Below are 49,717 nucleotides of genomic sequence, written 5' to 3' on the forward strand. Positions count from 1 at the left end.
TAAAAGGCTCAACGTCCAGGCTAAAAGGCTCAACGTTCAGGCTAAAAGGCTCAACTTCGAGGTTCTGAACTCGAAATTTTTAAAATTAAAAAAAACAAGTCAAGATTTTGTTTGAACGAATATGAAATTAAAGCTACATACAGCAGATTTCAATTTCGTGAGGTACAGAAATACCCCACCCGCGCTATCGGGCACCCTCCCCTTACCAGCTACGGTGTACACACAAGTCCTAAAAACCTTGACTTTCCTCGTTGCATTCATTGAGTCTCTGACTCAATATCTGACTGGAGGCAGAGCCTCTAAATCAGGCATTCCCATGCAGAGCATGGGAACGAGATCAACGAGAAAACAATGGAAAATCAAGCTTTTTTCGACTTGTGTGTACACCGTAGCCCCTTACCAGAGGAGGGTTGGGAAAATGACAAATGACCAATGACAAATGACAAATGACCAATAACAAATAACAAATAACAAACTATGAAAATACTAATAACTGGAGTTGCTGGCTTTATTGGCTTTCATTTAGCACAGCGTCTCTTAGCAGAAGGAATGCAGGTTTACGGCATCGATAACTTGAATGATTACTACGATGTCAGCTTAAAAAAAGCCCGCTTAAATCAACTTTATCCCCAAACCGGATTCACCTTTCAATTTTTGGACTTGAGCGATCGCTTTACTACTGCCGAACTCTTCCAAAATTATACCTTTGATTGCGTAATTCACTTAGCAGCCCAAGCAGGAGTCCGCTATTCGTTGCACAACCCATATACCTATGTAGACAGCAATCTCTCAGGGTTTGTCAACATTCTGGAAGGTTGTCGCCATAGCCAGGTTGGTCATTTAGTGTTTGCCTCTTCCAGTTCTGTTTATGGCACTAATACTAAAGTCCCATTTGCTACTACTGATAACGTTGACCATCCCATTTCTCTCTACGCCGCTACCAAAAAATCAAATGAGTTGATGGCTCATGCTTATAGCCATTTGTACAACTTGCCAACTACGGGATTACGATTTTTTACCGTGTATGGCCCTTGGGGACGCCCGGATATGGCATATTTTAAGTTTGTGCAAGCGATCGCTAATAACCAGCCAATTGACGTTTACAACTTTGGCAAAATGCAACGAGACTTCACCTACATTGATGATGTAATTGAAGGGCTAGTTCGGGTGATGCACAAACCACCCCAAGGGAATCATCAAGATGTCTCGCTTAGTAAAGCGCTCTACAAACTCTACAATATCGGCAACAACAACCCGGTAGAGTTAATGACATTTATTGAAATCATCGAAAAACTCCTGGGTAAGCAAGCCAAAAAGAACTTACTACCCATGCAGCCAGGTGACGTTCTCTCTACCTACGCTGATGTAGATGACTTAATACAAGACGTAGGCTTTAAATCTGTAACTCAAATAGAAGAAGGTATCGAACGTTTTGTGCAATGGTATCAAGACTATTACAGCCACTAAAAAAGCATTCCGGGACGGATGAAAAAACAATCTCGGTCGAAAAATCTTTGGAATGTTTGCCATCTCAATTTCCTTATCTTGACAATCACCCTTGCATTAACAAGTAAGGTTATTGCCAACAATGCTCCCCCTACTCTTTTGGGTGATAACACTGTTTCTCTAGACAAAATTAATGCTGTTTCTGAGTTAGCGGATATTCAACCTACTGACTGGGCTTTTCAATCTCTCAAATCCTTAAGCGATCGCTACGGTGTGCTTGCTGGTGATGCTGACAGCACTTTCAACGGCGACCAAACTATGACTCGCAATGAATTTGCTGCCAATCTTGCCACAACTATCAATCGTATTAACGAACTGACAAGTTCAGAAACCGCTAACGAAGTCAAGCAGGAAGACCTAGAAAAGTTGCAGCGCTTGCAAGCTGAATTTGGCAAAGAGTTAGAGGTTTTACAAGGACGATTAGACAATTTAGAAAACCGGATAACGTCTACAATACAACCGTTTTCTACAACTACTAAATTCAGCGCAGAAGTTGTTTTTGCCATCTCTGGGGTTAATAGCGGTGAAAAATTTGATGGCACTGGCGACCGCACAGACAGTAATATTACCTTAAGCAATCGGGTACGCTTGAACTTCAATACCAGTTTCACCGGCAAAGACAGTCTCAGAATTCGCCTACAAGCTAGTAATCTTCCTAGAATAAATAATGCAACGGGGACTGATATGGCTCGTTTAGCCTTTCAAAGCAATAGCGATAACGAATTTGAATTGAGTGTTTTAGAATATCGCCTTCCCATAGGAGAGCAAGCTACCGTTTATTTTGAGGCAGAAGGCGGCGACCTTGATGATTTTTCTGATCCGCTGAATCCATTTTTCAGCAGCAGTGGTCATGGTTCCATTTCTCGTTTTGCACAGCGTAACCCAATTTATCGCCAAGGAGGGGGGGCTGGAGTGGGGTTCGTTTACGATTTCAGTGACTCAATCAGCTTAAGTTTAGGTTATCTGGTTGACGATGCAGATGATCCAGAAGTTGGATTTGGTGAGTCGGAATATGGAGCGATCGCTCAACTAACTCTCGAACCCAGCGACTCGTTAAAGGTTGTTTTCACCTACATCCACTCATACAACAGCATCGACACAGGAACCGGGAGCGATCGCGCCAACGATCCTTTTAATGATGAGAGTGATGCTATTATTGCAGACTCCTTCGGGTTGCAAACTGCGATCGCACTTAACAATAACTTGAATGTCTCTGGTTGGGTTGGCTTTACCCATGCAACAGCGATGGATTTACCAAACAACCCAACGGCAAATATTTTTAATTGGGCGGTAACTTTGGCTTTAATTGATTTGGGTGGAGAAAACAGCATGGCAGGAATTGCGATCGGTCAACCACCCAAAGTTATTAACAATGACTTGGAAGTTGCAAATCAAGTATACGAAGATCAAGACACATCTCTCCATTTAGAAGCCTTCTACCGCTTCCAAGTCAATGACAATATTGCCATCACTCCCGGACTATTAATGATTACTAATCCAGAACACGACAGCAACAACGACACAAGTTATATCGGCACAATTCGGACAACTTTCAGATTTTGAACCAATAAATACCAGCATTTCACGAAATTCAAGTTATCAACGTATTTGTAGCAGGAATTTCGTGAAATGGTATTAAGTTAACGTGAGTTCGACAGACTTCTCCCTGCCATAAATTCAAGTTCAAGTCTATCCCTCTCCGACTCGGAGAGGGACAGGTTTTGCGTAGTAAAACCAGGGAGAGGTCTTTTGGGTGGACCAATACAGTTCAGATAAGACCAAAACACTTCTAGAGACGGCGATTTATCGCGTCTCGAAAACCCACAATTTTGTACAATTAGCCCTTAACCCAAGCGTATTGTGATATAACCAGTCGAACTCACGTTAAGCGAACTAAATTCGCTCAGAAAATAGTCAATCTGTATTTACCGCGTTCCTGTGGATTCTTGGAAGTAACAACTATATAGTACGTATCATCTTCAGGCAACCTAGCTCGGTCAATTAAACCAGTGTACACACCATTTTTGTCCTTGTCTTTATCTATTGCGATCGTCTGTCCTTGAGAATTTAGCAAAGCTACATAAGGAGAAAACTCTTCATCAACACTATCTACACGAATACTAACAAGCTGATTTTTTCTCCCTTGAAAATTGGAAATATTATAAGCACCCCCATTTTGTTTTAGAGTTGAGCTTTTAGCAGTTAATTGACCTGCTTCATCCAAAGTATAACTAGCTCTATCATTCCTCAGAGCCAAACTATAGCGACCTATCTCACCGGGATCTCGGCTAGTAACTACAATCTTATATGTGCCGGTGACAGGCAGTCGTGCAAAAATGAATGCATCATCGCCACCACCATTTTTATCCAAAGTGCCTTTTTTGACGATGATATTATTATCAGGATCGTGCAAAAACAACAAAGGATTTAAACTTAAGTTATTTGTTCTGCGTGTGTCATTACTGCCAATCAGCCGAATTTGGACTAATTGATTTTCTCTGCCCTCAAACTCATAGAAATGAAAATATCTACCTTGAGATTGAAAATCATCCTTACTTAGAATACCCAATGCCACATCTACAAAGTTAATCTCCTTGTAAGTAGGTGTCGCAGGTTGAGAAACTGGTGGACGGTTGGCACTAGCCTGACGACGTGTCCCTGAGTTGGAACTAGCCTGACGACGTGTCCCTGAATTGGAACTAGCTTGGCGACGTGTACCGGAATTGGAACTAGCTTGGCGACGTCTCCCTGAGTTCGCACTGGAACTATTGGATGCTGGCTGGGAATTTTCTGGCTGAGACGATACACGAGGAGACTGCTGTACTGGTGACTCAACAGATGTCTTCGGTCTTGGAGATATTGACGCTTGAGAAGCAGGAATTTGCTCAATTCCTTTCGTTACTGCTTCTGGTTGTCTCTCATCTGGTGATTTGGCAATTAGAAAGTCTTGAGAATTTTGTGGTCTTCCCAAAGCATTGATAGGCAACAGATGACTCGTGACCAAAAAACTACTACTCAAGCAACAAATAAAAATGCGGTTTAATTTGCGACGATACTTGTTATTTTCTAATAGCATAATTACACTCCTAATTTTGCTGATTTTTTGTCTTTAAGTGATGGAATTATTTAATTTTCCATTTCCTGTTTCTTTCCAGCAAATAAACCTGACTTATTTTGAAGACTAAACTAAAATTTAGCCTTTGCCCGTAACCAATTTAATGTGCATCTACCATACAGCCCAAATTTTTGTCACCATTAAGCCAGAAAAACTTATATGCTCAATTGAAACTTCTAGAGTAAATCTCAATTTTGTACGTATATACTGAGCTACAAACTGAAATTTCTATTTTTCGGAATTTAGCTCAGATATTTGTGCAAAACTAAGCCGGATGCTGCCGGATTAATAAATTTCAAGCACAAGTGGATTAGACGCCCATCAATTCGTTACAAGGCATCGCTCAAGCACAACTTTCTCCAAGTTATTTAAATTGTTCAATACCTGATGAGGTAAGGAAATTGGGGATTTGTATGGTGTCTAAGTGATATTTACTAACAAGAGAGATTATACTGCATGACTTAAAATGAATATATACTCCAATTGAAATGGATTCCCAGTATGCTCTGTTGTGTGAATCCCGATTGCCAAAAACCCCTAAATCCTGACAAAAACAACTATTGCCACAGTTGTAAAGCGGAATTAATACCCTTACTGGGAGGTCGCTATCGACCTACTCAGGTTTTGTCAGACGAAGGCGGATTTGGTAGAACCTATCTAGCGAAAGATGTACATAAACTCAATGAATGCTGTGTTGTTAAGCAATTCGCACCAAAACTTCAGGGAACTGGGCCACTAACAAAGGCCGTTGAATTATTTAAACAAGAAGCTAGCCGACTTCAAGAGCTAGCAGAACACCCGCAAATTCCAACTTTATTGGCTTATTTTGAGCAAAATAGCTATCTATTTTTGGTGCAGCAATTTATCGATGGGCAAAACTTGCTCAAAGAATGTGAAACGCGGGGAACCTATAACGAAACAGAGATTCGCCAACTTTTGCTAGATTTACTGCCGGTACTGAAATTTATCCATCAGCGGGGAGTGATTCATCGAGATATCAAGCCACAGAATATTATTCGCCGTCAAAGTGATGGGCGATTAGTGCTAATTGATTTTGGGGCTTCCAAAGTGCTGACGGCAACAGTGCAAACTAAAATGGGAACTGTTATTGGCTCACACGGTTACACTGCACTTGAGCAGATGCAAGATGGAAAAGCTTACCCAGCCAGTGATTTATTCAGTTTGGGGGCGACTTGTTTTCATCTACTGACTGGGGTTCGTCCATCTCAACTGTGGATAAAGCAAGGTTATGGTTGGGTTGCGTCTTGGCGGCAATATTTGACCAACCCAGGTAGGGATGAGGTTTCTGTGTCTATAGAGTTGGGTGAAGTTTTGGATAAGCTGTTGCAACTAGAAATCCAAAAGCGTTACCAATCGGCTGATGAAGTCATCACTGACTTGACATCTCAGCTATCACAATTGTCATTAGTTCCCCCAACTATACTTACACCAACATTACTTACACCAATATTTACAGCCACCGCAGCAAACAAAGGGCCCGTTTCATCAAAAACAAATATCAAGCTGAAAAGCCAACTGCTGTTAGGTTCTAGCATTTTAGCCTTGGGATTAGGGGGAGTTTGGTATTTCCAGACTCGCCCCCATACAGTAAGCGAATATTCTCCGTCTATTCCTGAACCTCTTTCTGAGCCTATTCAGTCCCAAAAAAGCAAAAGCGTCTCGGAGAATTATTTTCTACCCAAACCCCTCAAGGGACATTACAGCGATGTGAATTCCGTAGCTTTCAGTTCTGATGGTACAACCCTGGGTAGTGCCAGTGATGATAAGACAATCAAGCTATGGAATCTGGCAAGTGGACAGGAAATCCGCACCCTAAAAGGACATTCCAATTGGATTTGGACTGTAGGCTTCAGTCCTGATAGCAAAACCCTCGCCAGTGGTAGTGCGGACATGAAAATCAAACTGTGGAATTTGGAGACAGGAAAATTAATCAGAACTTTGGAGGGACATAGCGATGGAATTACTTCCGTCACTTTTAGTCCTGATGGCAAAACCCTTGCTAGTGGTAGTGCTAGTAAGGACATGAAAATCAAACTATGGAATCTAGAGACAGGAAAGTTAATTCGCACCTTAGAAGGACATATCAATGGTGTTCCATCTGTAGTTTTCAGTCCTGATGGCAAAACCCTCGCTAGCGGTAGCTGGGACAAGACAATTAAATTGTGGAACGTGGAGACTGGAAAGTTAATCCGCACCTTAGAAGGAAATGCAGAGTCGATTCTTTCAGTCGCTTTTGCTCCCGATGGCGTCACCCTTGCCAGTGGCAGTAGAGATAAGACAATCAAATTGTGGAATGTGAAGACCGGAAAGTTAATCCACACTTTAAAGGGACATAATGATAAGGTTAATTCTGTTGCTTTTTTGCCAAGCAAAAGTTCAGATGGTGTCACCCTTATCAGTGGCAGTAGTGACAAGACAATCAAATTTTGGAATCCAGTCACAGGAAAGGAAATCCGCACTTTAGAGACGGGTTCTGGATATATTTATGCTGTTGCCATTAGCCCAGATGGACAAACTATTGCTGGTGGTGGGAGTGGTGAGAACATTCTCAAAATTTGGCAGATGATTAATTGAAAGGTGCTGATAGTGCAGATTCGGGATAGGTGCCCACTTTTTCGCATTCCATCCCATAATATTTAGTTTGGCTAAAACCTCAGCTAAGTCGTAGCTTCAAGTGATGATATTAGCGAGGACTGTTTTATGATAATATTCTTTACGTGATCAGGATTTTAGCTTAAAAAATATCACAATCCCTTTTTCAAACTACCTGCAAGTGTGGATTGAATATAGGTTTTTTGTTGTCAAAAGATATCCACAAATAAAAGGTTATGATTAATATATTTTTCCTGCTAATACTATTTTCTTCACTTCTAGGGCGAATTAAATTTCCGGGAATAAATATTGGCATTCATTATTTATTACTTCCTGCATTTAGCTTTGGGATAATCAGTTTATCTACCAAAAACATACCAGAAGTTTTAAGAAAGCATAGAATCATTTTAATATCTATCAGTCTACTGTATTTGTGGATGTGGCTCTCCTCATTCATGAGCCAATTTCCCAATACTGCAATTCTTTATAGTATTAAATATACTACTTACTTTATATTATTTTTTGCTTTTTTAGTTTTAACTTTCAGAAATATAAAACCCTCATCTTTAACATTTTACTATCGGTGTATATTATACTTACTACAAGTAATTGCAGCTTTTGGTTTTTTAGAAGCTTTATTCCCCAATCACTGGATTTTTGAATTATTAAAATTTCCAAGTTATTATCCCCAGATTGGTTCAATTATGCAAAATCCTAATCAGTTTGGGGTAATAGTTGCCATTGGATTATGTTTGAGCCTAATTTTAGAAAAACAGAAAAATATATCTAAACTTGAATTGTACATAAGCGAATTTGTTTTTCTCATTTCTCTAGCTTTATCTGCTAGCAGAAATGCTTGGTTAGTTTTGCTTTTTGGGTTGTTTCTTTTATTGATATATAAAATTATCAGTATTAGAAAAATGATTTTTATTATGAGCTTATGGCTTTTATGTATCGTATCCATACCAGTATCTACATATAGAATTGGTTTGGGAGATAGTAAAATATTTCCCTTAATTAATTTATTTGTAAACAATCCCAGTGAAATAGAGCTTCCTAGTCCTGTAGGAACAGCTTTGTCAAGGTTTGCACTTTGGCAGGCAGCTATTACTGAAACTATTAAAAGACCGATTACTGGTATAGGTGTAGGAGTTTTTGCAGAACATATAGGAGTGAAAGTTTTTGGAGTTAAAGGTTATCACGCACATAATATATTTTTAAATGTATTGGTAGAACAAGGAATTATCGGATTATTGTTATTTACTAATTTTTTAGTAAGAGTAGCATCTTATCTTAAATATGCCAACCCTGTGACTATCATTCCAATTATGATGTTTTTAGCATCTCAAATGCCAGATTTTTTTGCCGAAGACTATACTTTTACAACTATTGAATTTTATTTTCTGGCAGCAGCTATCAATTCTCAAAAAGATTTTGTTATTGAATCAAAACCTCAAACTATTTACAATGTTCAAAAAACTCGCAATTGATAAACGTCATTTCAACTTAATATTTCCGAATATATTTGGTTTTAAGGGAGGTATCCAAGTTTACTCAACATTTTTGCTGAAAGCTTTACAAGATGTGTATCCTGATGCTGAGTATGATGTGCTTCTCAAGTATGACAAGCACAATTCAAGACAGCCACAAGACTTGCAATTTTTACCTTCAACAAGATTTCATTATTTTGGAGCTTTCCCAAGATTATTACAAACAATTATATTTGCCACAAACATAATTGTTTTGGCTATTTTTAAACGTCCTACTATAGTCATATCAACTCATGTTAACTATGCCGTCGCTTGTTATATTCTAAAACTTTTGACTGGGACTCCTTATTGGGTAGTTGCTCATGGCTTAGAAGTTTGGGATATTGAAAATAATGCTACAAAGTTAGCATTACAAAAAGCAGATAAAATTATTAGTGTTAGTAATTACACTCGCCAGCGCTTGCTTAAATATGATGATATTGAGCCAGACAAAATAGTAATTTTACCTAATACGTTTGATGCCAGTCAATTTCAAATAAATCCTAAACCAACCTATTTACTCAAACGATATAATTTAACAGATGAGCAGCCTGTAATTCTAACAGTAACGCGATTAGGACGCATGGCAAAATACAAGGGTTATGACCAAATACTTCATGCTTTGGTTAAAATTCGTTTTTATGTCCCTAATGTTCACTTTATTCTTGTAGGTAAAGGAGATGATTTACCTCGAATTAATGCCTTAGTCTCCAGCTTAAATCTACAAGATTGTGTCACTATTGCAGGGTTTGTACCAGATGAAGAATTATGCGCTCATTACAATCTCTGCGATGTTTTTGCTTTGCCTAGTAAAGGGGAAGGATTTGGTATTGTTTATCTAGAAGCTTTAGCTTGTGGTAAACCTGTGTTGGCGGGTAATCAAGATGGTTCTATAGACCCTTTGGCTGAGGGTAAGTTGGGATGTTTAGTTGATCCTGATAACGTAGAAGAAATTGCCCATAATCTAATTAAAATTCTGCAAGGAGATTGCTCTAACCCAGTAATTTACCAACCAGAGTACTTGCAACAAAAAACTATTGAATCTTATGACTATAGCAATTTTCGTGCGAATTTAGCAAAGTTAGTTGTAGATATTAGTGTCAATTAAAATAAACATTTTGGAAAAATGGACGATTCAGTATTTGTTATATTTCTTGCTTTTGGGTGTATTTGGATTTTGATGGGAGTTGTAGGTTGGATTGCATTTTTAAAATCTGAGGGTGAGGAAATTAAGTTTGGTAAGTGGGGACTTATAGTTGCTATTCCAATCCTAATACCAATAATTGTTTCTCTTATTATTGGTGTATTTTATCATTAGTAAAAATGATATAGTATTTCCAATACTTTTCGGTTAAGGGGTAAAGAGGAAGGGTTTGAATTTACTTTTCCCCCTTGCCCTTTGACCTTTACCCAGACAAAGAGAGAGATTGTTGGGTGATAAGGCTTTTTGTTGTCGATGAAACTTCCATTAGAAGTTTGGGAATAATAAATCGTGCCTGAGAAAAATTTTAAATAAATCTCAGCGCATTAGGTGTGTTTTCTCATCGGCAATTCAAGGAGCAAATTGTTAATGAAAGTGAGTTCATCAGGGATTAAACTAGGTTGTGCAATTCTGAGCAGCACTTGTTTAGCAGCAGTGACAATCGCTTTAAGTGGAGCAAGTGCAATTGCTGCTCAATTCATCACAATTCAAAGCACTGGTACATTATCAGGAACTATCGAACTTCCCAGAAACAACCCCAATTTCAATCAAAGTACTACTCGGATTGATACGGATGACACTGGAACTTATTACCGGAACTTAGGAACTAATAATAATCCTAATTTTGTTCCTGTATACCAGTCAGACTATTTAAAGGTAGAAACACGCTCTGATGGAAGTCTGCATTACTTTGTTGACTTTAAGGGCATTCCAATTGTCTCCTTTGATGGTGTTCTTGCATCGCCGGTTCTCTCTGGTGGTCAGTTAACTGCCTTCCTTTACCAGGGACAATTGCCAGGAACCACATTTCAAGGAGTAGTTCAGGATGAATTTAATCTCACAAAAGCTTTCTACACTGGTACTGTCATCGACCCAGACAGCGGAAAGCAGTATCAAGGCACTTTTGAAGTCAGTGGATATGGGGTGCGATATAGCGATCGCAATGGTAGTTCAACTCCCACAGTCTTTGATTTCCAGTCTGATATCCCAGGTTTGCCCAGTGTAACATCCTTGACCATCACTAACGCTACCTTGGCAAGTTTAAGAATCAAAGTACCTATCGATGAAACTTCTATTCCAGAACCCGCTAGCATTCTCGGAACCCTAATGGTAGCTGGTTTTGGTATTGTTTTGAAAACGAAGAAAAGACAACTCCCCTAAGCTGGATTTTATCCATTTTCGCCTTCGGGTCATCACTAGGTCATGCGATCGCTAAAAAATGCAGTTTTCCTGCATACATAACATTAAGTCTTGGACTGTTTACTTGCACAATACACTGAGACTGCAAGATATTCATCAGTAGCCAGGATGCAGAATGAATTAGAGTAGTGGCGTATTGGAATACGCCACTACTTTTGAATAAAGGGGTTTAAGTAGCTAGCTCAATCTACAATTTAGTGGTTTTCAATTATATGGTTTGCCTGAATTCCCCGGTAATTAACCTCGTCTGAATTCTGAATTTTGACTACTGTATTCTTTTTGAACGCCGTATTAGCACCTACCAAGTATCGGCTGTACGCTTATCATAAGGCTCACCTGTAAAAGGTTGTACGCCAATAACAGGATAAGCATCATCCGTAGGGCCAAAAATCCGCATTGCAGCTTCAGAAATATACTGGGTGATGTTAGCAATGATTTGGGAAATAGCCATCATATTTGGACTCCTTATTTTTGAGTCGCTTTAATTGTGCTACCTCTACTCTAATACTGATATTTAAGGCTGGCTCTAATTCTCAATATATTGAGAATATATGCAATGTTTATTCAGATAACTTCGCAATACTTTAGATTGTGAAAAAACCAAACTTTGCTCACTAATTTTAATTGTAACATAGTTATTTCTTCAACCCCAGTAGGGAAAAGAGCGAAGCAAAACAAACTTTCTCTTAGAGGATATTGTTTCTTTTCATTAGCCGCCCTGTGAGATTAACATTATTGCCAGCTTTTACTATTAAAAAACATTAAGTATTTTATAAAGTTAGTATTAATTTGCCTATCAATCTACTGATATACGGCAATCTCTGAAAATATACTTGCCAGGAGTTGACATTATTTATGGTAAATATTACCATAAATAACAGAAGCATCTTGTAAGGAAGCTCTTGCATGACAACTTTGCCAGATTTGGACTATGTATATAAACAGCAAAGCCAGCAGAACCAGGAACTAAACCTGTCTGCGGATGACTACAGCTTACTGACCGACCTTTACCAGTTGACAATGGCAGCTTGTTACACAGGCGAAGGTATAGAACAACGACGGGCTAGCTTTGAGTTGTCTGTCAGACGATTGCCAGAGGGTTTTGGTTATTTAATTGCAATGGGGCTGACGCAGGCATTGGAATATTTAGCCAAAATCCGCTTTAGTTCGGCGCAAATTGCGGCATTACAAGCAACGGGAATTTTTGCTCACGCGGGCGATCGCTTTTGGTCACTTTTAGCTGAGGGAAAGTTCACGGGTGATGTTTGGGCAGTACCAGAAGGGACAGCCGTCTTTGCCAATCAACCACTGTTGCGGGTGGAAGCACCCCTTTGGCAAGCGCAACTAGTGGAAACTTACCTGCTAAATACTATTAATTACCAGACTTTGATTGCCACAAAAGCAGCACGGTTACGGGATGTAGCGGGGGAAGAAGCAACACTTTTAGAATTTGGAACCAGACGAGCATTTAGTCCCCAAGGGTCTTTGTGGGCGGCACGGGCGGCGTTGGCTGGTGGGTTAGATTCCACCTCCAATGTGTTAGCAGCGCTACAACTAGGACAACAGCCAAGTGGTACTATGGCACACGCCTTAGTGATGGCGTTATCAGCAATAGAAGGCACTGAAGAACAGGCTTTTAGTGCATTTCATCGATATTTTCCGGGTGCGCCATTGTTGATTGATACTTACGATACCGTTGCTGCTGCCCAGCGCTTGTCCGAAAAAGTAAATTCCGGGGAAATGCAATTAACAGGAGTGAGATTGGACTCAGGAGATTTAGTTACCTTATCAAAACAGGTGCGATCGCTCCTTCCCGATGTGCCAATTTTTGCCAGTGGCGACTTAGACGAGTGGGAAATTGCCAGATTAAAAGCCGCTGGGGCCGAAATTGATGGTTACGGACTGGGAACACGACTAGTTACAGGTTCGCCCGTAAACGGAGTTTATAAACTTGTAGACATTGATGGCATCCCAGTGATGAAAGAGTCGAGTGGTAAGGTTACTTATCCAGGGCGCAAGCAGATTTTTCGCTCGTTTACGGGAGGTAAGGTAAAAGCAGACAGATTAGGACTCTTAGGTGAAAGTCTTCTGGATGAAGAACCTTTATTGCAATTGGTAGTGCAGGAAGGTCAACGGGTGCAACCGTTAGAGTCTTTGGCAACAATTCGTCAGCGTACCGCCGCCTCAGTTGCCAGTTTGCCACAACAAACACGGCTTTTGGATCATCCTGTGGCTGTAGAAGTGGAGATTTCTGAGGCGTTACGGGTATTGACTGAAGAAACTAAGAAACGAACCGCAGAGGCACAGAGAACACAGAGGTAAAATTACTCTTTCAGTCTGTCTTAATTACGAACTACGTTAGCGCAGCGTTAGCGACGCAGGAGCGTCATTACGAATTACTATGAGAGTTGCTTTGTTTGGAACGAGTGCCGATCCACCAACTGCTGGTCATCAAAAAATTCTGAGTTGGTTGTCTGAGCGTTATGATTGGGTAGCAGTTTGGGCAGCGGATAATCCATTTAAGTCCCATCAAACACCCTTAGAACATCGGGCGGCAATGTTGCGATTGTTGATTGCGGATATAGACGCGCCACGGCACAATATTGCTTTGGAACAAGAATTGAGTAGCTTTAGAACACTGGAAACAGTGGAAAAAGCGAAGCTTATTTGGGGTGAAGACGCTGAATTGACGTTGATTATTGGTTCAGATTTACTGAGTCAGCTACCACGTTGGTATCGCATTGAAGATTTGTTACAGGAAGTGCAACTACTGATTGTACCGCGACCCGGATATGCAATAGATGAATCTAGTTCAGAGGTAGTGCAAAAGCTGGGAGGGAAGATTGCGATCGCTAGTCTGATCGGTCTAGATGTTTCCTCAACAGCGTACCGCGAACATGGAGATTCTGAAGCCCTCACAGCCCCTGTAGTTGCCTATATTAATCAAGAGCATTTGTACGAATGCCAGGACGTTCACAAAAAAAGATACCAACTCCGTTAAACCAACAACCTTTGGCCGATTTCAAGGTTGGTGTTGATAATGTAATTTTTTCTGTAGATACTGCCCAAAATCGGCTGTTAGTTCTACTAGTAATGCGACAGCAAGAACCATTTTTAAATCATTGGAGTCTTCCCGGTACTTTAGTGCGTCCAGGAGAGTCTTTAGAAGATGCCGCTTATCGCATTATGGCGGAGAAAATTAAGGTCAACAATCTCTACTTAGAACAACTGTATACCTTTGGCGGGCCGAATCGCGATCCACGGGAAGCAACTGATAGTTATGGCGTGCGTTATCTATCAGTTAGTTACTTTGCCCTAGTGCGATTTGAGGAAGCCGAATTAATTGCCGATCGCATGACTGGCATAGCTTGGTATCCAGTAAAACAAGTGCCACAATTAGCTTTTGACCATAATGAAATTCTGGCCTATGGCCACAGGCGGTTACGAAATAAATTAGAGTACAGCCCAGTGGCTTTTGAAGTCTTGCCAGAAATGTTCACCTTGAATGATTTATATCAGTTATACGCCACAGTTTTAGGCGATAACTTTTCTGATTATTCTAATTTTCGGGCGCGTCTACTCAAGTTAGGTTTTTTATGCGATACCGGAATTAAGGTATCACGGGGTGCTGGTCGTCCAGCTAGTTTGTATAAGTTTGACGCCGAAGCCTTTGCCCCCTTAAAAGATAAACCCTTGGTGTTTATTTAACCAATCACTTTACAGAGTCCAAATTCCTGCAATACCTTTCGGTTAAGATCCCCCCGCCTGCGGCGACCCCCTTAAAAAGGAGGTAGAAGAGGGTTATAAGCCCCTCTTTTTAAGGGGGGTTGGGGGGATCTTCAAAATATTAAAACGTTAACCGAACCGTATGGCAAAGTCAAAAGTCATAAGGACTCTTGACAAATGACAAATGACCAATGACTAATGACAAATAATATGAAAATTGCGATCGCTCAAATTAATCCGACAATTGGTGATTTGCTTTTAAATGCCCAAAAAATCCTGGAGGCGGCACAACGCGCAGCATCTAGCGGTGCGCGTTTGTTACTAACACCGGAACTTTCTTTATGTGGCTATCCACCAAGGGATTTATTACTAAATCCTAGTTTTGTGGAAGCAATGGGCATCACTTTACAAAACTTGGCTCAGGATTTACCACCAAATTTAGCTGTCTTAGTAGGAACTGTTGAACCGAATATCAAAGCACATATTAGTGGTGGTAAAACTTTATTTAACAGCATAGCTTTGTTAGAAAATGGCAAAGTAAAGCAAATTTTTCACAAGCGACTTTTGCCTACTTACGATGTATTTGATGAACGCCGCTATTTTGAACCAGGTTTGCAAGCTAATTATTTCACTCTAGATGATATCCATATTGGCGTAACTATTTGCGAAGATTTATGGAATGATGAGGAATTTTGGGGCAAACGTAGTTATACAGTGAATCCGATTGCTGACTTAGCAATTCTGGGTGTAGATTTGATTGTAAATTTATCTGCTTCCCCATACACAGTCGGCAAGCAGGAGTTTCGCGAAACGATGCTGAGTCATAGTGCAGTACGTTTTCAACAACCGTTTATTTATGCTAATCAGGTTGGCGGAAATGATGACCTAATTTTTGATGGACGTAGTTTTGCTTTGAATCGTCAAGGTGAAATTATGTCTCGCGCTCGTGGGTTTGACACCGATTTATTAGTAGTTGAATTTGACGAAACACAACGGGATTTACAGCTAGGTTCTGTAGAACCTATTTATGAATCGGAAGATGAGGAAATTTGGCAAGCGTTGGTTTTGGGAGTCCGAGATTATGCTCGCAAGTGTCGCTTTTCTAAAGTAGTGTTGGGTTTAAGTGGCGGGATTGACTCTGCAATAGTAGCTGCGATCGCCACGGCTGCACTTGGTAAAGAAAATGTCCTCGGTGTTCTCATGCCTTCCCCTTACAGTTCGGAGCATTCCATTAGTGATGCTTTGGCATTAGCGGAAAATTTGGGGATTAAGACTAATCTTTTACCAATTGGCGAGTTAATGCAAGGCTTTGATCAAACTTTAGGTGATTTGTTCGCGGGTACTGAGTTTGGACTGGCTGAGGAAAATATACAATCCCGGATTCGGGGTAATTTATTAATGGCGATCGCTAATAAATTTGGCTATCTGCTTTTATCTACCGGTAACAAGTCAGAAATGGCAGTTGGTTACTGTACTCTCTATGGCGATATGAATGGCGGGTTAGCAGTAATTGCAGATGTTCCTAAAACCCGTGTGTATTCACTTTGTCAATGGTTAAATCGCGATAGTGAAATCATCCCGCAAAACGTCTTGACTAAAGCACCCAGCGCCGAACTCAAACCAGGTCAAGTGGATCAAGACTCTCTACCGCCCTACGAAATTTTGGACGATATTTTGCAAAGGCTGATTCACAATCACCAATCAGCCACACAAATTGTTGCAGCCGGTCACGATCCGGTGATTGTAGACCGAGTAATCCAAATGGTAGCGCGGGCTGAATTTAAACGGCGACAAGCACCCCCCGGCTTAAAAATCACCGATCGCGCCTTTGGAACTGGTTGGCGAATGCCAATTGCTAGTAATTGGGTTGGCAAAAACGCTTACCAGACTAAAAGCATAGCTACACCTACCTTAGTCTGTTGGGATGGACAAGGTGCTCATCCGCAAATCAAATAATTGTTGTGGTGTAAGCTAATCGGCATTTAAGTTGCATAAAAGGAGGGCTGTTCGCGAAGCGTTCGCGTAGGGTAGCCCTTACTACAAGCGGCTGCACTTATCACGCGAGACTTTTTGATTGAATTAGGTCAAATGCCGATTTTAATGCCTGTAAGCGGCTTTCTAACTGAATAATTTGGGCTGACAAGGTGACAGAGGACAAATCCTGTGTGTGGTGAGGCTTACAGAATCGCTGCAATTCAAGCTGAGTAATCCGCCGTTCCACTTGTCCAGGGGTGACGACCATCCAGACATGGCGATTATGTGCGATCGCATCTTCGACTATAGATTCAATCGCCAGTGCCGCTGTGATCCCAATACTGGGGACTTCACTCAAATCTAATACTAGTGCATGATAGTCTTGCACCAACGACATCCGGCGGGAGATACTTTTGGCTGCACCAAAGCTCATTGGCCCTCCCAATTTCAGAAGCAAAATATCCCCTCCGGCTTGGGTGAGGATTTCCTGCTCGACGGGAGTGAGATTGTGATGCCCAGTGGAGTCAGTAATGACTTGAATATTATCACTTTGGAGATCGGTTAAGCGTTTAATAGTCAGTACATTGGCAATAAATGCTCCTACTAGTACCGCCGTAATTAAATCCACAAATACAGTCAATAACAACACCAAGTACATCAATCCCGTACCCTTTAAAGAAATACGGGGCGCACGTTTGATAAACCCCCAATCGAGAATATCAATACCTACCTTCAACAATAATCCCGCCAACACTGCATTGGGAATTTGCGCCGTTAAAGGCCCCGCCCAAAACACGACCAACAGCAGTACCAGCGCATGAATCATCCCGGATAGGGGCGTTTTCCCCCCGGCTTGGACATTCACCACCGTCCGCATGGTGGCTCCAGCACCAGGTAAACCTCCAAATAGCCCCGCCAACATGTTGCCAATCCCCTGCCCAATCAACTCCTTGTCAGAATCATGCTGAGTACGGGAAATACTATCAGCCACCAAGGAGGTTAACAGAGAATCAATCGCTCCCAACACCCCTAACATCAACCCATACCGCAGCATATCTGCTAACTCGCGGATACTAAAGGTGGGCATTCTTAAGGTGGGTAATCCTCTGGGAATCTGACCAATGCGAGCCAGATTTGCATCTTTGAATAACACCACTGAGATAATTGTTACCGCCACCAATGCCAATAGGGGGGACGGTAAAATCCGATTCAGCTTGGGTGGAACGGCAAAGACAATTAGCAAGGTTAGTAATCCCAGCCCTACAGCAACCCAGTTGGGATTACTCAGGTAGGCGGGTAATTTTTGCAGGGTTATCACTACGCCACCCACTCCGGCATGACCCAACAAGGGGGGTAATTGAAGCAAAATGATAATTACGCCAATTCCTGACATGAAGCCAGAGATGACGGTGTAGGGCAGGAGGGTGATGTATTGTCCCAGGCGCATCACCCCAAAGAGGATTTGCAGTAGCCCACCCAACATGACAATAGTAAATGCCATTGCTAACCCCGTATCGGGATGACGTGCTACCAAGGTAGCAATCACGGTTGTCACCACCACAGTCATCGGCCCGGTAGGCCCAGAAACTTGGGCTGGTGTTCCCCCAAATAGGGCAGCAAAAAAGCCGACGATGATAGCACCATAAAGTCCAGCGATCGCTCCAGCACCAGAAGCTACCCCAAAGGCTAGGGCTAAGGGTAGAGCCACAATGGCAGCAGTTAAGCCCCCAAACAGATCGCCGCGCCAATTGCGAAAATGAATTTTGTTGATTGGGTTGATGGACACCTTGTTATTACTCTCAATTAGAAAGATTTGAATTAAAAAGATTTGAACACAATCAGGTTAAGTAGTTAAACAATATTTATTTTGAAACTCCGCTCCAGTTTGAAAGGTATAAATATTTTTGCATTTTTGCTTAATTACTGAATCGTATTCTCAAGAAAATATCTGTGATCAACGAAATACCAGTACGGGAATATTGCTGCTTTGAAGAATTTGAGTTGTGGTGCTACCAATCACCAGATGGCGAATGCGGCTATGTCCATAAGTCCCCATTAACAAAAGGCTAATATCTTGCTGGGTAATATAATTAGCGATCGCTTTTTCTGGTTCACCCTCAAGGAGGCTACAGATTGGCTCAAATCTGGCTCTTTGCAAAGATTGTTTAGCTTCATTCAGTCTCGCTACTGCTGTTTGATCTGAGTTACTTTTAGCCACCGTCAGCAGATGTATCTCTAAATTTTGAAAAGCAGGAAAATCTACTAAAAATTGCAGTATCTTTTGCCCACTTAGACTACCGTCATAAGCGACTAAAATACGCTCAATCAGTTTAAATTCACGGGGAGTAACTAAGCACGGCTTACTACTACTACGAATAATTCGATCTAAATTTGCTCCTAAATGTCCAGTTGCAAACTCTGTGGTTTCTCCCCATTTACCTAAAATAATTAAGTCAGAATTTTCTTCAAAATACTGAAAATAATCTACCAGAAAACCTGTTTTATTAGTTAATTTAAAATCTTCTATGCCCTCAGCTTTGAGAGTTTCAGCAGCATTTTGTAAAATCAATCTTGCTCGTTGATTGTTCAGCTTGGCTTTTTCATGTTCTAAATTCACTAATTCATCCAGCAATTTTTCGGAAGCGCCAAGTCCAATGCTACCGCTTAAGTTGCCAGTAGAAGCGACTTTTTGGCTACGAACATCGGTGACAAATAAAACGTTTATTTGGGCATTCAATTGAATAGCAAACCAAGCTCCATATTTATAAACATTGTCTGAAAAAGATGAACCATCGGTACAAAGTAAAATAGTTTTCATAGTGGTTTTAGACCCTGAAAATAAAATGATTGAAAGGTAAAAATGCTAAGAGTTTTGATTAATTGCCAATTTATTCAGCAAGGTAGTACTAGCTTCATTCAGTCCGATTAGTTCTACTTCTGCTCCATTGCGGCGAAATTTCAGCACCGCTTTATCGAGTACTTCCACTGCTCCTTGATCCCAGAGGTGAGCATAAGTTAGATCAATGGTGACGCGCTCTACCAGTTCTGTAAAATCAAAAAACCCTAGAAACTCATCTCTCGATAAAAAGAAAATTTGTCCGGCTACTTTATAAATGCGATGTAAACCATCTTCACTCAGTACTTTATCCACAAATACTAACTGGGCAATCTTGTTAGAGAAAAATACGGTACTCATAACGATGCCTGTCACCACGCCAAGTGCAAAATTACGAGTAAAAATTGTCACAAACATCGTCGTCAACATGACGGCGGTTTCAGTGCGAGGGATGCGGGGAATATTTTTTAAGGATGACCAGCGAAATGTACCGATTGACACCATAATCATCACGGCTACTAGTGCTGCCATCGGCATTTGCTTGACCCAATCCTGCAAAAACAAAATGGCAAATAGCAGGAAAATCCCAGCCGCAAGGGTTGACAGTCTCCCGCGTCCACCAGACTGGACATTAATTACCGATTGTCCAATCATCCCACACCCTGCCATACCTCCAAAGAAGGCGGTGACGATATTAGCAATGCCTTGTCCTTTGGCTTCTTGGTTTTTATCGCTGGGGGTATCTGTGAGTTCATCAACGAGTGAAGCGGTTAAGAATGAAGCCAACAAACCAACGATCGCTAATGTCAGGGAATAAGGCAGAATAATCTTTAATGTTTCCAGAGTCCACGGTACTTGAGGCAGAGCAAAACTCGGTAGCGCAGTAGGTAATTCTCCCATATCGCCGACAGTGGGAACCTCAAGTTTGAGCGCGATCGCTGCGATCGTCATCACCGCCAGCGCCACCAAGGGAGAAGGGACTGCTTTAGTAAAGCGCGGCAGAATATAAATAATCCCCAAGGAAAGGATAGTTAACACATATACAGTCGGCGGCACATTTGTTAATTGAGGCAACTGTGCCAGAAAAATTAATACTGCCAACGCATTGATATAGCCAATCATCACTGCTCTAGGTACAAATCTCATTTGGCGGCCTAGTTTTAGCACCCCAAACAAAACTTGAAAGACTCCAGTTAAAAAGGTGGCGGCGAATAAATACTGCAAGCCATGATCTTTAACTAAGTCAATCATCAATAGAGCCATCGCTCCTGTGGCGGCAGAAATTGACCCTGGTCTACCTCCTAAAAACGCCGTCATGACTGCAATAATAAATGAGGCATAAAGCCCGACTTTGGGATCAACCCCGGCAATGATCGAAAAAGCGATCGCCTCTGGAATCAAAGCCAACCCCACCACAGCACCCGCCATAATGTCTCGCTGAGTGTTAAAAAACCACTCTCGCCTCAGAATTGTTCCGTTCAAGTTGCCTCCTAGCGTCTTCATCTAAATAAAATTGTCAGTGTGTGATTCACACTCAAAATAGTCCACTCGCCAATATAATTCTGTAATTACTAATTCGTAATATCTTGTGGAAAATAGCTCTGTGCTTACATAATTGCATTCAGTGCTTACTCTGTACCTCCACTTATTTTCGCCTTCCCTACGTTGCGAATAGTATTCCCAAATGCTATACAACTAAATTTTTAATGAGCGTGATTTTTCTTTCTCTTTTAATTAAGAATTACGTTAGCCAGTATTCGTTCGCTTTTAGCGTCTCGTAGAGAGCGTCATTAGGAATTACGAACTGATTGGAGAGTAAAACAGTATGCAGAATTCTTGCTAGGTGAATAACTCACATAAGCAATTAACAGCCCAATCAGCAGAATAAACTTTTACGATAATCTACTCAAAAAGGGCAATTTTTATGATGGGCTATGACGCTGGTTCTTCCTTTGGGAGAAGACTCGCTATCGGCATCGCATCAAAGTTCAACTATAGTTTGACTATTTTCCTGCACGACTAGCTGCAAATGTTTCTAATGATTACAAGGTTCAGGCTACACCTTAAGGTGGACAATCCCAACTATTTAAAGCTACCGAAGAGATCGTTACCTGCGACATTAACCCAACCTGCTTACTACTACAAGGGCATTCATTATTCAACGCAAGCATACCACAGCGATGTAACAATCTGCAATAAAACAGGAGTCAGAATACAGAATTCAGAATACTCTACCTTTGAAGGAGGTAGGAGGCAGAAGGAGCAAATCAAAAGGGGAAGGTGGGGGCCCCACGAAGTGGGGATAAGGGGCAGGGGTAAAGGTTAAAGATGTTTTATCCCTTCCCCTTTAACCTTTAACCTTTCCCCAATCCTCACAAGCGCATTTACGGTTTGGCAGACCATTAGTTACCAAGGCTAGTAACTGCATCTTTAACTTTCCGCTTTTTTAAGAAGCCAGACATAAATGGTCGCTCAAAAAATAAATAAAACCAGTAAGCAATGACGAGTGACAATGCTGTGCCTAATAAATAGGATGCTGCGGCAAACATATCTGGTGAGATGGGCAGATAAAACAGAAAGTAACGCACGAAGACTAAAACTGGCCCATGAATCAGATATAGGCTATAAGAAAACGTACCAAGTGCGATCGCCCAAGGATGTTGTAATATCCGTAGGACTAAGGATGGCTGTTTACCCTCAATTATTGACTTGGTTAAGGAAATAAATAAACAAGCAAAGGCAAGACCGGCGAAACTCTGATTAATCCATATATGCAATCCTAGTTGTCGCCATTCAGTTATAAAAGCAATAGAGGTAAAGATAATCGCTAGCCGTCCCCAAGGTAGAGAATTTCTCATAGCTACTAGCTTGGGTTTTTGGGAAAATCCAATCTCTGCTGCTGCCATTCCTAAACAGAATATGCCTAAGAGCCAAGGATTGGCTTGTTCAAGAAATCCATTGAACAAATATATAGGTGTTAGACCAATTACAAAGGCGATGATGACAAGCATCAACAATCCAAAACCCCGCCATATAGGCAACAGTAATAGCGGAAACAAAAAGTACATTTGCCATTCTGTTGGAATACTCCACATAGGTGAGTTGATAGTTATGTATGTACTCTCGCTAAGATTGTGAACTAATAGCAGGTGAGATAAAACATCAATCAAAGAGAATTTAGGAGAAAATGAGCCTAGTCCGGCTAATTCATTCCATTCAAAACTGGTAAATCTCTCTAAGATGAAGACAATTGCTCCTATTAGCAGACAGAACAATAAAGCTATGTAGTACGGGGGTAAAATTCGCCGCGATCGCCTCTTGATATAATTAATCAAACTCCCTGGCAATTGGCCGTTTTCAGAACGCGCTACTGGCAGCATCAAAACATAGCCAGAAAGTACAATAAAACTAATTACACTAAATGCACCATATTTCATAGTCCTCACAAAAAATAACCAGTGTATAGGTAATTGCTCTCCAATTCCAGGCTCAACGTGAACAAGTACAACATAGAGAGATGCTAATCCACGTAAGCCATCCAAGTAAGGAAGATGAAGTCTCTTATCAGTAGATTTTTCTGTTATTTTAGTCATTGACTTTATTTCCTACTATGGTTTTGCTGATAGATAAATTTACCTCTGGTTAAGGTGTTTAATAATACTCAGATTGTCTGTTTTATTGCCATTATTTTTAAGATGACATAGGCAATTCTGTAGACTGGGCAAATTCTTTACCGTCACGCTTTTTGATTACTCGTGCAGGTACACCCACAGCTACCGAAAATGGGGGAATATCTTTAGTAACAACAGCGCCAGCACCAATAACACTACCTTGACCAATGGTGACACCATCTAATACTTTCACCCCATGTCCTAGCCAACAGTCATCCTCAATCACGATCCCTTTGCAAGTAATACCTTGGTATTTAATTGGTTCTGTTGGATCTGCAAAATTGTGATTATTGCCATATATTGCAGTGTGGGCTGCAATTAAACAGTGTTTGCCAATTTTGATGTCTCCAGGGCCAGCAATACAAACACTAGGGCCAATAAAAGTATCTTGACCAATGTGAATAGAAGTGTTGTTTAGTGCCCCAATTAAAACGCTACGCTCAAGGATAACTCCATTTTCTAGATGAATTCTATTGTTTTCGTGTCCTTTTCCATCTATACGAACACCTTTGAAAATATAAACTCCATTCCCAATTTCAATAGCATCAGTACTAATAAATTCAACACCGTCTTGAATATAAACTGAGCTACCTATCCTAGAAAAAATAGTGCGATATAGTAAAGTACGTAACTTTACGCCCCCAAAAATTGTTGGAATATCGCCTAAAAAAGTAGTTAATACAAGTTGTTGAAACCGCTTCAATTTTGAAAAGTCTTTCAAGTTATTCATGACTATATTATTTCCAGCTAAATTGTGTTCTTGGCGATTTATGGAATCGTGAAATACCTAAATGAAGACATCCTGTATTTGAGTCTTGTTATATACCATCTATATTTAGATATATGCATTTTTAACTTGCAGATATATAACAAATAAGATGGCTAAGATAAAATTTTTCAACCATTTGAAAAACCCAAGGCAAGCTCTAAATCTAAAAGCTATTAGATACAGGTGTTATTTAATTGTTAGACATAGCTATGAAATGCTGTAATGACAGCAGTTTGCAAGTGTCTAAATTTCTACTGTATTATTTAGTACGTATACTACTTGAAAATTAGAGGCAATACTTTTTAATATTCGGAACTGATGAATACTGAAGCTTAATGCTTTACCACAACATCAAACACCTAACTATAAATGTGTATTAGTTAGTAATTTGACAAGCTACTATAATTCAGATATTCAGTCATCAAATATCAAAATAGTTATTTCAATTCAACTACATCTTTTTATACTGTTCCAAAGCCGGAATCAAATTTCCTCTCTGCCATCAAGATGTAATTGTCGAATTCCTCGTAAAATTTCCAAGCAAGTACAAGCGCGTTAAATTAAGGGGGAGTATCTCCAACTTCAGCCATCACATTGAAGTTAACCATTGGAGCAAACAAATAAATACTTCCCCGATTACTATAACGGCTTACTTGCAGCCAGTTTTTAGAGTCTGCTGCTTTTGTCATCATTACGTACACAGAGAATTTACATATTCACTAAAGCGCCTTTATAGTGACAAAATTAGTGTGCTTTCACCATCGTAGAAGAGACTTACAAAAGTATCATCAAGAAACCGTAAAGTTTAAATGAAAAATATAAAGTTTTGAAAATAAGCGTATTTTTATAATCAGTAATTTACTGATTTAAGATATTAATGATACTATCTATAAGTCTCTATTAATTAAATATATAACCACTCAAAATCAGAGTAAATACAGATATAAAAAAGCGACCAATATTCTATGTTTTGTGCTTTATTAGACTGTTAATTCATGATTTTGAGTAGTGCCAATAACCTTTTTACTGGTGTTTGACAAAAATCTAGCTAAACAGTAAAACAGGAATGTGGCTGCTGCGTAGCATTTGGGCTGTAGTACTGCCAATGACTAAGTGCCGAATGCGGCTGTGCCTGTAGGTTCCCATAATCAGTAAATTAATATCTTGCTTTTCTATGTAGTTGGCTATAACCTTTTCTGGTTCGCCATGTATTAGGGACTTCCAAGAAATAAATTATCCAATCTTGTGGGGTGGGCATCTTGCTCGACTTTGGTTACTGGGCGGGCGGGGATCAACAACTGCCTAAAATTATAGCCAACCACTTTTCAAACATCCTGTAATATTAATCCTCAGTGATCAACTTTCTCTCTTCAGGGAGTAAGGTAGTTTCATCTTTAAAGCGATCGCTATCGAGGGATTTGGCTTGAGTTATATAGGGTTTGATAATTAGACTGACGCCTATTGTCCAACCTAATGCAACCATCCAACCTGCGAGAATGTCACTGGGAAAATGAACGCCCAGATAGATACGACACCACGCAATAGCTATGATGTATAAGCTACCCAATAGGAGAACCAACAAGCGCCAGGAACTAGCCCAAGTGAAGAATAGCAAAATTGCTACCAAAGTTATACTCGTCATGGCATGAGCACTGGGAAATGAAAAACTATACTCAGGTGCAATGGAATGCCACAATTGTGGACGCACTCGATGCATTAATTCCTTTGCTGTGCGGTTGATAATCACACTTCCCAATGAGGCGGTGAGTAAATAAGCTAGCGATCGCCAGCGTTTTTGACGTAGTAGTATTATTGCGATCGCACCTAAAATCGGTATCGCTGTCCAAGGCAATCCAATTATAGCTAGCGTCACTGCTAAAAAATCAAGCTGTGGGTTGGCTGTAGAATGAACCGCTAACAAAATAGGCACATCCCACGGAAAGCCTGCTTCATTCTCCCATATCTTCGCTGTCAGGATTTCAAAGACCTGCAAAGGTAAATATACTCCGATTAAGAGGAGTAAGAGCGATCGCCAACGAGCAATCAACAGATTTTTGAGAAAAGAAAGCGGCGACTGACTCTCTTTATTCGCTATTTTCCCTTTTTCCATATCTAAATTAAAAGACTGAACAACGACTTCACTGATTACAAATTACTGGAATCTTGAGAAGTTCCACAATGTTTACAGTATGACAAATGTTTATAAGTAAGATTATGACAGTTTTGGCATTCAATGTCCTGATAATAACCACAGTGCGGACAGTAAGTATCAAGATGTCGAATTTTCTTGGCACAATTGACACAGCGTGACTTTTGAACTCTGCTAGCTGCTTGGACTTTAGGATTAAATACAAATTTTTGAAAAAACTGAATAATTCCAAAACCAATAATTGGAATCAGCAAGATATAAATATAATTGATTAGAAAAAGTAACCCACCAAAAAGGGCACTAATTATATCAAAGAAAAATTTAAAGATTGCACCTATTTGAAGAAACTCAAATATTTTAACGATTAGTGGGATAAAAAATATAACTAGCAAATGCCAGCTAATTAGAGAGATAAGTCCATATCCTCTTCCTTGGGCAAATTTGTGAACTGATAAGGCAATGATAATCAGCGGTAGAAGAAAGAGAGACTGAAAAGCAAGCTGGATACTTGGATACCAAAATGACGCCTGCTGATAGCCTTTGTCAACTTCTCGGAATTGATTGTCATTTTTAATAAAAGCTAGAAAACTAATACTTTCCGGTTTGGCAAGCAGCTCATTTTTAAGAGTAGAAATTTCTTGTTTAAGGGTAGAAATTTGGCGATTATTTTGTTCTAATCTCTGTTTAGCTTTTTCAGCACTGACTTGATTAATTGATTGTTCACGACCCTGACCTGCAATTTTTTCTAAAAGCGTTGAGTCATATTGGGATTTAATAGTGCTATTGGCTTGTTCAAGGGTACTGATTTTAGCTTGTCTCTGATCAATAGTTTTGATGATTTGCTGCTTTTCAGGATTGTTAATTTTATCTTTGTAGTCTGCATATTGCAAGCACGTTGTAGAAACCTTACCTAGGTGACCTACTTCGGCTTGTTGATAGTTTTGCTGAAAACTCTGTTGATTGTTTATGTTATATGGTAATGAAAGTTTAACAATTTCATAGTCTTTATCTTGAGTGGTTTTTGCTCGGTAATTTTGCCACTCTGAATAACATGGATAAGCCTCAGTTGGGCTGATATGCCATCTGCTAATATCATCGAGTCCGGTAAAAACATTAATTAAGATAAAAATATCAATTATAATAACGACTATCAAACTCACTTTATTCAGTGGTTCGTTGTCGATTTTCCTTGATTTACTGAAAAACTGACTCAAAAGACGGCGAATTCTAGCAAACATATTTTTTTTGAATAAATTGAAGTGTAATCCGAATTAATTTTATATGATCGGTAGTGACTAGCTAGTACAATACGGCGTAAATAAGGTTAGGGTATAAATAATGTAGATAACTGGATTACTTATGCCTTGCCAAGCGCTAACAATTACCTTGAGTGATGCAAACCAGGAAGCCCTCGAAAAATTAGCGAATCGACCCAGTACGCCATAACAAATAGCACAACGTGCCCGGTTTGTGCTAAAAGCTGCTGAGGGGAAAAATAATGCCGAAATTGCTCGGACGCTCGATATCAGCATCAAGATGGTGCGGCAGTGGCGACACCGCCCTTGTTGATAGCAGTGAGCAATCCAAGACGGTGACTGAGCGATTGCTTGATAGTTTGCGTCCTGGTGCACCGTTAAAATTTACCCTGGAACAGCAAGTTGAATGCATGGCGATCGCGTGCCGTGACCCAATACAATATGGTCGTCCCATAAGTCATTGGAGCGTTCATGAACTAGCGGATGAGTTATAAGTTTTTCCATCATTAATAATAAAATCAATATTTTTTCTCTTGCGTATGGATTTTCATGCTCTTTTAGCGTTTTTAGTAACCGTTCCTTCTGCTCTTTAGAAAGATGGTTTTTTGCTGGCATAGGTGGCTGATGCTAGGTTAATTACTTAGCTTTATTATACAATCAAGCTGCGTAACAGCTTATTTAGTACGTAATGATGGAAATAAACATATCATTCCATCTGGCTAAAAAGTCTAATTTAATACAAAGTTAGAAGCACGGCAGTATCCACCTCAGCTTTATTAGAGCAATCCTGATATAATAATTTTTCGGATCGTCCTGACCTGAGATGTAGTAATAGATAATCTCTTCATAGGGATAGGAAGCTTTTCCTTCACCAATCAGCTATAAAGCCCTAGAATCATGCTCCTAGTCACGCTAAACTACACTACTGTGCGTTCAATTTTAACTGTCAGGACACTTACACTTATCTATTAATGAGTGGCTTCATAACTGTTTATTCCATTGATATGGACTGGTGCGCTATCCATCGGTTGCTGTTAACAAATCACTTACAAAAAATATGTCAATCAGCTGGATTTACCTCATCATAGCAATTATCTTTGAGGTTTCAGGCACAACTTGCATGAAATTATCGCAGGGATTTACTAAAATAGTTCCTTCGGTATTAATATTTGTCTTCTATGGACTGTGCTTTACTTTTTTGACTTTTGCTCTCAAGAGACTTGAAGTGAGTGTAGCTTATTCTGTCTGGGCTGGATTGGGAACTATCCTAGTTGCGCTTATTGGTATTATCTGGTTTCGTGAATCTGCCACATTGATGAAACTTTTGTCAATCGCCTTAATAATCATAGGGGTAATTGGTATAAATGCAAGTGAATAAATTAAACAAGTATGAGTTTAGGAAAATATCTTTGAATTGATAGACAAAAATGAGATGCTTCCTATCAGTGCTTGTTAGATTCTAGATCAGTCTAAACAATCAGTCTTTAAACGGACATGATCTTAGACATTACCCAGATAAAAAATACCTCGTCAATGTTAAAATAGACGAGGTAAATAAACCAAAACTGATCATTTTGCTGGTTGCTGTTGTAGGGAATACACCAGCAATTTTTATTGTTCCGCTAGCAGAGCAAAATGAGCAGACTTAGCTAAATGCTCTTAAAAGTATAGTAAACCTCGGTAAATATAGCCCACAAGTAATTGACTTTTAATACTTTAGCAGAGACCATCAAAGTCATGCAGCCAAAATGGCAAGTTTTTTATACACTGAGGCGTAAAGAACATTGCATAATAGTATCAACTTACAGCAATTATCAGTAGTTCAACCATAGTTTAGGGATGCACAATTGTGAATCCACACAACGGATTGTGCTTCAAATAAATAGATGAAAAAGACTTGAGCACCAGCTTATTAGGTCAAAATTTATTAAACCCAGCAGAACGACGATAAAGTAACCAGATGAACAGTGGTGAACCCAGCAAGGCGGTGACGGAACCTACTGGTAGTTCTACTGCTCCTAACCTAGAGAGTAAATCTGCAAAAGTCAGCAACCATGCACCTGCAAGGGCAGAGAGTGGTAAAACAAAGCGATGATCTGTACCAACGATGAGGCGGACACCATGAGGGACAACAAGACCAACAAATCCAATCAAGCCACTGATGCTGACAGCACCTGCGGCTAATAGAGTGGCGACACCACCAATTAACAGGCGCGATCGCGTCAACGAAACCCCCAAACCCACAGCCAAATCATCTCCTAAAGCCAGCACGTTTACCGATCGCGCCAACAAGCATCCCCCAATCAATGCAACGATGATATAAGGAGCAGGTGTAGCAATTTCTTGCCAACCCCGTCCATTAAGACTACCAACTAACCAACTGAGCGCAATTTGAATTTGACCGTCTTCAGCTAAAAGCAGCAATGTACTTTGTACAGCACCAAATAAAGAACTCACCGCCACTCCACCTAAAATCAACCGCTCAACAGAAATCCCCGACCCCGCACGACCGAGTAAAATAACGATCGCAGAAGTCAAAATAGCCCCCATCCACGCTGCTAAAGGAATTGCGATCGGGAATATTTGCCACACGATCATCAGAATCACAATTAATCCTGCACCCGCTGAAATGCCTAAAATAAATGGATCAGCAAGACTATTACGTAACATTCCTTGTAGCAGCGCTCCTGACATTCCCAAAGCTGCACCGACAATGAGAGCCGCCGTAATGCGTGGAAGACGCAAATCCCAGAGAATTGTCTGTTTAATTGGATCGCCTTTGTGGAGAATGGCTTGCCACAATTCCGACATATTTAAAGGTACTGCTCCTTGAGAAAGCGACAGTACTAGCGTTACCACCAATGCTGTACCAAGGAGGAAAACAGCCCAAAATACACGGTGTTTAGTAAAAATTGTCTCAAATGGTCTAGGCAACATAATTCGTAATTCGTAATTATTACCCTAAAACTGAAGTCGCTTGCTCAGAAAAATGAATCATCCCTTTTATCTCCATCAATGAACTGAAGTACTATGACTTTCGTTACGAATTACGAATTACGAATTACGAATTATTCCGTCAATTCCAGCCCACCTTGATAGCCAGTGACAATGCGACCACCATCTTTGAGGATGTGGACTTCTATCTGGTCGCTAGCCCAAGTAATTTGGTCTTGGAAAGCTGGGTTTAACACACGAACCCGTTGATTACTAGAAGAAACTGGAGAATCGGGAGAATTAATTGCCAGAGATTGTACAAAAGGCCCGTCAATCAAGATATCGAGTTGTTCTAACAATTCTTGGGAACCTGGTGGTGCGGATTGGGACTGTAGCTGCTTAAGAGTAAACCCAGTAAAAGACATTACATTTAACCCAGCAGCTTTGACTTTCCGAGCTAAAGATGCCAGGGCAGTTGCTTGCCAAAATGGTTCTCCACCAGAGAATGTTACACCCATATTGCGGGGATTGCTAAGAATATTCTCGGCAAGGGTATCCACAGCAATCAATTGGTTAGCCTCAAATGACCAGGAGTTAGTATTAAAGCAGCCAGGACACTCACGAAGACAACCTTGTACCCAGACGACTGCACGACAACCAGGGCCATTAACTTCTGACTGATCAACATAACCCATAATGTTGAGATAGCCAGGGGGAATTTCCATGAGTGCTAGCGATGGGTCAGTTGGCTTAATTTCCATCTCTTTAACTCCTTTGAGCCGTTGCCTGTTAACTGTTAAATATAGCGAATCTCCAGTTATATAACCGTGACAATAGTTATATACAGGAGAATAAAGAAGGCAGGAGGCAGGCTTTAGGGTTTGCAGCAAGCACTAAAGTGCTTAGAGGATGTTTGAAAAGTTTTGGGCGAATATAATTTCGCTACTACACAGGCTAAGTCCACCTGCGTGGACTAGCAGAAAATCGAGTTTTATAACCCAATACGCTTGGGTTAAGGGTTATTGGTGTAGATAATTGGTCTTTGAAGACGCGATAAATCGCGTCTCTACATCAGGGTTTTGTTGCTCATTCTGAACTGTATTGTTTTATAACCCGCGTCGGCGGGTTTTGTATGTGTAGCCGCGACTTCTAGTCGCAGAGGCAACTTATTTTTCAGCCAGAATCGCGTAAATTTCCCGTTTAACTTGCTCTAAAAGCTCACGAACCCGATTTATTCGCTCCATATTGCCACTACGAGCAACCTGCACCACAACAGCAGCTAATTCTGTTGCCGCATTCCGCAGTTCAATAAACTCTTGGGGCTTACCTGTCACAAAACTTTTGAAGGTATCCCAAGGAGAGTCCGAAGTTTCCTGTTGGGTACGTTCTGCCAATAATTGTCTACCCTCATCCGTAATCGTGTAAATCCGTTTGCCGCCTTCCTGGGCGCTCTTGAGATAACCACCTTCTTCCAGCAATTGGAGTGTTGGATACACTGAGCCAGGACTGAGGCGACGGAAACCACCATAGCGAGTTTCCATCTCTTTAATCAGGTCGTAACCATGACTAGGATGCTCGGATAACAATTCCAGCAGAATGAACTTGATGTCACCCCGACGAGTCCGATATTCATCTCCCCAACCACGACCAAATATTTCATTGCCAAAGTGTTTCTCATGATGTCTACCATGATGTTTGCCATGTTGAAACCAAGACCTGACAAGCAATGAATCATCTTCGTTAACTCCTGCCCATGCAGGTGTTCCAAAGCGTGACCGAAAATGTCTAAACATAAGTGAATCTCAAATCAACTTTCTCTAATATACGATATATCGGAATATATCACGATATATCGGAATAGAATTTTGATGAAGATTTTTGAAGTGTAAAAGAGATTAGGGACTGAAAAGAGGCAAAGGGAAAGGGGTAGGGTGCTGCTCTTGCTGAGGAGAATGACACTAAGAAAAGCCGCAAAAGCTCGTTCTGACTGATTCCCCGCTTCCAGGCTGGGAATCAGTCAGAAAAAGGACTGTATCTTTTACGAGCGAGAGTAGTCCTGGTAAACACTTGTATTAGAAGTTGCAAGTTGCTAATTTTGCCTCAAGATTTTTTGCTTCGTTAAGGTATAAAATAAAACAAAATTTTCACTTAATAAAAAATGCCTTAGCATTTTAAAATACAGGATTAAGCCACAATCAAAAAATTTTATCCTAAAATCAAATATTCAGTGAATTTACGTATGCAAATTTAAGTCTTCTCAATGAATAGTAGAATTAGCCCATACAGGAGAAGACAGTGACGCTCTTAAACGAAGCTCAAATAGAGCAGCTAAAGGAAATAACCACACACTTGCGACAAGTAAGACAAGAAAAATCCATCCGCATAGAAGAAATAGCCGCTCAAACACTAATTAGAGCAGGTGTTTTGCAAGCTTTAGAAGAAGAACGATTTGAAGAATTGCCTGAGCCTATTTTTGTTCAAGGATTCATCCGTCGCTATGGAGATGCTTTAGGACTGGATGGAAATGCTCTATCTTACACCTTTATAAGCAATGTTGTCCGCCAAGACTCCAATAAGAATCATAAAAATTCAGACAACAAGCCAAATACATACATACCTCTTGTTTTTACCTACATTCTATTATTAGTAGCTGCATCTACTGGCCTTTTATATATACTTAACCCACCACAAATTGCATCTGAAACCGTGACTCCAGAAGTCAATGGTGAACAATCAATAGTCACTAATCAGTGAGTGGGGAAGATGGGGAAGATGAGGGAGAAATAAGCAGTGCCCAATCCCCAATACCCCATACCCAATTTCAAGATATTTGCGGTTTACGCAGATGCCAAGTAGTGGATTGCTCATAGGCATAAGCTACTTGAAACAGTAGGTCTTCTCGGAGCACATTGCCAATTAACTGTAATCCTATTGGTAGCCCCTGATCATCAAAACCACATGGCAAACTTAAACTGGGTAAACCAGCAAGATTCACAGGAATAGTCATTAAGTCAGTTAAATACATACTTAAGGGGTCAGTAGTTTTTTCCCCTGCTTTGAATGCTGTAGTGGGAGATGTGGGACAAACTAACACATCAACCGCACCAAAAGCCTTTTCAAAGTCTTGCTTAATCAAGGTACGGACTTTTTGCGCTTTCAGGTAGTAGGCGTCATAGTAGCCAGCTGAGAGGGCATAAGTGCCAATCATAATCCGGCGTTTGACTTCTGTACCAAAACCAGCGGCACGGGTACGAGTATACATTGATAGCAGATTATCGGCATCAGGAGCGCGATACCCATATTTCACGCCATCATAACGAGCCAGGTTGGCTGATGCTTCTGATGGGGCGATGATGTAGTAGGTGGGTAAGCCATAGCGAAAACGGGGACAAGAAATTGTGTGAATCTCTGCTCCCAAACTTTGTAGTTGATCTACTGCTTTGGTAACAGCTTGTGCTACTACAGGGTCTAAACCTTCACCAAAAGTTTCTTGAATGATACCAATTCTTAGCTGACCTCTGGGTTTGAAGTCTGGTTTTAAGCTAGCAGCGTAGTTAGGAATGGGAACTTTCAGGCTGGTAGAGTCTTTGGGATCGTGACCTGCGATCGCACTTAATAATATTGCCGCATCTTCTACCGTGTTTGCAAATGGCCCAATTTGATCTAAAGATGAAGCATAAGCCACCAAACCATAACGGGAAACTAAACCATAAGTTGGTTTCATCCCCACCACGCCGCAGAAAGATGCAGGTTGGCGAATCGAACCGCCAGTATCAGAACCGAGAGCAACTACACATTCTTGGGCCGACACCGCCGCCGCAGAACCCCCCGAAGAACCACCTGGAATTCGTGACAAATCCCAAGGATTAGCCGTAACTTGGTAGGCAGAGTTTTCTGTAGAACTGCCCATTGCAAACTCATCCAAGTTGGTTTTGCCTACCATTACCGCCCCAGCATCAGCCAGTTTTTGTGTTGCCGTTGATTCATAAGGCGGCACAAAATTTTCCAAAATCCGGGAAGCGCAGGTGGTAGGAACTCCCTTGGTACACATATTGTCTTTGATACCCACAGGAATTCCTGCTAGCAGTCCAATTTCTTCTCCCGCAGCGATTTTGGCATCCACAGCACCCGCTTGCTCTAATGCCCGTTCTGCCGTCACACACAAAAAGCTGTGCAGTTTCGGCTCTAACGCTTGAATGCGATCTAAAGCTTCTTGGGTAATTTCAACGGCAGAACGTTCTTTCTTAACCAGTTGTTGGTGCAACTCGCGGATGGATGCCATGATTGCTCTCTTTATGACTCACTCAAGTCATTGATTTTAGTACATATTGGTCGATATTGGTATCGCTATTGGGCATTGGGCATTGGGCATTGGGCATTGGGCACTGTTTATTTCTCCCTCATCTCCCCCTGCTCCCCTGCTTCTTCCCCTGTACAAACCATCTAAACTAAGCGGATTAATATGTATTGAAATGTGTTTAATAAGTTTAAAAAAGTAGCAAATATATGGCTATTAACTGTCTATTGAATAGTTTACCAAAGTTTTGATATATATTTGCTACTTTTGTGTAAGAGTATAGCAGTGTTTTCTAGTGATATAATTTTGTATTATAAGTACTATTAAGAATACATTTTTTACGATTTTATCAATTAATTAATTTCGTAAAACTTTTTTCAGGGGTAGGGTAGGATGATAAAAATAGCTACACGCAAATATTTAGGCAAACAAAATGTCTATGACATTGGGGTTGAGCGTGACCATAATTTTGCAATCAAAAATGGCTTAATAGCTTCCAATTGTTTCAATAAATCCCATTCAACAGCCTATGGTTATGTAACTTATCAAACAGCATATTTAAAAGCTAATTATCCATTGGAATATATGGCTGCGCTGTTAACCGCTAACAGTGGTGATACCGATAAGGTACAGAGATATATTACTAACTGTACAAATATGGGGATTTCCATAGATCCGCCAGATATTAACCGTTCCGGTGTTGATTTTACGCCAACGGCAGGAAAGATTCTGTTTGGATTTTCGGCGGTGCGTAACGTGGGGCAAAATGCGATCGCTTGTATTTTGGAAGCGAGAAATGAGACAGGAGAGTTTAAGTCCCTTGCGGATTTTTGCGATCGCGTCGATTTACGTGCTGTTAACCGCCGAACTCTAGAGTCGCTGATTTATTGTGGAGCCTTTGACAAAATTGAACCCAACCGCCAACAGTTAATTAACGACTCAGAATTAGTGTACGATTGGGCACAATCTCGCGCTAAAGACAGAGCCAGTGGTCAAGGTAATCTGTTTGATTTATTGGGCGATGGTTTTTCTTCGACTCAGAATAAAAGAGCAAACAATGCCTTTGAAACTGCTCCCAAATCTAAACCCGTGACGGATTTACCCCCACAGAAAAAATTGCAGATGGAGAAAGAATTATTAGGTTTTTATGTATCAGATCATCCATTGAAATCCTTACGACAAATAGCACCACTTTTGACTCCAATTAACCTTTCACAACTGGGAGAACAAAGGGAAGATACAAGACTTTGTGCAGTTGTCATGTTAAATAACGTCAAAAAAGTGGTGACTAAAAAAGGCGATCAGATGGCAATTTTGCAAATAGAAGACTTAACTACACAATTAGAAGCTGTAGTTTTCCCGAAAACTTATGAACGCATTAGTTCCCTACTCCAAGTTGATACTAGATTAATTATTTGGGGAAAAGTAGATCGACGCGATGAGCAAACTCAATTTATTCTTGAAGATGCAGAACCAGTGGAAACAGTACAAATGGTGATGGTGGAATTAAATCCTCAGCAAGCAGGTAACATGGAAGACTTACATCGCTTGAAAACAATTTTGCAAGAACATTCAGTAGACAAAGAAAAGGCAAAAATGCCAGTGATTGGAATTATCCAAACTGAAACTTCTCGTAAACTTGTTCGCTTGGGTTGGCAATTTTGCGTACAAGATTCTAGAATAACCGTTCAAGCTTTGCAAAATGCTAGTTTTCCTGCTCATATAAAATCGCTGACTGGTAGCTGACACCAGAAGTGAAAAATCCACCAATACTGAAAAGCAGCTTAAAAATTCGTTGATTGAACTGTCAACAGTAAATCGCCTTAAGTATTCAGGATTTTAATCGTTTTTTTAGTTACTTATGCTGATGATAATTTCCTTGAGGGAGTGGTATCTTTTTATGCTAAGACCCTTAAGGCTGCGACCGGGGGAAGGAGTTAGAACTTGATGATTGTAAACGAGCTACATAGATTTGTTTCATACTGTAAAAAAATTCAACCCCAAACTCACGAGGACATTCAAAAATTTTTTGAAGGAGTGATATTGTTTCCTTATGATAAGGAACTTCTATTACAAGCTTATTTATTTCTGAATATTAAAGAATTGTTTCCCTCGTGCGCTGAATTGCTGTTATTTGAAAAGTCTCCAATTTCAGATTATACAGATTTAGGAAAGTGTGATTTTGTCTTCTTGACCTTTAAAGGTAGTCTGTTTTTAATTGAAACTAAGTTTATTGATACAGAAGCAACTGGAGCGACAGAACGGAAAAGAAGAAATAAACATAGAAACAAGGTGTTTGAGCAAGTTATTACTCTAAAAGGTAGATTTAGCGAATATTGGAATATGAGGCTAGATCAATTAGAGTGCGGGGTTTTCACAACAGATCCAGAAGTTGCTTGGCGAGGAAATGGTGTGAATGTCATATCTAAATCAATATCTATAGATAAACTTGAACAATGGCGAAGAAGTTATCACAGTAGTGAAAAGTTTTTATCTCATCAAGATGGATCAAAGTTTGAGGAGAAGGTTAATTTTAAAAGTTGAGCCAAGACCCAAATATACTTCTTAGAGTGAATGGTGTATGGGGCATAAGTTCAATTCGCAATTCGCAATTAACAATGCCCCATACACCAACCCAGAGAAATCATCTGGGTTTTCCTTCCATCAATCTTTACTGCCAAACATAGATAAGGACAAACAAAATAATCCAGATAACATCGACGAAGTGCCAGAACAACGAGGTTGCATTGACGCCGAAGTGACCTGTATCGTAATTGCCAGGGATGAAAGAACGGATCAAAATTATTAACTGCAACAGGATACCAGTGAAAACGTGCAAACCGTGGAAGCCTGTAAGTAGATAAAACGTTCCACCAAATACCCCGGAAGTGAAACCAAAGGCGAGGCCGTTCCATTCAATCGCCTGTCCAACTAAAAAGTAAGTTCCCATCGCCATTGTTGCCAAGAGAAACAGGCGGAATTTTACTAAGTCGTGGCGTTGAAGGGCGCGTTCTGCTAAGTAAATTACAAAGCTACTAGCAACCAGAATTACTGTGTTGATTGTCGGTTCTTTTACTTCTAGTCCAGAAACACCTGCTGGTAGCCAGTTAGGGGTTGTTGTTTTGTAGATGGCATATCCAGCGAAAAAACTTAAGAAGATGACGCTTTCTGAGAGGAGGAAGACGATGAAGCCAAACATTTTGTTGCCTTCTTCGTCGTGGGTATGTTCTGCGGCTGTGTGGTGCAATTCTTCGGAATTGATATAGCTGTCCATTTTGCTTTTTGAGGGGGGGAATTTGAAACGCAAAGGTACGCAAAGGGAAGCGCAGAGGTACGCGGAGGGTTTTTGCGTCTTCCCGATAGTTTGCGTTTATTCTGGGAGGTTGGCTGTTAAGGGTTCTGATTTGCCGTAGCCGTAGGGTTCGGAGATGATGATGGGAGTTTCTTCAAAGTTTTCTACTGGGGGGGGTGAAGAAACTAACCACTCTAGTCCGATTGCTCGCCAAGGGTTAGCGGGTGCTTTCTCGCCTTGCATCCAAGAAATCACCATGTTGAATATGAAGGGCAAGGTGGACATTCCTAAGAGAAATCCGCCGAGGCTAGCGATGATGTTCCAGAATTGATACTCAGGGGCGTAAGAAGCAACTCGGCGTAACATCCCTTGCAATCCCAAGGGGTGCATGGGCAAAAAGTTGAGGTTTGTGCCGATGAAGGCTAACCAGAAGTGGATTTTACCCCAGCTTTCGGAGTACATTCGCCCGGTCATTTTGGGGAACCAGTGATAAATGGCTGCAAATAAGCCCATCGTCACAGTGCCATAGAGGACGTAGTGGAAATGTCCCACCACAAAGTAAGTATTGTTAACGTGGACATCAACGGGTACTGAGGAAAGCATGATGCCTGTGATTCCGGCGAAGACAAACATGACTAATGCACCCAAGGCAAACAGCATAGCGGTATTTAGCCGCATTTTACCGCCCCAAATAGTTGCTACCCAAGCAAATACTTTAATTCCTGTGGGGACAGATACAAACATCGTTGTCATCATGAAAATCAACCGCATCCAGCCAGGAGTACCGCTGACGTACATGTGGTGTACCCAAACGATACCGCTGACTACTGCAATCAACATTGATGAAACAGCAACTACTTTGTAACCAAATAGGGGTTTACGTGAATAAACTGGGAAGATTTCTGAGAAAATGCCGAAGATGGGCAAAATAATCACGTAAACGGCGGGGTGGGAGTAGAACCAGAAGTAATGCTGGAACATCACTGGATTCCCACCCTTGGCGGGGTCAAAAAAGGCAGTGCCAGCAGTTAAGTCTAGTAGCAGCATTACCGCGCCAGCTGTTAGGGCTGGTAGTCCAAAAAGTTGGATGATTTGGGCGCTAAATACTGCCCAGACAAACAACGGCATTTTAAAGAAGCCCATTCCTGGGGCCCGCATCTTAACGATTGTGGTGACAAAGTTCACTGCCCCCATAATTGAAGATACGCCAGATATTGCTACTGCTAGCAACCAGAGAACTTGACCATTAATCAAGTTACCTGTGGGATTCTGGAGACTAACTGGCGGGTAAGACCACCAGCCAGCTTGGGCTGGGCCACCAGGAACAAAGAAGCTACCCATCATCAAAATCCCAACTACTGGTACCATCCAAAAGGCGACGGCATTCAGGCGGGGAAATGCCATATCTCGCGCCCCAATCATCAGGGGTACTAGATAGTTGGCAAAACCAACGAGTGAGGGAAATGTCCACAAGAACAGCATCACAGTGCCGTGCATGGTGAACATCCCGTTATAGACGGTGCGATCGACTAAATCTGATTCGGGTGTCATCAGTTCTCCCCGCATCACCATCGCAAAGATACCGCCGACGAGAAAGAAGAAAAATGAAGTAACGAGATACTGGATACCAATTACCTTGTGGTCAGTACTAAAGCTGAAGTATTCTTTCCAGCTACTCGGAGATTCGTGGTTAGGCTTCTCATCAGGGAGGAGGATACCTTCAATAGGAACATTAGTCATGGTTACTTTCCTTTCAACCAGGTGAATTGACTAGAGGAGGTGCAGCAGGTGGAACTGTAACCCAACCAGTTTGAACTGATTGATGGGATGTTTGGGCATACTCAGAAGCCGCTTGATTATTTGCTATGGATGGCTTTTGGGTTGCAGCTTGTGCCAGCCATTGCTGATAATCTTCAGGAGATTCGACGATGACATTCGCTTGCATCGTCGCAAAGTATGTACCGCTATATTGAGAATCGGTCAATCGGTATTGTCCGGGGCGGATGGGAGTAAATTCAAAGTCGATCGCATGGTTAGGAATAATATCCTGCTTGAGGCGGAACGCAGGAATATAGAAGCCGTGCAAAACATCCTGTGATTTCAGCGCTAAACGTATCCGGCGATCGCTCGGTAAATGCAATTCGGTACTGGTAATATCTCTTTCGGGATAATGAAAAACCCACGCCCACTGTTTGGCTAGTACGTCTATTTTTTCTACAGGTTCCGCTAAAGCGTTAGCTGGTGAATCTTTTGGTTCTGCATAAGCCGATTCCATTCCCAATGGATTATGCAAATGAACTATTTCCGATGGGCCTTGAATTCCCATTTGTTCGTAAACTTGGTAGCTGTAGCCCGCAATCCACAACACTAACAGAATTGGGATTGCTGTCCAGACAACTTCTAAGGTGATATTACCTTCAATTGGGGGGCCGTCGGTGAAGTCATCTTTGACCGCCCGATGGAAGATCACAGAATACATTAAAGTACTTGTTACTCCCAAGAAGATGAAGGCACCGAGGGTTACTAAGAAGCTAATCAAATCATCAATTAGTACGGATTCGGCTGCTGCTTGGGGAGGAAGCCAGGAGTAAGACTGCTTGCCGATCCAGAGACTCGTAACAGTCACTGCGATCGCGCCTGTAAGCAGCGTCAAAATATTTAAAATCTTCTGGATTTTCATTGTCTTTGGTTATTGGGCATTGGGCATTGGGCATTGGTGGGCATGGGGCATTAGTCAAATGACAAATGACAAATGACAAATGACTTATTTGAGTGTTGTGTTCAGGTCTTGGTGCGATCGCAGCAAATTATCTGCCGTATTGTGTACGCCAAACTCGGCGGCTAGTTGCGCTCCTAGTGTGCCGTGGATGTACAGAATGAACATGATTGCTATGCCTGCGAACAGATAGATCCATTGCACTTCTCTATCTGTCTGTTTATATTCTTGTTTGCCCCAAACGAAGCGCTGCCATGCTCTCCAGATGGTCATGCCAACAATCAGCGCTAATAAAAACACACCACCCACACCATGCCAAAGCATAGTTTCCATTGCCTGCAATCCCCAGGCACTCTTCATATCAGCTGGTGGTGCTGCCAACAGCATTTCGTAAAAGCCTGCTCCCACTGTGAAAAATGTAATGATGCTGGCAGCTAACATGTTGTACCAGCCAACATCAAATAAGTTGTCACGTTCGACAGTAATTGCCAAAAATTTGAAGACCCATTTTTCAAAGGGGAACAGAACACCAACAATATCAAAGGTCATCGCAATGATGAACAAACCTATTGTCAGATGCACTAAGTTGGGATGAATGGGAATTGTGTAAGGTAATCCGTTTGGGCCTAGAGAGTCGGTTAATTGGTTAATCAATTCTGAGTTCATCGCAACAGACCATCCTTTACTGCTTCCACAACTGGTACGGTATGCAATCCATAGACCCAAACAAGTTCATCGCCGAGATATACTTGTAAGCCAACTATTAGGGTTAAAACTAGTCCGGCTCCCAAATAATAAATCGGTACTTTTTGCGGGTTACGGGCACGAATTACATAGCGCCAAGCTGTAATCGCTGTGATAATTCCTGAAAGCGACCAACCAATTAGCGTATGTAAATTCAGCACCGATTTAGCTAGGCTGTAAGGCTGTGCTAATCCTGCTTCAAACTGACCAAAAATAATTGCAACGAAGATTGCGATCGTGGCAACCAACATATTCCACCAACTCACCTCAAAAAGACCGGATTTACCAGTAAAATAGCCAATTACATCACAGAAGAAGGAAAACAACACCATCGCAATTACGAAGTGGACAACGATGGGATGAATCGTATCTGGATAGGGCAAATTGTGGTCGTTCAAGGATGTCAAATACTCAATCATCTTCTTCTCCTGGACATATCTACCGCACTTTGGTGAATCAATTTTGGATTTTGGATTGGCGATCGCGCAGTCTTAGCGAGCGTCTTTTAGATTTATTCCGTCCCAGACGAGATATAAACTAGAAGACCCTAATCAAAAATCTCAAATCGCTAGTCAAACTTCAATAATTGATGGACACTCACTAACATCACCACAAGTATCCATCCATAATCGACCGAATTCTGTTCAATATCTGCGCTGTTCAATACGCTTAATCATGTCTTAGCTTTTTGTAGTCAAATCTAGTTAAATTGCCTACATGGAATAATTTTGGGTTTGATTCATTTCCTTATGCTAATAGTCTGCAACAGCAATTCTTGATGTAGCTAAATCAAATCGCTGTCGTTTGTTGATTTGCTTAACCTATCCTTTAGCTTAAGTAAATTTTTATGAATTGTCAAAACAATAAATATTAAACTTTTAAAAGTTAGTATTTGACAAAAAAATATTTTAATAATGTATTTGTTTTTGCATTATTTTAAATATAAAAAAAGTCCAGATACGATATTTGTCTGTAAGGTATTTCACAATAATCAAATATTTGTTTGTAATGCAAATAACAAAAATGTTTGAACCACTCAAAAAGCCCCTGAAAATCAGAAAAGGAAGTAATCAAGCTATAAAAGTGTCGAATCCAGGTTAAGTCAGAAACCAGTAATACAGTTTATAAGAAGAATTCAGAAGTCAGAATTCAGTATGAATTCTGTACGAGTGGGTGACGAATATTGGTTAAAATCGTACTTCGTCCCGCTACGCTAACGCCCGAAGTCAAGCGAAAAAAATTAAAATATTCTCGCCTTAAAACTCTATCCCTTTATCGGTAGAGTATTCTGAATTCTGTTAGCGCAGCGGGGCGTAGCCCATTCTGTATTCTGACTCCTGTTTTTATTGCAACAGGTTCGCTTTTTTCCTCTGATATTATTTTCATAATTCTTTCATTTTTATCTTCCTTCTGCTAAAGTGAGACAAAAGTGAGAAGATTATGAAATTACTATAATGAGATTTAATATCAGTAACTTTCAGATGCAACTACCGCAGTACGGACAAAAATTGGCTGTAGTGTCTGGGCTGCTATTGGGGCTATGTTTGGCTGGGTGTAGTCCGTCAACCTCCAATTCTCAACCACAGTTAAGTCCAAACCCAGGTACAACTACCACCAGTAATCTAGAAAAAAAAGATAAAAAAGTAGTTCTTACCACCTTTACAGTCATCGCAGATATGGCACAAAACGTGGCGGGAGACAAGGCGACTGTCGAATCTATCACCAAACCAGGGGCAGAAATTCATGGTTATGAACCAACTCCTAGCGATTTGGTGAGGGCGCAAAAAGCAGACCTAATTTTAAATAATGGTCTGGATTTAGAGCGTTGGGCACAGAAATTGTATAACAGTGTTCCTAATGTTCCTCACGTTACTCTAACTGAGGGGATTGAACCTGTGGAAATTGCGGAGGATGCCTACAGAGGAAAATCTAATCCCCATGCTTGGATGTCACCACAAAATGCCTTGATATACGTAGAGAATATTCGCAAGGCATTAGTTAATTTGGACTCAGCGAATGCAGAGACTTATAATATCAATGCCAAAGCATACAGCGAAAAAATTAAGGAAGTCGATGATAGACTGCGAAAAGCCGTGTCGGTAGTTCCAGCAGACAAGCGCTACATGGTAAGCTGTGAAGGCGCATTTTCATACGTTACCCGCGATTATGGCTTGAAAGAAGTTTATCTCTGGGCGGTCAACTCTGAACAGCAAGCTACTCCCAAACAGCTAGAAAAAGTCATTGAGACAGTTAAGAAAAATAAAATACCTGTAGTTTTCTGTGAAAGTACGGTTAATGACGGAGCGCAACGTCAGGTAGCTAAAGAATCGGGAGCAAAGTTTGGTGGAGTGTTTTACGTTGATTCCCTGTCTCCATCTGATGGACTAGCACCGACTTATCTAAAGTTGCTAGAACTCAACATTACTACTCTAACTCAGGGGTTAGAGGAAAAGTGAGCAAGTATGTGAGAATAAATATAATTATTAAAAATTGGCTTTTATTAAGGACTTGAGTCCTTTTTTGTTCTCTGGAAAACATTACATGTTCACCAAGAGGGCTGGAGTCACTCACTAAAAAATACTGATTAATTTTAGAGGTAATTTTTAATGAAATCCATTTCTATTGATGTCGAAAATCTGACGGTTGCTTACCACGGCAAAGTTGCTTTACATGGTGCTTCTTTGCAAATCCAAGCAGGTTCAATCAGTGGTTTAGTGGGGATGAATGGTAGCGGTAAATCAACATTGTTTAAGGCGATTATGGGGTTTTTGAAGCCAGTCACGGGACGGGTTTTGATTAATGGCTTACCGATAAAAAGTGTACAGAAAAAAAGCTTAGTCGCTTATGTGCCACAGTCAGAAGAAGTGGACTGGAATTTTCCAGTAAGTGTCCATGATGTGGTGATGATGGGACGCTATGGATACATGAATATACTGCGAATTCCATCGGCGAAAGATCAGAGAGTAGTGAGGGAAAGCTTGGAAAGGGTGGAAATGTGGTCGATGCGCGATCGCCAAATTGGAGAACTCTCTGGTGGACAAAGAAAACGTGCTTTTCTCGCCCGTGCTTTGGCCCAACAGGGAACAGTTTTACTATTAGATGAACCTTTCACTGGGGTAGATATAAAAACGGAAAAAGCGATGATTGACTTATTACTAGAATTGCGAGAAGAAGGTCATACAATTTTGATTTCTACCCATGATTTATCTTCTATCACTACTTTCTGTGACCAAGTAGTACTCATCAACCGTACTATTCTAGCTTATGGCGATACATCCGAAGTCTTCACAGAAGAAAATCTCTCACGGACTTTTGGTGGTTCTCTTGGAGATTTATCTCTCAGCAAAAGCAAAATAATTCGTGGTAATCAAAATGAATTCGATTAATTTAAATTGGTAATTGATATTCCTGATATTATATTTTAAAAAATATGAATACTCTCGCATTCTTAGACTGGTTAACCGCACCCCTACAGTATGAATTCATGGTGAAGGCAATTTGTGTAAGTGCCTTAGTTGGGGTGGTATGTTCTGTTTTATCTTGTTTTATGACCCTTAAAGGTTGGGCATTGATGGGAGATGCTGTTTCTCACGCAGTAATGCCTGGGGTAGTAATTGCTTATGTTTTAAATATTCCTTTCGCCGTGGGCGCTTTTGTATTTGGAGTAGGTTCAGTTATTGCCATTGGTTATATCAAAGCGAAGACGAGAATTAAGGAAGATACTGTCATCGGACTTGTATTTACAGGATTTTTTGCTCTGGGTTTGGTACTAGTTTCCAAAACTCCAAGCAGCGTAGATTTGACGCACATTTTATTTGGGAATGTCTTGGGTATTTCTAATGAAGACATTATCCAAACGGTGATTATTAGCGTCATTACTTTAGTAACAATAGCAATTTTACGCAAAGACTTACTATTATTTTGCTTTGATCCTACTCATGCACGTTCCATCGGCTTGAACACAGGGGCGCTTCACTATATTTTACTATCATTACTCTCGCTAACTGCTGTCGCCGGACTCCAGACAGTGGGAATTATTCTCGTTGTAGCTATGTTAGTTACTCCGGGAGCAACGGCTTATTTATTAACAGACCGTTTCGACCACATGATACTAATTGCAATGGCATCTGGAGTATTTTCTAGTGTTATGGGGACTTACATCAGCTATCATATCGATGGTGCAACTGGAGGTTGCATTGTGGTGTTGCAAACCTTGTTGTTTGTCATAGCAATGATTTTTGCACCTAAGCATGGGTTGCTAGTAAGAGCAAAGAAGCAAGAAAACACTGACTGATTCAGTATGAAAGAGCCTTTGCTATTTACGTAACACACATTCCGTAGGTGTGAGGACGAAACAAGTGTCATTTAAAATTGTGGTAATCGGTACTTCTTTAGGCGGATTATCAGCATTGAAAATAGTTCTGGGAAATTTACCAGTAGACTTCCCTGTGCCGATCGCGATCGTGCAACACCGCCACAAAGAGTCTGGCAACACACTTCAGGAGTTATTACAAGAATCCACTTTGTTGAAAATGCGAGAAGTGGAAGACAAGGATCAAATACTGCCAGGATATATCTACATAGCTCCAGCAGATTATCATTTACTGGTTGAACCAGGTCACTTTGCCCTTTCAACTGATGAGCCTGTTTCTTATGCTAGACCATCTATTGATGTGCTGTTTGAGTCGGCAGCCGATGTCTACACTGAGCAAGTTATTGGTGTAATCTTGACAGGAGCAAACCAAGATGGTATGCAAGGTCTTAAGAAAATAAAAGAGCGGGGAGGAATTACTATTGTACAAGAACCTGCCACAGCTGAGAGCGATATTATGCCAGAAGCAGCAATTTCTGCTGTTACAGTAGACTGGATTTTGACACTCTCAAACATTGCTTCCCAGATGGTCAAGCTTTGTCACTTATCACAGAAATAAACCGATGCAGATGGAATCCAAAGTCAACATCCTCCTAGTGGATGATAAACTAGAAAATTTGCTGGCACTAGAGGCAATCCTAGAAAAACTAGGGGAGAATCTCGTGAGAGCTACTTCTGGGGAAGAAGCTTTGCGGTGTCTGCTGCATCAAGATTTTGCAGTGATTTTGCTAGATGTGCAAATGCCTGGGATGGATGGCTTTGAAACTGCTACCTTGATTCGCAATCGGGGGCGATCGCGTCACACTCCAATTATCTTTCTTACCGCCTTTAGCACCAGCGACCAAATGCTGTTTAAAGGCTATGCTTTGGGTGCAGTTGATTATTTGCTCAAACCACTAGACCCCAATATCCTGACTTCTAAAGTCATAGTATTCGTAGAACTATTTAAGAAAACAGAAGCCGTCAAGCAACAAGCAGCGCAATTAGTAGCTGTGAATACAGAACTCAGGCAAAGTGAAGAACGATTCCGATCGCTAAGTACCTGCTCACCCGTTGGCATTTTTGAAATTGATACTGAAGGCGGCTGTAAGTATACTAATCCTCGCTATCAGGCAATTTGTGGTTTGAAAGCGGCAGAGAGTTTAGAAAAAAGATGGCTGGAATCTGTTCATCCAGAAGACAAAGAACGAGCAGTTGCTAGTTGGTCTGCCTACATTCGTGAAGGTCGCGACTATTCAGAAGAGTTTCGCTTTCAAACTGCTCATGGTAGCGATCGTTGGGTTCAGGTTCGCTCATCACCAATGCTTTCCGGTCAAGGGGAATTAGTGGGATATGTGGGAACCCTTGAAGATATTACGGAACGCAAGCAAGCAGAAGAAGTCCGCGCTCAAGTAATTCGAGAACAGACAGCAAGACAAGAAGCAGAAGCGGCAAATCGGATGAAAGATGAGTTTCTTGCTGTTCTCTCCCACGAACTCCGCACACCCCTAACCTCGATGTTGGGCTGGTCAAAAATTCTCCGCGCCAAGAAACTTGACGAAAAAGCTACTTCCCGCGCCTTGGAGGCGATTGAACGCAACGCTACATCTCAAATGCAACTAATTGAGGATATCTTGGATGTATCTCGGATTATCCGGGGTCAGTTGCGGTTAAATGTATCTGCGGTGAATCTGCTCTCGGTGATGGAAGCAGCATTAGAAGCAGTGCGTCCCCTTGCAGAACCAAAAGATATTAAGTTAAATACTGTCCTGGATACTTCCATAGGGTCAGTTTATGGCGATCCAGCCCGTTTACAGCAAATAGTTTGGAACCTATTAACTAATGCCATTAAGTTTACGCCTAAAGGTGGTAGGGTCGAAGTCAGGCTATCAAAATATTTTGGATTTTCGATTTCAGATTTGGAATTGGGATCTGATGGTGAAAATTTAGACTCTTTAGACACTGATAAAAGCAGTAATCTACAATCCAAAATTCAAAATTCAAAATCCCAGTACGCCCAAATTCAAGTTATCGATACAGGTATTGGTATCAGTTCCGAGTTTTTACCTAAAGTATTTGAGCGTTTTCGGCAGGCAGATAGTACCACAACGCGATCGCACAATGGATTAGGATTAGGGCTAGCGATCGTCCGTCATCTAGTAGAACTGCATAAGGGGACAATATTTGCCCAGAGTTTAGGTGCTGGACAAGGAGCAACTTTTACTGTGAGACTACCACTGCTACAAGACAATAGGGGTAATAGGGTGAGTAGAGAAGCCACAGGAGAAATTTCTTCTGCTGTGGCTTCGACTCCCCTTGCTGGATTAAGAGTTTTAGTTGTAGATGATGAAACAGATACCCGTAACTTTCTCAGTTTCATGTTTGAGGAGTATGGGGCTTTTGCCACTGCGGTAGCATCAGTTGATGAAGCGTTAGCAGTACTTGAACAAGCAAAACCAGATATCCTGATTAGCGACATCGGCATGTCAGAGCAGGATGGTTATACACTAATTCGGAAGCTGCGCTCTTTAGAACCAGAAAAAGGCGGACGTATCCCCGCGATCGCTTTAACAGCATACACGCGAGAGGAAGACCGTTTAAAAGCTCTTTCAGCAGGGTTTCAGCAGCATTTATCTAAGCCAATTGACCCCACTAAATTAATTGCTGTGGTTGCCAATGTATTAGAACTAACTCTGGAAGTTCCAGTGAGTTGATTAGTCATTGGTCATTTGTCATTGGTCATTTGTCATTAGCTTAATACCCAATTAAGACGAAGTTAGGGCGTGTTTTTTCAGTTCGTCTAAGGAAACCACTTCCAAAGCTCTAGCATGGGTTGCTGAAAGTATGACAGGTGGAGCAACGCCAGCTTCAAGAGCTTGTTGCCAGCGAGAAGCACACAAACACCAGCGATCGCCAGGCTTCAATCCAGGAAAATTAAAATCAGGAACAGCTGTACTGAGGTCGTTCCCCTGCGATTTAGTGAACTCCAGAAATTCTGATGTTACTTGGGCACATACGACGTGCGATCCAAAATCCTGACCACCTGTACGACAAAGACCGTCGCGGTAAAACCCAGTCATGGGAGAATTACAGCAAACCTCTAGGTTTCCATCGATTACGTTTTTAGCGTTTGTCATTGTTAATTCGTTGTACTTGATTTTTCTACTTGATATCAGCTTATATTTATTGTTAATTCCCTGGTTGAATTAAAATTTCTATCTCTCATTAATTCCGAAAAGCAGGGAATTGTAGAATCACTTAAATCAAAATCGCTAAAAAAACCTCTCAGCAGAATATTTAAGAGCGATCGCTCTCAAAAGGGACTGAGTTTTACCCTTACTGAGTATTTAAATAAAAACCCCTGGCTAACTACCAGAGGTAATGCAAGTCAGTACTTTTCGCATGGAATGTATCCTACTCAAATACCATAGCAACCCTCTAAATTAGAGATATGCCATTCTGCCAAACAAAAAAAGCCCCCAGTGGTAAGCTGAGGGTTAATTTTTTCTAGAATAGCGGTAATATACAAAGCTATTATTCCCAGATGAGTAGGCAAATAATACTTGTAGCCCTTTTAAAGAGCTATATAACCAAATATTGTAATGTCACAAAAAAGAGAGCTTCGGCGTATTTCTGCCTCGTTGTTTGCTTTTAAATAAGCAAAACTAATAACTCACATCAGGTTTACTGAAGTAATAAAACTTGATTACAAATTGTAAAGCAGTGTAAAGTAGTTTCACAGGCGAAGACGAAACTGCCTGATTCATAAATAACTAACCGCACTTATAAAACAATGACAACAACCTTACAACGTCGCGAAAGCGCCAACGTATGGGAT

Annotated in this window: 43 protein-coding genes; 23 read left to right on the forward strand and 20 right to left on the reverse strand. The window is 40.9% G+C overall.

The window, feature by feature from the left end:
• Positions 1–477: 477 nt before the first annotated feature.
• Both ABF638_RS14550 and ABF638_RS14555 read left to right on the forward strand, forming a co-directional pair.
• Entirely contained in the window at positions 478–1,467 is a 990-nt protein-coding gene (locus tag ABF638_RS14550; RefSeq protein ID WP_435023381.1) for an NAD-dependent epimerase, read from the forward strand.
• An 18-nt stretch (positions 1,468–1,485) separates the two neighbouring features.
• Positions 1,486–3,069 (forward strand): iron uptake porin, encoded by a 1,584-nt coding sequence (locus ABF638_RS14555; protein ID WP_435023382.1) that lies wholly within the window; start codon positions 1,486–1,488, stop codon positions 3,067–3,069.
• 340 nt (positions 3,070–3,409) lie between these two features.
• Here the strand turns inward: ABF638_RS14555 and ABF638_RS14560 are convergent, their stop codons facing one another.
• Complete coding sequence (locus tag ABF638_RS14560; protein ID WP_435023383.1) at positions 3,410–4,582, reverse strand: peptidase; 1,173 nt, start codon at positions 4,580–4,582, stop codon at positions 3,410–3,412.
• Positions 4,583–5,122: 540 nt separating this feature from the next.
• Here ABF638_RS14560 and ABF638_RS14565 point away from each other — a divergent pair.
• The 5 genes from ABF638_RS14565 (at position 5,123) to ABF638_RS14585 (ending at position 11,125) form a co-directional block, all read left to right on the forward strand.
• The gene (locus tag ABF638_RS14565) at positions 5,123–7,216 is read left to right on the forward strand and encodes a protein kinase domain-containing protein (RefSeq protein WP_435023386.1); all 2,094 of its coding nucleotides are present in this window, start codon (positions 5,123–5,125) and stop codon (positions 7,214–7,216) included.
• Positions 7,217–7,470: 254 nt separating this feature from the next.
• Positions 7,471–8,724, forward strand: coding sequence for an O-antigen ligase family protein (locus ABF638_RS14570; protein ID WP_435023388.1), 1,254 nt, complete (start codon positions 7,471–7,473; stop codon positions 8,722–8,724).
• Entirely contained in the window at positions 8,702–9,871 is a 1,170-nt protein-coding gene (locus ABF638_RS14575) for a glycosyltransferase family 4 protein (protein ID WP_435023390.1), read from the forward strand. The genes ABF638_RS14570 and ABF638_RS14575 overlap by 23 nt, the downstream gene beginning before the upstream one ends.
• Positions 9,872–9,889: 18 nt before the next feature.
• A complete protein-coding gene (locus tag ABF638_RS14580) occupies positions 9,890–10,081 on the forward strand; it encodes a hypothetical protein (RefSeq protein WP_181930207.1) in 192 nt (63 codons plus the stop codon).
• Between the two features lie 252 nt (positions 10,082–10,333).
• Positions 10,334–11,125 carry a PEP-CTERM sorting domain-containing protein gene (locus tag ABF638_RS14585; protein ID WP_435023391.1) on the forward strand — a complete coding sequence of 264 codons (792 nt, stop codon included), beginning with the start codon at positions 10,334–10,336 and terminating at the stop codon, positions 11,123–11,125.
• A gap of 337 nt (positions 11,126–11,462) precedes the next feature.
• Here the strand turns inward: ABF638_RS14585 and ABF638_RS14590 are convergent, their stop codons facing one another.
• Positions 11,463–11,615, reverse strand: a complete 153-nt coding sequence (locus ABF638_RS14590; RefSeq protein WP_069070042.1) for a nicotinate phosphoribosyltransferase — start codon at positions 11,613–11,615, stop codon at positions 11,463–11,465.
• Between the two features lie 455 nt (positions 11,616–12,070).
• Here ABF638_RS14590 and ABF638_RS14595 point away from each other — a divergent pair, with 455 nt between their 5' ends.
• The 4 genes from ABF638_RS14595 to ABF638_RS14610 all read left to right on the forward strand — a co-directional run bounded on the left by ABF638_RS14595 (position 12,071) and on the right by ABF638_RS14610 (position 16,846).
• The gene (locus ABF638_RS14595) at positions 12,071–13,486 is read left to right on the forward strand and encodes a nicotinate phosphoribosyltransferase (protein WP_435023392.1); all 1,416 of its coding nucleotides are present in this window, start codon (positions 12,071–12,073) and stop codon (positions 13,484–13,486) included.
• Between the two features lie 79 nt (positions 13,487–13,565).
• Positions 13,566–14,165, forward strand: coding sequence for a nicotinate-nucleotide adenylyltransferase (locus ABF638_RS14600; protein ID WP_181930210.1), 600 nt, complete (start codon positions 13,566–13,568; stop codon positions 14,163–14,165).
• Entirely contained in the window at positions 14,126–14,872 is a 747-nt protein-coding gene (locus ABF638_RS14605) for an NUDIX hydrolase (RefSeq protein ID WP_069070045.1), read from the forward strand. The genes ABF638_RS14600 and ABF638_RS14605 overlap by 40 nt, the downstream gene beginning before the upstream one ends.
• Positions 14,873–15,100: 228 nt before the next feature.
• Entirely contained in the window at positions 15,101–16,846 is a 1,746-nt protein-coding gene (locus tag ABF638_RS14610) for an NAD+ synthase (RefSeq protein WP_435023431.1), read from the forward strand.
• 100 nt (positions 16,847–16,946) lie between these two features.
• Here ABF638_RS14610 and ABF638_RS14615 read toward each other — a convergent pair whose 3' ends face one another.
• The 8 genes from ABF638_RS14615 to ABF638_RS14650 form a co-directional block, all read right to left on the reverse strand.
• Positions 16,947–18,644: a SulP family inorganic anion transporter gene (locus tag ABF638_RS14615; protein ID WP_435023432.1), complete on the reverse strand. Its 1,698-nt coding sequence runs from the start codon at positions 18,642–18,644 to the stop codon at positions 16,947–16,949.
• Between the two features lie 174 nt (positions 18,645–18,818).
• A complete protein-coding gene (locus ABF638_RS14620) occupies positions 18,819–19,682 on the reverse strand; it encodes a universal stress protein (protein ID WP_435023394.1) in 864 nt (287 codons plus the stop codon).
• A 45-nt stretch (positions 19,683–19,727) separates the two neighbouring features.
• Positions 19,728–21,128 carry a SulP family inorganic anion transporter gene (locus ABF638_RS14625; RefSeq protein ID WP_435023433.1) on the reverse strand — a complete coding sequence of 467 codons (1,401 nt, stop codon included), beginning with the start codon at positions 21,126–21,128 and terminating at the stop codon, positions 19,728–19,730.
• Between the two features lie 974 nt (positions 21,129–22,102).
• On the reverse strand, positions 22,103–23,293 hold the full coding sequence (locus ABF638_RS14630; RefSeq protein WP_435023395.1) for an acyltransferase family protein: 1,191 nt from the start codon (positions 23,291–23,293) through the stop codon (positions 22,103–22,105).
• A 97-nt stretch (positions 23,294–23,390) separates the two neighbouring features.
• Positions 23,391–24,101: an acyltransferase gene (locus ABF638_RS14635; protein ID WP_435023396.1), complete on the reverse strand. Its 711-nt coding sequence runs from the start codon at positions 24,099–24,101 to the stop codon at positions 23,391–23,393.
• Between the two features lie 1,083 nt (positions 24,102–25,184).
• Positions 25,185–25,370 (reverse strand): universal stress protein, encoded by a 186-nt coding sequence (locus ABF638_RS14640; RefSeq protein ID WP_435023435.1) that lies wholly within the window; start codon positions 25,368–25,370, stop codon positions 25,185–25,187.
• A 112-nt stretch (positions 25,371–25,482) separates the two neighbouring features.
• Positions 25,483–26,250, reverse strand: a complete 768-nt coding sequence (locus ABF638_RS14645) for a phosphatase PAP2 family protein (RefSeq protein WP_435023398.1) — start codon at positions 26,248–26,250, stop codon at positions 25,483–25,485.
• Between the two features lie 35 nt (positions 26,251–26,285).
• Positions 26,286–27,527 carry a hypothetical protein gene (locus tag ABF638_RS14650; protein WP_435023400.1) on the reverse strand — a complete coding sequence of 414 codons (1,242 nt, stop codon included), beginning with the start codon at positions 27,525–27,527 and terminating at the stop codon, positions 26,286–26,288.
• A 232-nt stretch (positions 27,528–27,759) separates the two neighbouring features.
• On the opposite strand from ABF638_RS14650, the gene ABF638_RS14655 reads away from it, so the two are divergent.
• The 3 genes from ABF638_RS14655 to ABF638_RS14665 all read left to right on the forward strand — a co-directional run bounded on the left by ABF638_RS14655 (position 27,760) and on the right by ABF638_RS14665 (position 28,923).
• A complete protein-coding gene (locus ABF638_RS14655; protein ID WP_435023402.1) occupies positions 27,760–27,858 on the forward strand; it encodes a sigma factor-like helix-turn-helix DNA-binding protein in 99 nt (32 codons plus the stop codon).
• Positions 27,859–27,880: 22 nt separating this feature from the next.
• Positions 27,881–28,039 carry a hypothetical protein gene (locus ABF638_RS14660; protein WP_435023404.1) on the forward strand — a complete coding sequence of 53 codons (159 nt, stop codon included), beginning with the start codon at positions 27,881–27,883 and terminating at the stop codon, positions 28,037–28,039.
• A gap of 563 nt (positions 28,040–28,602) precedes the next feature.
• Positions 28,603–28,923 (forward strand): DMT family transporter, encoded by a 321-nt coding sequence (locus ABF638_RS14665; protein ID WP_435023437.1) that lies wholly within the window; start codon positions 28,603–28,605, stop codon positions 28,921–28,923.
• A 539-nt stretch (positions 28,924–29,462) separates the two neighbouring features.
• On the opposite strand, the gene ABF638_RS14670 is transcribed toward ABF638_RS14665, so the two are convergent.
• The 3 genes from ABF638_RS14670 to ABF638_RS14680 form a co-directional block, all read right to left on the reverse strand.
• A complete protein-coding gene (locus ABF638_RS14670; protein ID WP_435023406.1) occupies positions 29,463–30,482 on the reverse strand; it encodes a FecCD family ABC transporter permease in 1,020 nt (339 codons plus the stop codon).
• Positions 30,483–30,613: 131 nt separating this feature from the next.
• Positions 30,614–31,240, reverse strand: a complete 627-nt coding sequence (locus tag ABF638_RS14675) for a 4Fe-4S single cluster domain-containing protein (RefSeq protein ID WP_435023407.1) — start codon at positions 31,238–31,240, stop codon at positions 30,614–30,616.
• 405 nt (positions 31,241–31,645) lie between these two features.
• Positions 31,646–32,272 (reverse strand): PadR family transcriptional regulator, encoded by a 627-nt coding sequence (locus tag ABF638_RS14680; protein WP_435023409.1) that lies wholly within the window; start codon positions 32,270–32,272, stop codon positions 31,646–31,648.
• 502 nt (positions 32,273–32,774) lie between these two features.
• Between ABF638_RS14680 and ABF638_RS14685 the strand changes: the two genes are divergently transcribed.
• Positions 32,775–33,233: a helix-turn-helix domain-containing protein gene (locus ABF638_RS14685; protein WP_435023410.1), complete on the forward strand. Its 459-nt coding sequence runs from the start codon at positions 32,775–32,777 to the stop codon at positions 33,231–33,233.
• Positions 33,234–33,300: 67 nt separating this feature from the next.
• Here the strand turns inward: ABF638_RS14685 and gatA are convergent, their stop codons facing one another.
• The gene (gene gatA / locus ABF638_RS14690) at positions 33,301–34,761 is read right to left on the reverse strand and encodes an Asp-tRNA(Asn)/Glu-tRNA(Gln) amidotransferase subunit GatA (RefSeq protein ID WP_435023411.1); all 1,461 of its coding nucleotides are present in this window, start codon (positions 34,759–34,761) and stop codon (positions 33,301–33,303) included.
• Between the two features lie 408 nt (positions 34,762–35,169).
• On the opposite strand from gatA, the gene ABF638_RS14695 reads away from it, so the two are divergent.
• Both ABF638_RS14695 and ABF638_RS14700 read left to right on the forward strand, forming a co-directional pair.
• Positions 35,170–36,522, forward strand: a complete 1,353-nt coding sequence (locus ABF638_RS14695; RefSeq protein WP_435023413.1) for an OB-fold nucleic acid binding domain-containing protein — start codon at positions 35,170–35,172, stop codon at positions 36,520–36,522.
• A 201-nt stretch (positions 36,523–36,723) separates the two neighbouring features.
• Positions 36,724–37,320, forward strand: coding sequence for a hypothetical protein (locus ABF638_RS14700; protein ID WP_435023414.1), 597 nt, complete (start codon positions 36,724–36,726; stop codon positions 37,318–37,320).
• A 127-nt stretch (positions 37,321–37,447) separates the two neighbouring features.
• Here the strand turns inward: ABF638_RS14700 and ABF638_RS14705 are convergent, their stop codons facing one another.
• The 5 genes from ABF638_RS14705 to ABF638_RS14725 all read right to left on the reverse strand — a co-directional run bounded on the left by ABF638_RS14705 (position 37,448) and on the right by ABF638_RS14725 (position 41,947).
• On the reverse strand, positions 37,448–38,050 hold the full coding sequence (locus tag ABF638_RS14705; protein ID WP_289796623.1) for a cytochrome c oxidase subunit 3: 603 nt from the start codon (positions 38,048–38,050) through the stop codon (positions 37,448–37,450).
• A 96-nt stretch (positions 38,051–38,146) separates the two neighbouring features.
• Entirely contained in the window at positions 38,147–39,808 is a 1,662-nt protein-coding gene (gene ctaD, locus ABF638_RS14710) for a cytochrome c oxidase subunit I (RefSeq protein ID WP_435023416.1), read from the reverse strand.
• 13 nt (positions 39,809–39,821) lie between these two features.
• Entirely contained in the window at positions 39,822–40,748 is a 927-nt protein-coding gene (locus ABF638_RS14715) for a cytochrome c oxidase subunit II (protein ID WP_435023417.1), read from the reverse strand.
• Positions 40,749–40,832: 84 nt separating this feature from the next.
• Positions 40,833–41,450, reverse strand: a complete 618-nt coding sequence (locus ABF638_RS14720) for a DUF2231 domain-containing protein (RefSeq protein WP_435023418.1) — start codon at positions 41,448–41,450, stop codon at positions 40,833–40,835.
• Complete coding sequence (locus tag ABF638_RS14725; RefSeq protein WP_181931323.1) at positions 41,447–41,947, reverse strand: DUF2231 domain-containing protein; 501 nt, start codon at positions 41,945–41,947, stop codon at positions 41,447–41,449. Before ABF638_RS14725 ends, ABF638_RS14720 begins: the two co-directional genes overlap by 4 nt.
• Here ABF638_RS14725 and ABF638_RS14730 point away from each other — a divergent pair.
• The 6 genes from ABF638_RS14730 (at position 41,929) to ABF638_RS14755 (ending at position 48,593) form a co-directional block, all read left to right on the forward strand.
• On the forward strand, positions 41,929–42,069 hold the full coding sequence (locus ABF638_RS14730) for a hypothetical protein (protein ID WP_435023420.1): 141 nt from the start codon (positions 41,929–41,931) through the stop codon (positions 42,067–42,069). The genes ABF638_RS14725 and ABF638_RS14730 overlap by 19 nt on opposite strands.
• A 913-nt stretch (positions 42,070–42,982) precedes the next feature.
• Complete coding sequence (locus tag ABF638_RS14735) at positions 42,983–43,984, forward strand: metal ABC transporter substrate-binding protein (protein ID WP_435023422.1); 1,002 nt, start codon at positions 42,983–42,985, stop codon at positions 43,982–43,984.
• A 150-nt stretch (positions 43,985–44,134) separates the two neighbouring features.
• Entirely contained in the window at positions 44,135–44,914 is a 780-nt protein-coding gene (locus ABF638_RS14740; protein ID WP_435023424.1) for a metal ABC transporter ATP-binding protein, read from the forward strand.
• A 44-nt stretch (positions 44,915–44,958) separates the two neighbouring features.
• A complete protein-coding gene (locus tag ABF638_RS14745) occupies positions 44,959–45,822 on the forward strand; it encodes a metal ABC transporter permease (protein WP_069073914.1) in 864 nt (287 codons plus the stop codon).
• Positions 45,823–45,886: 64 nt separating this feature from the next.
• The gene (locus ABF638_RS14750) at positions 45,887–46,459 is read left to right on the forward strand and encodes a chemotaxis protein CheB (protein WP_435023426.1); all 573 of its coding nucleotides are present in this window, start codon (positions 45,887–45,889) and stop codon (positions 46,457–46,459) included.
• A 4-nt stretch (positions 46,460–46,463) separates the two neighbouring features.
• Positions 46,464–48,593, forward strand: coding sequence for a hybrid sensor histidine kinase/response regulator (locus ABF638_RS14755; RefSeq protein WP_435023428.1), 2,130 nt, complete (start codon positions 46,464–46,466; stop codon positions 48,591–48,593).
• A 51-nt stretch (positions 48,594–48,644) separates the two neighbouring features.
• Here the strand turns inward: ABF638_RS14755 and ABF638_RS14760 are convergent, their stop codons facing one another.
• Entirely contained in the window at positions 48,645–49,016 is a 372-nt protein-coding gene (locus ABF638_RS14760; RefSeq protein ID WP_435023430.1) for a DUF2237 family protein, read from the reverse strand.
• Between the last annotated feature and the right edge of the window lie 701 nt (positions 49,017–49,717).

This window comes from Nostoc sp. CALU 1950, assembly GCF_051172895.1.
GTDB classification, from domain to species: Bacteria; Cyanobacteriota; Cyanobacteriia; order Cyanobacteriales; family Nostocaceae; genus Nostoc; species Nostoc edaphicum_A.

What these genes read in the sequence shown, in the direction of transcription:
- ABF638_RS14705 (WP_289796623.1), bottom strand. Translation starts at nt 38,050, where the DNA reads ATGGACAGCTATATCAATTCCGAAGAATTGCACCACACAGCCGCAGAA.
- ABF638_RS14695 (WP_435023413.1), top strand. Translation starts at nt 35,170, where the DNA reads ATGATAAAAATAGCTACACGCAAATATTTAGGCAAACAAAATGTCTAT.
- ABF638_RS14720 (WP_435023418.1), bottom strand. Translation starts at nt 41,450, where the DNA reads ATGAACTCAGAATTGATTAACCAATTAACCGACTCTCTAGGCCCAAAC.
- ABF638_RS14565 (WP_435023386.1), top strand. Translation starts at nt 5,123, where the DNA reads ATGCTCTGTTGTGTGAATCCCGATTGCCAAAAACCCCTAAATCCTGAC.
- ABF638_RS14755 (WP_435023428.1), top strand. Translation starts at nt 46,464, where the DNA reads ATGCAGATGGAATCCAAAGTCAACATCCTCCTAGTGGATGATAAACTA.
- ABF638_RS14555 (WP_435023382.1), top strand. Translation starts at nt 1,486, where the DNA reads ATGAAAAAACAATCTCGGTCGAAAAATCTTTGGAATGTTTGCCATCTC.
- ABF638_RS14580 (WP_181930207.1), top strand. Translation starts at nt 9,890, where the DNA reads ATGGACGATTCAGTATTTGTTATATTTCTTGCTTTTGGGTGTATTTGG.
- ABF638_RS14700 (WP_435023414.1), top strand. Translation starts at nt 36,724, where the DNA reads ATGATTGTAAACGAGCTACATAGATTTGTTTCATACTGTAAAAAAATT.
- ABF638_RS14730 (WP_435023420.1), top strand. Translation starts at nt 41,929, where the DNA reads ATGTCAAATACTCAATCATCTTCTTCTCCTGGACATATCTACCGCACT.
- ABF638_RS14620 (WP_435023394.1), bottom strand. Translation starts at nt 19,682, where the DNA reads ATGAAAACTATTTTACTTTGTACCGATGGTTCATCTTTTTCAGACAAT.
- ABF638_RS14745 (WP_069073914.1), top strand. Translation starts at nt 44,959, where the DNA reads ATGAATACTCTCGCATTCTTAGACTGGTTAACCGCACCCCTACAGTAT.
- ABF638_RS14550 (WP_435023381.1), top strand. Translation starts at nt 478, where the DNA reads ATGAAAATACTAATAACTGGAGTTGCTGGCTTTATTGGCTTTCATTTA.
- ABF638_RS14760 (WP_435023430.1), bottom strand. Translation starts at nt 49,016, where the DNA reads ATGACAAACGCTAAAAACGTAATCGATGGAAACCTAGAGGTTTGCTGT.
- ABF638_RS14630 (WP_435023395.1), bottom strand. Translation starts at nt 23,293, where the DNA reads ATGACTAAAATAACAGAAAAATCTACTGATAAGAGACTTCATCTTCCT.
- ABF638_RS14715 (WP_435023417.1), bottom strand. Translation starts at nt 40,748, where the DNA reads ATGAAAATCCAGAAGATTTTAAATATTTTGACGCTGCTTACAGGCGCG.
- ABF638_RS14590 (WP_069070042.1), bottom strand. Translation starts at nt 11,615, where the DNA reads ATGGCTATTTCCCAAATCATTGCTAACATCACCCAGTATATTTCTGAA.
- ABF638_RS14585 (WP_435023391.1), top strand. Translation starts at nt 10,334, where the DNA reads ATGAAAGTGAGTTCATCAGGGATTAAACTAGGTTGTGCAATTCTGAGC.
- ABF638_RS14725 (WP_181931323.1), bottom strand. Translation starts at nt 41,947, where the DNA reads ATGATTGAGTATTTGACATCCTTGAACGACCACAATTTGCCCTATCCA.
- ABF638_RS14570 (WP_435023388.1), top strand. Translation starts at nt 7,471, where the DNA reads ATGATTAATATATTTTTCCTGCTAATACTATTTTCTTCACTTCTAGGG.
- ABF638_RS14645 (WP_435023398.1), bottom strand. Translation starts at nt 26,250, where the DNA reads ATGGAAAAAGGGAAAATAGCGAATAAAGAGAGTCAGTCGCCGCTTTCT.
- ABF638_RS14625 (WP_435023433.1), bottom strand. Translation starts at nt 21,128, where the DNA reads ATGGCGGGTGCTGTGGTGGGGTTGGCTTTGATTCCAGAGGCGATCGCT.
- ABF638_RS14665 (WP_435023437.1), top strand. Translation starts at nt 28,603, where the DNA reads ATGTCAATCAGCTGGATTTACCTCATCATAGCAATTATCTTTGAGGTT.
- ABF638_RS14600 (WP_181930210.1), top strand. Translation starts at nt 13,566, where the DNA reads ATGAGAGTTGCTTTGTTTGGAACGAGTGCCGATCCACCAACTGCTGGT.
- ABF638_RS14670 (WP_435023406.1), bottom strand. Translation starts at nt 30,482, where the DNA reads ATGTTGCCTAGACCATTTGAGACAATTTTTACTAAACACCGTGTATTT.
- ABF638_RS14610 (WP_435023431.1), top strand. Translation starts at nt 15,101, where the DNA reads ATGAAAATTGCGATCGCTCAAATTAATCCGACAATTGGTGATTTGCTT.
- ABF638_RS14675 (WP_435023407.1), bottom strand. Translation starts at nt 31,240, where the DNA reads ATGGAAATTAAGCCAACTGACCCATCGCTAGCACTCATGGAAATTCCC.
- ABF638_RS14575 (WP_435023390.1), top strand. Translation starts at nt 8,702, where the DNA reads ATGTTCAAAAAACTCGCAATTGATAAACGTCATTTCAACTTAATATTT.
- ABF638_RS14650 (WP_435023400.1), bottom strand. Translation starts at nt 27,527, where the DNA reads ATGTTTGCTAGAATTCGCCGTCTTTTGAGTCAGTTTTTCAGTAAATCA.
- ABF638_RS14735 (WP_435023422.1), top strand. Translation starts at nt 42,983, where the DNA reads ATGAGATTTAATATCAGTAACTTTCAGATGCAACTACCGCAGTACGGA.
- ABF638_RS14740 (WP_435023424.1), top strand. Translation starts at nt 44,135, where the DNA reads ATGAAATCCATTTCTATTGATGTCGAAAATCTGACGGTTGCTTACCAC.
- ABF638_RS14595 (WP_435023392.1), top strand. Translation starts at nt 12,071, where the DNA reads ATGACAACTTTGCCAGATTTGGACTATGTATATAAACAGCAAAGCCAG.
- ABF638_RS14560 (WP_435023383.1), bottom strand. Translation starts at nt 4,582, where the DNA reads ATGCTATTAGAAAATAACAAGTATCGTCGCAAATTAAACCGCATTTTT.
- ABF638_RS14635 (WP_435023396.1), bottom strand. Translation starts at nt 24,101, where the DNA reads ATGAATAACTTGAAAGACTTTTCAAAATTGAAGCGGTTTCAACAACTT.
- ABF638_RS14605 (WP_069070045.1), top strand. Translation starts at nt 14,126, where the DNA reads ATGCCAGGACGTTCACAAAAAAAGATACCAACTCCGTTAAACCAACAA.
- ABF638_RS14680 (WP_435023409.1), bottom strand. Translation starts at nt 32,272, where the DNA reads ATGTTTAGACATTTTCGGTCACGCTTTGGAACACCTGCATGGGCAGGA.
- gatA (WP_435023411.1), bottom strand. Translation starts at nt 34,761, where the DNA reads ATGGCATCCATCCGCGAGTTGCACCAACAACTGGTTAAGAAAGAACGT.
- ctaD (WP_435023416.1), bottom strand. Translation starts at nt 39,808, where the DNA reads ATGACTAATGTTCCTATTGAAGGTATCCTCCTCCCTGATGAGAAGCCT.